Below are 57,671 nucleotides of genomic sequence, written 5' to 3' on the forward strand. Positions count from 1 at the left end.
CTAAAAGAGTTTACGGAAACTCTTTTAGTGCTAAATTTGTAAACTTATAACAGCACGGACCTTTTTGGTCCTTTTTGAAACTTTTTTATTTTCAAGAAGGTCAACTTATTTCAGGACAGGACAGGAGAAATATGAGAAGAGTAAGGGTACTAAGATACGTAATATCAGTATGATTTTGCATGAAAAGTCGTCTCTTTTGTACAATATACTTGATTATTAGCGTTTGTTATAGTAATTTCGGATTTAAAATATTCTATCTTTGTACTTAGTATGGGTTAATATGTAAATCAAAAGTGAAATAATATATGAATAAAAAATCTACTTTATTGGCTGTGGCGTTGATGACTATGGGTTCTTTTACGATGAATGCAGAAGAACCGGTAAAGTTGGGTGCTACAGACGATTTTTATTATTTGAAGGTGGACGATAAGTGTTTATCACTGGATGGAAATAAATCGGATTCTGTGATTGTGAAACCTTACAGTGAGTTTGTTACTGAGAATGCGACGAAATCTGCTATCGACTCTGCTTTATGGCAGATCGTAGATAAGCAAACAGAGTTAGGGATTAATACTTATTTGATTAGAAATAAAGCAACACTGCAATATCTGGCTTTTGCTCCGGGAGAGAAACTTGTTCCCGTATTGAATACGAGCATCAGTGGGGTGAAGAGATGGGTGTTTACTGATGGCAGTGATTTGAAAGCTTATTATGGTGGAAGTACATATTTATCTCTATCGGTTACAGAAGAAGGTCTTTCCTTAGTTGATAATGAGGAAGGTTCTCCTTTTAAAGTTGAGATACCATCTCCTGAATTTGTTTTGACAGCGAAACAATTGGGAGCAGGTTTCCAGACCTTCCGGTTGAAGTTTGGTGATACTTACGAAGGAAACATTTTTGAAGGGAAAGACCTGTTGGCAAAAGATGTAGTTGCTACAGATAAAGAAGGATATGTTACTTTGCAAGTAAAAGGCGATGAATCTTATCCGAATGGTGTAGTTAAATATTTTGGCGTTGATACATTAAAAACATCAATTGCCGGAGCAAAAGATGCATTTGGTTATAAATTTTCATTAGATTCTACCCGTACGGTTCAGAAGCCGAATGCAGCATGGCAGCAATTTAAATTTGTAATAGATTTAAAGAATGATTCGCTCTCCATGTTTGTGGCAGAGACTCCGGTGGCAGCAGAAAGTCCTTTAGTGGGGAAGATCGCCAAGGTTGTGGTTGCAGGTGTGGATAATAAGAATATTCTAACGGTGTCACTGCCTGATGAAAAAGGAGAATATCAGGGTGCAGCACCTTCTATAGCATTAACAAAAGGTTCACATGCCACGATTCCTGGTGGAACGGGTGTCTACGCACTGAAAAGTGCAAGTAAGGGTGTTAACGGAGGCAAATATTATGTTTCTGCAAATTCTTTTATGGGCGGAGATACTATTCCGTATAAAGAAGTACCCAGAGGACAATGGTATATTAAAGCTAATGGCGGCAAATACTCTGTTGTAGATCGTGAATCTAATTCAGCGTTGATCATGAATCAGGAGATTTTTGAAGTAAAGGGCCAAAAAGATACTTATCTTTTTGGTAATGATTCTATAACTGTTATAGAGCTCGCTGCTGATTTGACTGATAAATACCTGGGTTCTTTGGCTCTGACTGAACAGGAACTGGTAGATAAAGGTTTCTTGCTCAATCCGATTTCCGGAACTTCCGGGGTCGGTGATATGTATATCTATACAAATGACTCTATTTTGCAGGTAATAGCAAAGACAACAGAAAATGAAGCTATCTTTAAATTGATACCTGTCGATACTAATGTAGTAGCAGGAGCCAGACAGTTAGGTGATGAAATATCCGTCATCTCCTATGAGTTAAGAGCTTTGTATAATCCAGGTAAAGTAGCTAAACAGAGCGATAGTCTGAAATTTTCAACAACTGATCCTGCCGTTTCTTTCCAGTTTATTTCTGACCATACGCGTCAGAGTTATGCCCTGAAGACTGATGGCGGTTTGTATGTTGGAGTGAATATCAATGCTGCTTGCCTCCAGTTGACAAAAGATGTAGCCTATGTGAATTTCTCGTCAATAGATGCTCCTGAATACGCTTCATTTGCAAATAGCCATAAACGTCTTGTTTATAACAATAATTCGTTGGTAATGAATCCGAATACATTCCTGGCTGAGACTCGTATTGAAGGAAATGAGATAACAAAAGCGGGATATGAAAAAGATAATTTTAGTCTTTGGGTAGAACAGGCTACAGAGTTGGTTGATGGTAAGCATCTGTATTACATCTCTTCTGGTATGGTAAATACAAATGCAGCAGATGATAACCGCTATTATCTGGCTGCTAAGGATACATTGGGAGGTCATGCTGTATTTATGTATAATGATACGATCAAGACAATGAAGAATAGCCCTGCCCTCTTTGCTTTCAAGACAGTAGAAGGAGGTGGTTATTATTTGGAAAACCAGAGTGAACTGAGTAAAAATGGCAAACCTTATATTGGTGTAACGAATGGTTTTGCAGTAATGCAGGAAGTCCCGACTGCTGTATTCGAAGTGGAAAATGCTCCGGCTCCTGTAGCAAACGAGGAAATCGAAGCTCCGACTGCTGTTCAGATTGTTGGCGGTGTTGGTGAATTTAGTATTCGCAATGCTGGTGGAAAGAGAATCACTATCTCTAACATACTGGGACAGAAGATTGGAACTCAAATGGTTTCATCTGATTATGTAACTGTTCAGACAGCAAGAGGCGTTGTGATTGTGTCTGTTGAAGGTGACAAGGCTTATAAGGTGATCGTGAAGTAAAAAAGATAATCTCAAATAAAAATCCGGTTCTCATATTCAATTGGGAACCGGATTTTTTATGGAGAAAATCAGACCATTTATTCTTCTGTATTACTTTCCAATTTGCTTTTTAAATAAGCAATTCGCTTGGTTGCTTTTTCTTTCTCTTTCTGAAGATTTTCCAGATCGCTTAATACTGTAGCCAGTTCAAAAGTCGCGGCAATCGCTTTTTTATCCCCGTCAGCTATATATAATGTATAGGGTTTGCCACCTGTGTACTCGGCTTTGACACGTTCTTTTACGTTTGTAGAAATGAACTTGGCAGCATCGAGTCCTTTTTCGCCTTTGTAGGTGACGACTTCAGTTGTTTTTCCCAGATCTTTAAAACGGTAGTTTACTCCGCCGTCGTACGGGATTGCGGCTGTTTCGGCAAACTGGCCGTCTTTCGTACTGACTTTAATGCCTGTATGGTTGATCGGTGCGCCACCGTAGAAAACACTGGCAAGATAAATCTCGCCCTTTTCGTTTACCCCGCTGCGGATATAACAGCGTTGCACATTCCGCTCCACTGTCTGCTGTTTCCATATATAATTACCGATCTCTTCGTAGACGCTGTCTTTTTCAAAAACGAATCCCTTTTTCAGTCCTTCCGCTTCTTCTGTCTTGATGGGAATAAGGCTGTCGCAAAAAGCGATATTCCGTTCCGCCTCTTTCATCTCGACCATACGCATCAGGGAAAGTCCTTCTTTCAATACTTTGAATTCTTTCGGATAGAGGGCGCGGACAGAGTCTATTTCGTTTTTTGCAGCGAAGAACTCGTTTCGTTCGTACATACTTTTTGCATTGTTCAACCGGGCCCGGGCTTCTTTCTCCGTATTATTGCATGCAGCCAGGGTTACGGCTGCCAATGCGATACATATTACAGACTTCTTCATGTTGTTTATCTTAATCGTTCTGTCTGCAAAGATATATTTTTTATCTTTGCAGTCTCAATGAGTGAGATAAATAAAGCGAATGTATATAGAACAGGAAGATATTTTAAATCATATATCGGCAAAACCGTTCCACATAATTTCAGAGGCTGCAGACGAATTAGGTGTTGAGGCTTATGTGATTGGCGGTTACGTCAGAGATATTTTTTTATACCGTCCATCAAAAGATATTGATGTTGTTGCAGTAGGTAGCGGGATAGAGTTGGCAAAAGCTGTTGCCGGCAAGTTGGGAAAAAAGACGCATTTGTCCGTATTCAAGAATTTCGGAACGGCGCAGGTGAAATCAGGCGACCTTGAGATCGAGTTTGTCGGAGCCCGGAAGGAGTCGTATAATCGCGATAGCCGGAAGCCGATTGTGGAAGACGGGACTTTGGAGGATGATCAGAACAGGCGCGATTTTACGATTAATGCACTGGCTTTATGTCTGAATAAAGAACGTTATGGGGAGCTGGTCGATCCTTTTGGAGGATTGGATGACATGGATAATCTGATTATCCGTACGCCACTCGATCCTGATATTACATTCAGTGATGACCCGTTGCGTATGATGCGTGCAGTCCGGTTCGCTTCACAGTTGGGATTTTTTATTCATCCCGATACATTTGATGCGATTGAGCGCAATAAGGAACGCATCTCCATTATATCCAAAGAACGGATTGTGGATGAATTGAACAAGATCGTCCTTTCACCGAAACCCTCCATCGGTTTTGAATTGCTTGATAAGAGCGGATTGTTGCAGCTGATTTTTCCGGAACTGTGTGCTCTGAAAGGAGTGGAAACAAAAGAAGGCATCGGCCATAAGGATAATTTTGCCCATACCTTAATGGTGTTGGACCGTTTGAGTAAAACAACGGATAATCTGTGGCTTCGTTGGAGTGCGATTTTCCATGATATAGGAAAACCGGCAACCAAACGCTTTGATCCTCGTCTGGGATGGACGTTTCACAATCATAATTTTATCGGCGAGCGTATGCTGCCGGGTATTTTCCGTCGGATGAAGTTGCCGATGAATGAGAAAATGAAGTATGTGCAGAAAATGGTAACTCTTCATATGCGTCCCATAGCTTTGGCAGACGATGAAGTGACAGATTCTGCCATCCGTCGTTTGTTGTTCGATGCCGGTGACGATATCGATGACTTGATGAAACTTTGTGAAGCGGATATCACTAGCAAGAATCCGGAAAAAGTTCGCCGTTTTCTGAATAACTTCCGGTTGGTTCGTGAAAAGCTGGCAGAAATAGAAGAGAAAGACCGGGTGCGTAATTTCCAGCCTCCTGTCTCCGGTGAGGAAATTATGGAGACATTCTCCCTACCTCCTTCACAGCCGGTAGGCGTCATAAAAGAAGCGATCAAGAATGCTATTCTGGATGGCATAATTCCTAATGAATATGAGGCAGCTAAACAGTTTATGCTGGAACGGGCTGCAAAAATGGGATTGAAGCCCGTTGGGGGATAATTTCTTTAAGTATAAATAGTTACAGAATATAATATAATTAATTGGATCCGGTTTTATTATTCAATAAGCCGGATCCGATCTTTTCAATAGATAAAAATATCACTTTCCTTTTAGCAATTCTGCTGCTTCATCTCCGAAAACGATTTTTAGCACCTGCTCTTTTTTATCGTTGTCCAGTTTGATTTGTAATACTGTTTCTGTTGATATATTACTTTCCTTGCTCAGAACATATTTATCCGGATATGCAATAATGTTTATTACTGATTCTTGCAGGGCGTTTGCAATTTGTAATAATGTGTTGTATTTAAGTTCCCGCTCTCCTGACATAATAAGACTTAACCCGGCTTGTTTCAAGCCGATCTGACTAGCTAAATATTCTTGCGAATATCCTTTGTTTCTGCGAATTGCATCTATATTCCTTAGTATATCGTTCATGTAAGCAATTTAGTGTTTGTGGTTTGAATAAATAAATGATATTTGTAATAAAAAATTGCACTTGTGTTTGCTAATATAACAAAATGTAATATCTTTGCTGCTGTGATTTTCTTAATTCTCTTAATAGATCTTGTGTTCCCATTTTGAAACATTTTGCTATTAAGTCTAATAGTTAACCTAATTTGTCTGAAGATTATGTTGATGTATAGAAGGTTATGCTTGTTTGGTAAATGAGGTGTCCGGTATGTGTATGAAGGGGGCTGTTTTCTTTAGTAATACGGTTTTCAAGATATATGCCAGTTGTTTCTCTGTAATAAAGATTGCACTTTGTTAAGTAATGGAGAAGATAAAATTTAAGTTTATATAATTCACTAGTATTCATTTTAATATTGCTTGCCTATGATTATGAATTTTTAATTCCAATGTTTTCTATTCGGATATGTAGTCATATCCATTGTGTTTTTTAACCTTATATTCATTTAATAACAGAAGGAAATGAAAGAATCTTTTTTAGACATACATTTAAAAGGATGTCGTGTTAAAAGCAATTTATTCAGAATGTTAACCTTATTGCTTTTAATTTTTTGCACGACAAATGTATTTGCACAGCAGAAAAATGTCAGGGGAACGGTTGTTGATGCTTCGGGGGATCCTCTTATTGGTGTAAATGTTTCAGTAAAAGGAATGACAATCGGTATAATTACCGATATGGAGGGTAGATATCAACTGGAAGTACCGGCCAATGCTACGCTTCTCTTTTCTTATATTGGATATCGTTCGCAGGAGATTGCGGTAGGTAATCAGTTATCGATCAATATTACGATGCAGGAAGATACTCAAAATATAGATGAGGTTGTGGTTGTCGGATATGGAGTTCAGAAAAAAGAAACTGTTACAGGTGCTGTCTCCACATTGAAGGGGGATGATTTAATAAAAACACCAGTAGCGAATTTATCAAATGCCATAGCAGGTAAAATGTCGGGAGTGGTAACATTTCAGCGTTCCGGTGAACCGGGTTACGATGGAGCAACAATTCGTATTCGCGGTTCAAATACATTAGGAAATAATGATCCGTTGGTTGTCATTGACGGAGTAGCGGCGAGAACTGGTGGTTTGGAACGTCTTGACCCAAACGAGATTGAAACGATGTCTGTACTGAAAGATGCGTCTGCAGCTATCTATGGGGCACGTGCAGCCAATGGTGTGATCTTGATAACTACTAAAAAAGGACGTGCGGGTAAGAAACCGGTGTTTTCTTATTCTTTTAACCAAGGATGGTCTAAGCCTACCAATCTACCGGAAATGTGTGATGCTCCTCAATATGCAGAGTTGATGAATGAATTGTATATGAATAAAGCCATGAAAAATCCGGCTAAGAATAATGGTGTCGGTATGGGAGATTATACTTTGTTTGCAACTCAGGAAGAAATTCAGAAATATCGTGATGGTTCTGATCCTTGGAGATATCCGAATACGGACTGGTATGCGGCAACCTTTAAAGATTGGTCTCCACAGCGAATTCACAATGCATCGCTGGAAGGTGGTTCTGATAAATATCAATACTTTGTAAACTTCGGACATAAATATACAGACGGGCTTTATCATAAATCAGCGAACAACTACAAACAGTTCAACCTGCGTATGAATGTTGATGCACAACTCAATGATTTTATTAAAGTGGGAACTCAATTAATGGGACGTCAGGAAAACCGTAATTTCCCAAGTCAGGGAGCAGGTGATTTGTTATGGTTCACATCCAGAGGCCGTCCAACTGACCAGGCTTACTGGCCTAACGGACTTCCCGGACCGGCACAGGAATATGGGCGTAATCCGGTTGTTGCCTGTACAGATGAAACCGGTTATACGCATGATAAGCGTTACTATATACAAACTAATGCTAATGTAGAAATTACCCAGCCCTGGATTGAAGGCTTGAAACTTGTAGCTTCCGTCTCTTATGATAAATATTTAAAGCAAAGTAAAACATGGTTTCAGCCATGGACTTTATATGATTGGGATAAAGTGAGTTATGAATCAGATGGCACAACACCTAAATTAACGCCGATGTTGAGTTACCCGAACCATGAGGATCCGGACTTGTCTATGGAGTCTACAGACCAGACAAATACAGTTTTAAGCGGTATTATGACATATAATCGGGTTTTCGGAGATCATGGAGTCGATTTTTTGATTGGTATGGAACGCGACTGGTCCGATGCTGAATCGTTTAACGGATACCGGAGGTATTTCCTTTCTACGGCTCTTCATCATTTTAATGCAGGTGGTGATAAAGAGAAAAATGCCAAGAGTGACGGAGATAACTGGGAACGTGCCCGTATGAATTATTTCGGACGTTTTGCTTATAACTATAAAGAGAAATATCTGGCTGAATTTGTATGGCGTTATGATGGTTCTTATATGTTTGCAGCAGGCGAGCGTTTTGGCTTTTTCCCCGGTGTTTTACTTGGATACCGTATTTCGGAAGAGGACTTTTGGAAAGAAAATCTCTCTTTTATTAATTATTTTAAGTTACGTGCATCCTGGGGGCAGATGGGGAACGACCAGGTTTATTATGATGATAAATTAAGGGAATACCAATTTGCACCTACCTATTATTATGAATGGGGATATATTATTGATAATGCGGATGAAAAGGGATTGCGCATCAGTCGTTTTCCGAATCCTGCTATTTCGTGGGAACGTGCTAATAACTTCAATGTTGGTATTGAAGCCCGGACATTCGATAATCGCTTATATTTAGAGGCAGATTATTTTTATAATAAACGTTCAAATATTTTATGGCGTAGAAATGCATCTATTCCTACAACTTCCGGCTTAACATTGCCTGCTGAAAATATAGGTAAGGTTAATAATACCGGTTTTGACTTTAAGATTGAATGGAATGACAATATCGGTAAAGATTGGCGCTATAGTATATCTGCAACCGGAGGTTATGCAAAAAATACCATTAAGTTCTGGGATGAAGCTCCGGGTGCTCCTGAGTGGCAAAAGTCGACAGGTCATCCGATGAATACTTCTTTGTATTACGAGTATGACGGTGTATTTAAGGATTGGGATGAAATCAACGATATAGCTAATCGTCCAAATTATGACGGTATAACAAAGGATGCGGATTTAAAACCGGGTGATATGAAATTTAAGGATCTCGATGGGGATGGTAAAATAACCCCGGATGACCGTTATCGTTCGGACCGTACCAATGAACCGAAATGGACATATGGCATTACAGGATATTTGCAATGGAAAAACTTTGACCTGAACATCTTATTTCAGGGTGCGGCTGATTCATGGACTAAAGTTTACTGGGAAGCCGGTGATATTGGTAATTATCCGAAAACAGTTTATGACAAGCATTGGTCTATTGATAATCCGTCTGACAAATATCCGCGTGTAAACGAACGCAGTCAGTATTATTGGGATGGAACGGCTGCCGGTAGCAACACTTACTGGATGGTCAATACGAATTATATCCGTTTGAAAAATCTTGAAGTAGGATGGAGTATCCCCAAAGCATGGTTGCTGCAAACAAAGTTTATCTCGTATGCCCGTTTGTATGTGAGTGGGGTAAACTTGCTGACTTTCTCGCCAAGTAAAGATATTGACCCGGAAAGTACAAGTTCCAATGCGACAAACTATCCTCAGTCAAAAATTATTAATGTAGGTTTTACTGTAACATTCTAAACTTGATATGAACATGAAAAAAGCGAATATATTATGTCTTTTATCTGTAGCTTTGCTTACTGTGTCTTGCAGTACGGATTTTCTGGATACAAAATCACAGACAGAAATCATGGCAGATGATATATGGAAAGAAAAGAGTCTGGCAGAAGCTTATATGTATGATATTTATTTTGCATTTCAGGATGCCGGCTTTACGGAAGAACTACAGGCTTCGGCTTGCGACGAGGCGATGTTTATACATGGAAGGGAATTTGTTGAGACAAACGCAGGTGCTGTGACTGATGTGAATTTAGGCTGGTTTTCAAAGACTCAGAGTGGGCATCAATGGCAACGTTTATACCTGAATATACGTTCCTGCAATGATTTTATCGAACATGTGGATGACGCAACATTTGCTGACGATGCAAAAAAGCAGTTGAAAGGGGAGGCTTATTTTTTGAGAGCCTATTTCCTGCATCGTTTAACACGTGGATTTGGCGGTGTTCCTATTCAGTTAAAGGTAACCCAACTGACTGACGATCCGGAGTCGTTTTTATTATCCCGTTCTTCTTATACGGATTGTATCGGGCAGGTTCTGGATGATATTGACAAAGCTGCGGAGTGTTTAAAGGATCATACGTTTGATAATACGCAGAAGGGCAGGGCTACATTGGCTGCTGTTAAGGCTTTGAAAGTTCGTGTGTTGACGGATGCTGCCAGTGATTTGCATGACCAGGCTACAGCTTCGGTAAAATCGTCCCTGCTTGCTTCTTATAAAAATCCGGAATTGTTGTTTTACACGCAAGGGTCACGAACGGAGCGTTGGCAAGCCGTTAAAGTCGCAGCAAAAGATTTGTTGGATAATCCGATGGGACATGCTATTCCGACCTATGGAGGTACAGGACTTTCTACAGAAGAAAAAGCCCAAGCTATCTGGCGTTTCTTTCTGGCAGAAAGTGCAGATCATATTTTTTCTCGTTATTTTATCGATACAAAAGACGAAAGTGGTACTAAGATGCCGCTATTTAATGGCCCTTCCGGTTATCATGGATGGGGAGGGAATACTCCTGTTCAAGATTTGGTAGATGCATTTGCAATGGAGGACGGGAGCAAATTTGATTGGAATAATTCTCAACATGCAAACAATCCATATGGTAATCGCGAACCCCGCTTTTATGCAACCATCATGTATGATGGCATGCAATGGATACAGAGACCCGATGATTATGCTTCTATTGAACCGACCGGAAAAATACAGACTGGTTATTATCAGTTGGATCCGTCTGTAACTGATGATTCTAAATTTTATGCAGGAATGGATAGTCGTAGTGGCGGTGGGGAAAATTGGAATGCTACATACACTGGTTATTATTTAAAGAAATATATCAATCCAGCCGATGGGGATCATCGTAACAAGATCAATGCGGTTTTTCCGTTCATTCGTTTGTCAGAGGTTTATTTCTGCTATATTGAAGCTTGCATTGAGTTGGGTGAATTGGACGAGGCGAAAAAGTATCTGAATGAATATCGTGAACATGTGAATTTACCGGCTGTTACAACCAATAATAAAGATGAATTGCGGAAAATTTATCAGAATGAGCGTCGTCTGGAATTTTCTTTTGAAGAAATTCGCTATTGGGATGTCCGCCGTTGGATGACTGCCCCTGATCTTCCGGGTTTAAATAGTTTGAAAGGTATTCGTGTTACTGCTACATTGAAGTCAGGAGCTGGCGTTCAATACAAGTATACTGCGGATCCGGATATCTGGAATATGCATTATAAAGTTATAGACCTGAATAATGAAGGGCGTCAGTTTGTTGACAAATGCTATTTTTTACCTATAATGCGTGATGAGAAAAACAGTAATCCAAATTTAATTCAAAATCCAGGTTATGAAAATTAAATAAGTTACAAGTTCTTTTTTTATAAAGTACCGTCTTTGTATTAGAGTATAGACGGTACTTTATTCAGCCTTTTGTTGAGTGATTTGCATTAAATCGGATTTATCATTTGTCTATATAACGAAATAAATCCTATCTTTAGGGTCTCAATTCGTAATTGTAAAAATAATAGTATCATGAAACACAGAAAATTAAGAATGGGCATGGTAGGCGGTGGAAGTGACGCCTTTATCGGTGCAATCCATCGTCGTGCGGCTTTTATGGACAATCAGATCGAACTGGTATGCGGATGTTTCAGTGTAGACCCTGAAATTTCTAAGAGTTCCGGTCTGTCTTATTACTTGCCGGAAGATCGCATTTACAGTACTTATCAGGAAATGTTCGAGCATGAAATGACGTTACCGGAAGGTGAACGGATGGATTTTGTGACTATCGTGACACCTAACCGCTGGCATTTTGAACCGGCTATGATGGCTTTGGAAAGAGGATTCCATGTTGTAGTAGACAAACCGATGACCTTCTCGCTGGAAGAAGCCAAACAACTTCAGAAGAAAGTGGAAGAAACAGGACTGATTCTGGCTCTGACCCATGTATATTCTGCCTATCCGGCAGTAAAAGAAGCCAAAGAACGTATCGCCAGAGGTGAACTGGGGACGCTCCGCCGTGTCTATGTGGAATATCTCCAGGGATGGCTTTCCGACCGGATCGAACTACAGGGGGGAAATAATGCCGGATGGCGTACAGACCCGAAACGCTCCGGAAAAGCCGGTTGTATCGGAGATATCGGTACTCATGCCTGGCATCTGAGTGAATATATAACTGGTTTGAAGGTGCTGGAAGTTTGTGCCGACCTGAATGCCTTTGTGCCCGGACGTCCGATCGATGATGATGGCGCAGCATTCCTTCGTTATGAGAACGGTGTGGTCGGAACTTTAACCGCATCGCAGGTTGCTGTCGGAGAAGAAAATAATATTCGGATCCGTATTTACGGAGATAAAGGTGGTTTGGAATGGCAGCAGCAAGAACCGAATACTTTATATGCTAAATGGTCGAATAAACCGACAGAAGTGATTCGTATGGGAAATAACGGCTTTATCGGCGATATGGCCAAAATGAATACCCGTACTCCGGGTGGCCATCCGGAAGGTTTCATCGAAGCTTTTGCCAATATTTACAGGAACTTTGCCCATACTGTCATGAGTATCAAGAAAGGAGAGAAGCCATGTGAGGAATGTCTGGACTTCCCGACTGTTTATGACGGCGTAAGAGGCATGCAGTTCATTGAAACGATGGTGGAAGCCGGATACAATGAAAATGTAAAGTGGCAGAAGTGGGTAGATTGATGGTCGCACATTAGTAAATCAATTATAGGAATGAAATTAAAAATGTTAGCTTGCTGTTGTTCCTTGCTGGGAGTGACAGCATTTGCTCAAAAAAATGAGTGGAAAGATCCGAACGTAAATGAAGTTAACCGTGCCCCGATGCATACCAACTACTTTGCGTTTGAAACAGAGGATGCGGCGTTGAAGGGATGCAAAGAATCGTCAGTCAATTTTATGACTTTGAACGGGACCTGGAAATTTAACTGGGTGAAGGATGCCGATGCCCGTCCGACAGATTTTTATCAGGTAGGATTTAATGATAAAGGTTGGGCGAATATGCCCGTTCCCGGTATTTGGGAATTGAATGGTTTCGGTGATCCTATTTATGTGAATGTGGGATATGCCTGGAGAAACCAGTTCAAGAATAATCCGCCGGAAGTGCCGGTAGAAAATAACCATGTCGGTTCATACCGTAAAGAAATCATTATTCCGGCAGACTGGAAAGGAAAAGAAATATTTGCTCACTTCGGTTCGGTAACATCCAATATGTATCTTTGGGTAAACGGGCAGTATGTAGGGTATAGCGAAGACAGCAAACTTGAAGCGGAATTCAATCTGACCAAATACCTGAAACCCGGTAAGAACCTGATCGCATTCCAGACATTCCGCTGGTGCGACGGTACGTATCTGGAAGACCAGGATTTTCTGCGTCTGTGCGGTGTCGGACGTGATTGTTATCTGTATACCCGTAATCCTAAATATATTCAGGATATCCGCGTAACTCCGGATCTGGATGCACAGTATAAGGATGCAACATTAAATGTAAGCGTTAACCTGAAAGGCAGTGGCGTTGTGGATGTGAAATTGTTGGATAAACAAGGTAATTCCGTTGCGACAACTACGCTGAAAGGCTCAGGCAAAGTGTCTGCGGATATCGCTGTTTCCAATCCGTTGAAATGGACGGCTGAAACGCCTAACCTGTATACCTTGGTCGCTACGCTGAAAGAAGGCAATAAAGAACTGGAAGTTATCCCGGTGAAAGTTGGCTTCCGTAAGATTGAACTGAAAAACAGTCAGATCCTGGTAAACGGGCAGCCGGTATTGTTTAAGGGAGCAGACCGTCATGAAATGGATCCGGACGGCGGATATGTGGTTTCCCGCGAACGTATGTTGCAGGACATCAAGGTGATGAAGGAATACAACCTTAATGCGGTTCGTACCTGTCATTATCCGGATGCAAACCTGTGGTATGATTTGTGTGACGAATACGGTATTTATGTCGTAGCCGAGGCTAATGTGGAATCCCACGGTATGGGGTATGGCGAACAAACCCTGGCTAAGAATCCGTCGTATGCAAAAGCACATATGGAACGTAACCAGCGTAATGTACAACGTGGTTTCAACCATCCGTCTATTATTTTCTGGTCATTGGGTAATGAAGCCGGTTTCGGACCGAACTTTGAAGCATGTTACACTTGGATCAAGAATGAAGATAAGAGCCGTGCCGTTCAGTATGAGCAGGCAGGAAAGAATGAATTTACCGATATCTATTGCCCGATGTATCTGGGGTATAAAGGTTGTGAAGACTATTGTAATAGTAATGTCGACAAACCGCTTATCCAGTGCGAGTATGCGCATGCAATGGGTAATTCACAGGGGGGATTTAAGGAATACTGGGATCTTGTCCGTAAATATCCGAAATATCAGGGTGGTTTCATCTGGGACTTTGTGGATCAGTCATTGCGTATGAAAAATAAGGAAGGTGTGGAATATTATGGATACGGTGGCGACTTTAACCGCTACGATGCATCTGATAATAACTTCCTGGACAATGGTTTGATCAGTCCGGACCGTAAGCCTAATCCTCATATGCATGAGGTCGGACATATTTACCAGTCGATCTGGGTAACTCCTTCGGACCTGGCAAGCGGTGTCGTGAATGTTTATAACGAAAACTTCTTCCGTGATTTGAGCGGTTATTATGCAGAATGGGAATTGCTGGCTGACGGCGAAGTGGTTCAGACAGGCATGGTCAAAGATCTGGAAGTGGCTCCGCAACAGACCAAATCTGTAAAGTTGAACTATACTACGGACGGAATCTGCAAATGCAAGGAATTGCTGTTGAATGTCGCATTCAAACTGAAAAAAGCGGAAACAATGCTTCCGGCGGGATATACGGTTGCTAAAAATCAGTTGGTTGTCCGCCCGTATAAGGCTCCGGAATTGAAACTGGCAAATGTTGAAAAAGTAAATGTTGCCACGGTAACTCCGGTAATTACAGAAAACGATTACAACTATCTGATCGTTACAGGTGAAAACTTCCGTATCGAGTTCAATAAACACGACGGATTCCTTTGCAAATATGATGTAAAAGGCCAGGCTTTGATCGATGAAGGTGGTAAGCTGACTCCAAACTTCTGGCGTGCCCCGACCGATAACGATATGGGAGCCGGTTTGCAGAACAGATATGCAGCATGGAAAAAGCCGGGACTGAAACTGACCTCTTTGACAAATAAGATGGAAAACGGCCAGGCGATAGTAAATGCTGAATATACAATGGAAGCCGTATCGGCTAAGTTGTCTGTTTCTTATACCATTAATAATGAAGGTGCCGTAAAAGTAACACAGAAGATGATTGCTGACAAGTCGGCTAAAGTATCGGATATGTTCCGTTTCGGTATGCAGATGCAGATGCCGAAAGAAATGGCATTGATCAAATATTATGGCCGTGGTCCGTGGGAAAACTATTCAGACCGTAACAATGTGACCGATCTGGGTAAATTCTGCCAGACAGTGGATGAACAATTCTACTCTTATATCCGTCCGCAGGAAACCGGTACAAAAACGGATATCCGCTGGTGGAAACAGACAAACAAGGGTGGCAACGGTCTGATGTTTGTTGCCGAGGCTCCTTTCTCAGCTTCTGCATTGAACTACTCGATCGAATCACTGGACGACGGTGTGCAGAAAGACCAGAGACATTCAGAATTAGTCCCGAAAGCAGACTATACCAACCTTTGTATCGACAAGGTACAGATGGGGCTGGGATGTGTGAACAGCTGGGGCGCATTGCCTTTGGAGCAATATCGTTTGCCTTACGGTGATTATGAATTTACTTTCATTATGACACCGGTACAGTCAAATCTTTAAGGGATACTGAAAATAATTAAAAAAAGCATAATCTGCTTACTTATTACGTTAAATAGGTGGGTTATGCTTTCTTTATATTAAGGAAAATGCTACTTTTATTGCCGATTTTTAAATCTAATTCTCAGACTAAGTGTAAATATTGAATACCATAAAAACAGATGGCTACTAACAAGAATTCTAATCGATACTCATCAGGCCTGAAGAAGAATTTTTTTAAAGGAAAGACCTTTATGCTTCTTTTGGGCGTAATTTTTGGTGCCGGGGTAATGATTCTGGCTTATAATACTTCCGTTTATTTTTCCAGTGACGAATCCTGTATGATGTGTCATGTGCATCCGCATGTGGAAGGCAGCTGGAAACTATCCAAGCACGTAAATAACGGTAGTGGTGTGAAAGTGCATTGTGTGGACTGCCACCTTCCGCCTAAAAACGATACCTGGAACCATTATACGGCAAAAGCAAAACTGGGCTTAAAAGATGTCTGGTCTTTTATGACCAAAGACAGTGCCGATTTTGACTGGGATGTGAAGTCAGAACTGGATCATGCCGTTAAATATATTCCGAACGAATCATGTAAAGAATGTCACCAGAATTTGTTTCCGGAAGGAATTACGAACGACGGTATTACAGCACACCTTTATTATGATGAAAATGAAAAGAAACTGGACTTGCAGTGTATCAGTTGTCACCTGGATGCCGGACATTATAATCCCAACTACAACCATTCCAAGTTGACAGGTATTCCTGGTGTGGCTTCCGGATCTTCGGCTGTCGATACAAGTCTTTATTTCAAGGAACCTGCACAGGTAACAAGTTTTGCCGATTATGTAGAACAGATACCCGGAACACCGGTGTCTTTTAAAATGGTTGCCGTGCCGGGCGGTACGTTCAAAATGGGTAGCACCAGCAAGGAACCGTTCCATAAACCGGACGAAGCACCTGTACGCAACGTAACGGTCAGCCCGTTCTTTATGGCTGAGGTGGAAGTTACCTGGGACCAGTACTGGTCGTTCTATGGAAATACGATGAGCGAGGGACGTACTCCTCCTGAAACGGTTTATGCGAATAACAGCAATCCGGATGTGGATGCTATTTCCGGTCCGACACCTCCGTTCGGATTCCCCGACCAGGGATGGGGTGGCGGCGATCGTCCGGCTATCACAATGACACATTATGCAGCTGAAACATTCTGCCAGTGGTTATCAAAGAAGACCGGCAAGAAATACCGTCTGCCGACCGAAGCCGAATGGGAATATGCAGCCCGTGGAGGTACGGAAACTCCTTACTTCTTCAGCGGCAGTCCGAAAGACTTCTCCGATCAGGGATTCTGGCGTAAGTTCTTCGATGCAAAAACCGACAGTATCGGCTCGTTCGTCATTTACAGCAAGAACAGTAAGAATAAGACACAGGAACCGGAACTGGTGAAAGCCAATCCGTTCGGATTAAAGAATATGTTGGGTAATGTCATGGAATATTGTGCAGATAAGTATGATCCCGAAGCCTATAGCAAGGGAGGCGAGTCTGTTACGAATCCGTTGGTAACCGAAGGAACGGAATGGGTAGTGCGCGGAGGTAATTATACTTCTGACGCGGCAGACCTTCGTTCGGCAGCCCGCGACTATACCAAACATGAAGCGTGGTTAAAGACTGACCCGCAACAACCTAAAAGTATCTGGTGGTATTCTGACATACGTGGCATTGGCTTCCGTGTGGTGTGCGAGCCGGATTCATCCATTCAATAAAGTAGACTAGTGTAAAAATTATATCAATTCTTTAAATTTGCTATATCATGAAAAAGGAAAACAGTATCAGTAGAAGATCATTTTTAAAAAGTTCAGCGATGGCCGGTGCACTGGGTGCAATCGGTACAGGTAGTGCAGCAAGTGTGGTTCTGACTTCATGCGGCGGGGGAGAAAAAGCCGCTGCTTTGAAACCGCTGAAAGAACCGGGCACTTATTATATTCCGGAATTGCCGGATCTGGCAACCGACGGGAAAGAGCTGAAAGCCGGTGTTATCGGTTGTGGCGGACGTGGTTCCGGTGCCGCTTTCAACTTCCTGAATGCAGCAAATGGCGTGACTATTGTTGCGTTGGGTGATACTTTCCAGGAAAGAGTTGACGAACTGGCCGGTAAGTTGAAAAAAGATAAGAATATAGATATTCCTGCCGACAAACGCTTTGTAGGTCTGGATGCATATAAACAAGTAATAGACAGTGGCGTGGATGTTGTGATCATTGCGACTCCTCCCGTGTTCCGTCCGGTACATTTCCAGTATGCGACAGAAAAAGGGAAACATTCATTCCTTGAAAAACCGATCTGCGTGGATCCGGTTGGTTATCGTACGATCATGGCTACAGCTAAACAGGCGGAAGCAAAGAATTTGCGTGTGATTACCGGTACGCAACGTCACCACCAGCGTTCTTATGTAGAATCTTATAAAAAGATCATGGAAGGAATGATCGGAGAGATTACAGGTGGTACTGTTTACTGGAATCAAAGTATGCTGTGGTTCCGTGAACGTCAGAAAGAATGGAATGATTGCGAATATATGATTAAGGACTGGGTGAACTGGAAATGGCTGTCGGGTGATCATATTGTTGAACAGCATGTGCACAACATTGATGTGTTTACCTGGTTCAGCGGTTTGAAACCGGTTAAAGCTGTGGGTTTCGGTTCTCGCCAGCGTCGTATTACCGGTGACCAGTATGATAACTTCAGTATCGACTTTACCATGGAGAACGGTATTCATATGCACAGTATGTGCCGCCAGATAGATGGTTGCGTTAGTAATGTAAGTGAATTTATTCAGGGATCCAAAGGTTCATGGGACAGTTCTACGATGGAGATCAAAGACCTTGCCGGTAATGTGGTATGGAAGTATGATTATGAAGCAGAAAAAGCAAACTTCAAACAGACCGACCCGTATACCTTGGAGCATGTAAACTGGATCAATAGTATCCGTGGTAACAAACCACTTCAGCAGGCTTCCGAAACAGCTATTTCGAATATGGCAGCTATTATGGGACGTGAATCGGCTTATTCCGGTGCTGAGACGACCTGGGATGCTATGACTGCTTCTCCGTTGGATTATACTCCGAAAGACCTGAATCTGGGTAAGATGGATATGAGCACATTTACTGTTCCGGTTCCGGGAAAACCTCGTGATCAAAATAAATAAAGATATGACATTAAACAGAAGAAACTTTTTAAGAATAACCTTGTCTGGTGCTGCGGTAGCAGCCGTAAGTACCGGCACGTTGGCATCCTGTGCATCGAAGGCTTCTTCGGATGAGAAATGTCCGGAAACGAAGTCTTGCTGCAACACCAAGGCGAAACTGAACCTCTCTTTCCAGGAAGGCATCGCTCCGGGTGAAAACCTGAACCAGAAGCTGGACTATATGGAAAAGCTGGGTATTGTCGGTTTTGAACCGGGAGGCCGTGGACTGAAAGACCGTGTAAAGGAAATCAAAGAAGCCCTGAGCGGTCGTGATATCAAAGTCAGTGCCATTTGTGCAGGGTTTGAAGGTTTTATCCTCTCTACTGATCCGGCTATCCGTCAGAAATGTATGGATACGATGAAAGAGATTATCACCGCAGCCGGCGAACTGGGATCGACAGGGGTTATCATCGTTCCGGCTTTCAACGGGCAGGTACCGGCATTACCTCATAATCAGGAAACCCGCGACTTCTTGTGCGAGCAGTTCACCGAAATGGGAAACCATGCCGCTCAGAACGGAACGACCGTGATCTTTGAACCTTTGAACCGTAAAGAATGTTTCTATATGCGTCAGGTGGCTGACGCCGCTTCCGTATGCCGGGATATCAACAATCCGGGAGTACGTTGCATGGGTGACTTCTGGCATATGACCTGGGAAGAAACGTCCGATATGGGAGCTTTTATCTCGGCTGGAGACTATTTGCAGCACGTACACGTGGCAAGCCGCAAACGTCGCAGCATGCCGGGTGAAGACGGGGAAGCAGATAACTACGTAGACGGCTTCAAGGGCCTGAAGATGCTGGGTTATGACAAATACGTAAGTTTCGAATGCGGATGCCAGGGCGATCGTAACATCGTTGTCCCTGCCGCGGTAGAACTCTTGCGCAAACAATGGGAAGAAGCATAAATTATGCCTTTAGTATATCCAAATATGCAAATGAGTGAGGTGGTGGAAGAACATCCCTCACTCATTCCTGTAATCAACCGGTTCGGTATCCGCCTCGGGTTGGGCGATAAATCGGTGAAGACGATCTGTGACGAATATCAGTTGGATACCGATTTCCTGCTGACTGTAATCAACACGTTCCTGAACGAGGAATACTTCCCGGAAAGGAAGTTACAGACATTCCATACGACACAGATTATCGATTACCTGACCAAGACCAATCTTTACTACCTGCGTTACCAGTTGCCGAACATAGAGCGGCACCTAACTTCTTTCATCTCTATGAGCACGCCGGGAAACAATACGTTGAACCTGATCGGCAAATTCTTCTCCTCTTTCAAGGAAGAGCTTACGGCACGCATCGAACATGATGATAAGGAATGGTTCCCTTACTGCCTGGCGTTGAGTGAAAAAATAAAAGGAGGCTGTAATTCCGATGAAAAAGAGGCACTCCATCTGGGCGACGAGCAGCGTTCGGAAGATGCTATAGAAGCATTGTTGTCCGACCTGAAAGGCATCATGATCAAGCATCTTTCCGGCGATTACAACGAGAATCTGTGTTATGCCGTGATCTTTGGGATCAGCAGCCTTGAAAAAGACATCAAGCAGCATAACCGTATCCGTTACCGTATCTTGACTCCGATGGTCTCTGCCATGGAGAAATTATGTAAATAACCCCTGTCGATGCACCGGAACAAACAAATAGCGATTATCTTACCCGACACTCTACAAAGTATAGGTCTTCAGAGTCTGCTGACCGACTACTTTCCTCCGGTCGAGGTCTGCTATTTCCCTGCATTCGAGATTTTTAATGCGGCAGGTGGCAATGATGCGTTCGATTATTATTTTACCTCTCCGGACATCATGGTGTTGAACGCCGATTTTTTCCTTCCCCGCCGTAGCAAAACCACGGTACTGATCGATGGGGGAGAGGGCACCGGCGGTATTTCCACCACCAACCATATAACCATCAAGGCATCGCAGGAGATTATCATCGAGCAATTGCAGCAACTGTTTACCAGCGACAGTTCCGCTTACACAGTCGGTGAAAACAGCAAGGACCTTTCTTCCCGCGAGACCGACGTCCTCCAACTGATCGTCAAAGGCATCACGAATAAGGAGATTGCCGACAAACTGAATATCAGCCTTAACACTGTCCTGACTCACCGCAAGAATATCACAGCCAAGCTAGGCATCAAGACCGTCTCCGGTTTAACATTCTATGCCATCATGAACGGGATTATTTCGGGGGATGATATTGAGTTATAATCCTTGATAGTAATTGTCAAAATCTTCGCAATACAGATAATGAGTTTTCATTTCAGAAATGCCGGCGATATATTCGTTCATTAGTTGTATACAAACTAACTTTCATACTGTGTCAATGGGATAGTGAGACCTCTTGCAATTATTCTTTTTAACTATAATCTTTCAGTTATAAAATATATTCTTACATTTGCAGAACAGTTACGCTATCAAGGCGATAGCGAACATAACCATAAAATATACTTAACTATGGAAGAAGAATTAATTCCGTTAAAGGAGAAGTTTATCAACCCTTTTTCAGACGTTGGGTTTAAAATGATTTTCGGGAGTGAAGTTAGCAAGGAGTTGATTATCAAATTTCTCAACAGTTTGTTAAATGAAGGTATTACGGATATAACCTTCCGAAATGTAGAAGCATTAGGGATGGGGCGAAACGACCGCAAGGCAGTATTCGACATCTTCTGTGAAACAGACAAGCATGAAATGATAATCGTGGAGATGCAAAAGAGTTCCCAGAAATATTTTTCCGACCGGGTGTTATATTACGCTTCCTTTGCTATCCAGCAACAGGCTACTTACGCAAAAGAACAGTTGGAGCGGGCGTTGGAACAGGAAGCAAAGAATGGTTGTAAGGCAGAGACGAAGTTGCTTCGCTGGAACTATGCTGTGAACCGTGTGTATGTAGTTTGTGTTTTAAACTATATAATGGATCGCAAGCATCCTGAAAAATACCGTTGGGACGTGGTCCGTATGGACCGTGAGTTGAAAGAACCTTTCAGCGAAACATTAACGGAGGTTTATCTTGAAATGCCTAAATTTAAACTGCTCCTATCGGAATGCGATACGTTATACAAGAAATTTTTATATGTACTAAACAATATAGAGATCATGGCACGATTACCCAAGGAATTGAACGAACAGATTTTCCAGAAGCTGAAAAGTATTGTGGAAATCGAACGTATGACCCCTGACGAACGTTTGGAATACGAGCTAAGCCTCTCCACCGAACGCGACCTGTATGCCTGCATGGAAACGAAGTATGAGGAAGGTATGGAAAAAGGTATGGAAAAAGGTAAATTCGAGGGTATCAAAGAAGGCATTCGTGAAGTCGCCCTCCGCCTCAAACAACTCGGCATGGATATGCAATCTATTATGAAAGCCACCGGCCTGACCGAATCCGAGATACAAGCCTTGTAGTTACTATACATTAATATCTATAGCAGGCGACCTGATATAGATCGCCTGTTTCTATTTTTACTGGCTCCAAGAAGTTGGTATAAACTATATTTTCAAGAGGCGTTTTGTATTCATCAAAAAGAATCCCTATATTTGCAGAACAGTTACGCTATCAAGGCGGTAGCGAACATAACCATAAAATATACTTAACTATGGAAGAAGAATTAATTCTGTTAAAGGAGAAGTTTATCAATCCCTTTTCCGATGTCGGGTTTAAAATGATTTATTACGCCTCCTTTGCTATCCAGCAACAGGCTACTTACGCAAAAGAACAGTTGGAGCGGGCGTTGGAACAGGAAGCAAAGAATGGTTGTAAGGCAGAGACGAAGTTGCTTCGCTAGAACTATGCTGTGAACCGTGTGTATGTAGTTTGTGTTTTAAACTATATAATGGATCGCAAGCATCCTGAAAAATACCGTTGGGACGTGGTCCGTATGGACCGTGAGTTGAAAGAACCTTTCAGCGAAACATTAACGGAGGTTTATCTTGAAATGCCTAAATTTAAACTGCTCCTATCGGAATGCGATACGTTATACAAGAAATTTTTATATGTACTAAACAATATAGAGATCATGGCACGATTACCCAAGGAATTGAACGAACAGATTTTCCAGAAGCTGAAAAGCATAGTGGAAATCGAACGTATGACCCCTGACGAACGTTTGGAATACGAGCTAAGCCTCTCCACCGAACGTGACCTGTATGCCTGCATGGAAACTAAATATGAGGAGGGTATGGAAAAAGGCAAATTCGAGGGTATCAAAGAGGGTATGAAAGAGGGTATCAAAGAAGGCATTCGTGAAGTCGCCCTCCGCCTCAAACAACTCGGCATGGATATGCAATCCATCATGCAAGCCACCGGCCTGACCGAATCCGAGATACAAGCTTTGTAATTACTATATATTATATATAGCAGGCGATCCATATCAGATCGCCTGTTTCTATTATCAAGTATTTCTACCTTTTCCGCCCGTTCAGATTATCCAGCAAAAACTTTCCGGGTTTAAACTTGACACTCACACGGGGAGCGATGAGGTAGGAAGTGCCGTAGATAAAGTTGTGCCATAATTTACCTGATTGAAAATGATACTTTCACAAAGGTAGAGAAATATTCTTAATAATATACCTTTTCACCGAATCCGGGATACAAGCACTGTCATCCCTATACATTATATATGTAGCAAGTTCTCCGGGCCAGGTCGCCAGCTATATTTTCCCTACCAATACCTACTATTTCTGCGGTATAAGATTATGCCGGTTATTAGCTAAATAATGTCATTTGCAAACAATACCTGTCGTTTGTGGAAATAAATTGCATAATCATTTCGTAATCTTTAGCTTTAGGCAATTATAGAATCTTCGAATCTTATACCAACTGTTCTTATGAAAGAAAGTAAGCAAGATAGAATATCTGCCGCCAGAACGATCTGTCCGAATCTGGGAGGTGCAGTGCGTTTTCCAGATGCTCGTTCTCAGGTCGTAGCGCAAGCAAAACTAACTGCTTTGATTCGACAAACAGGCCATCCCTCTGTTATCCAGCGGCAAATCGGACTGTATGGCAACGTTGGAGATATTGTTATTACAATGTATGGAGAGGTATGGCGGATTGTAGCTGTCAACCCCGAGACTTATACGATCGAATATGCCGGAACAAGAGCCCGCATGATAACGAGGCAGAATGTCTCTCCTGATGATGAACGATATAGATTGGCTGGTGCCGAAACAAGCTCATCCGACCAATCTGATTCCGAAACGAGCTCATCTGACCATTCTGATTTATCCGAAGCCTATCAATCAGACGATATAAGTGAACCAAGCAGTGGTGAATCGGATGATATATATAGGCCTACTACCGGTGAAACGATTCATACGAAGATCCATACTCCTCATTCTGCCGAGCATCGCAGTGCAATAGCAATCCGTGATATGCGTGCAGGAAGAGAACTCACCTATCCGCAGCCTTTTCTGACGCAAATAGGATCGGGCATGTTTGAATTTTCTCCTACTACCTGGCGAAAAGACTTTGGCGTGTATCCCGTAACCAGAAATGAGGACGAGGAAGCACGGCAAAGAGAGGGGAATGCTAAAACCTATCGTCAGTTAGCAGCCTTAGTGGAAGCAGATCGTAAAAGAATCGGAGCAACGGAATCTCAACTCAAGGAATGCTTAAACGCTATTTTGCGGAGTAACACCGGAGTCTCTTTAGAAGATATGCGAGCACTATATCCTTTCCTGGATGAGGAAACTTTGGCACATTTGTCGGAGTTGGCGGCAATTTTAAGATTGGACCAGGCGAGAGCACATCAGGCGAGAGGCGTGATCGATGCCGAAGTCTTTCAAAAAGGAGCATCTTTTACCGCAACTTTTGGAAGTGGCACTTCAGCCGCTCCTGCCTATAGAGGTGCCAGATCGGCGACTGTACATAAAGGTCAGGGTGGCGTACAATCACTTAGACAGGCTGATGATACTGAATTCGCCAGTACTGAATCCCCGACTAGATATAGGATAGACACATTGACCGATGAAGAACTTATTAGTTTTATAGATAAAGCCGTTGATCAAAAGGCTACTTGGGCAATAAATCTGTCACGTATGGCCGAGGAAGGAGGAAGTGCTGTTGCATTAGAATACTTACGTCAAACAACCAGCCGTATCAGTGTTATGCCGAATGGCCGTATTTTTATTCATTTACGAGGTGGCTGATCTTTTTACTGGAGATCAGCATATAGTTATTAAAATGACAAAATAAAGCTGGTGATAAATAATTAGGATAAAATTTTAAATATACCTGATTCTCAAAATGACTAGAAAAAACGATCGTTTTTATTTGTCAGCAAAACTAGGACTTTTTTTAATACCGACCAAACTTTTCACTATTTATTAATGCTTAATAATCAAGTTCTTTTGAGGAAAACACAAAAAAGGTGATGCTCCCGTGAAAATGACTAGAAAAAACGATCGTTTTTTTTAGTCATTTTTATTTTGACAAAACGGTCGAATATTAACCGGAGATCTAACAAAACTCCACAATCCGCACTAGTATGCAAAACAAATTAAGAGGATGGCTGGCAGATAACAGCTTAACGGCAGATCCGAAAGATCGGATCCTGGTACTCGAATCCGCAGGCAACGCAGGGCTCGATGATATCTATAAAGAGATGCGTGAAGAAGATACCGGGCTGCGACAAGAAACTCTCGTACATGTAGTTACACTCTATGAACGCATAGTGGCACGCTTCCTGATGAATGGCTTTAGCGTCAACACCGGATTGTTCCATGCAATACCCCGTTTTACGGGAATTATCGAAAAAGGCCTTTGGAACCCCGAAAAGAACGGCATCTACATCTCTTTTATCCAGGATAAAGTAATTCGCGAAGAGATCGCAAAGACAGAAATCGTCATAGAAGGCGAAAAAGCCGACGTGATGTATATCACTGGTGTGGAAGATCGCAGTAACAATATGACCGACGGCAGCATGACACCCGGTCGCAACTTCGCCGTTTTCGGCGCTTATCTCCGCATAGTGGGCGACAACGAAGCGGTGGGGATCAGTTTCCGCAATACGACTACCGACGAGGTGGTGAAAGTCGGCAGCGACATGTTCAGTACGAACGATCCCGGGACGTTGATCTTTATTGTCCCTACCAGCCTGGTCGACGGTACGTACGAACTCACCATCACCAACCAATATATGAAAGGTAAGAACGCCCTGCGTAAATCACCCCGTTCCGTCTCGACCACCGTGTTTGTCGGCGATGGCGGCGGTGGAGGTGGCGACCGCCTCGAAATAGAATAAAAACACCGTTGCTTTCGCGGCACCGGGAACCCCGGCGTTCCCCTTGCAGGAACCGAGGCGTTCCCTATGCCGCGAACGGACGGTTGCTTTGACGGGAACCAGTACGGTTGCACCACCCGGAACCAATGCGGTTGCACAAGTGGGAACCATAGAAAAAATTGAGCTATCTGCAAATTATAGGATGAGCCAATTAGTGACGGTGCCTTCAGGCTGTAGGCCTGTAACAAACTAGCCCAGGGTTCTAACCCTGGGTTCCCTTGAATTTTTCTCTTTCTGAGGCACCCTGTAGGGGTGCGACAAGACGAAAAGGGTTGATATTTAGCTTGTCCCGCCCTTACCAACGACGCTACATTCAAATATGATAAATACAGAATCAATAACAATAATATAATCATCAAAATGAACAAACAAGAACTCATCCGACAACTGGCCGGCGAAACAGGACTCCATGAGCGGCAGGTGCGCATGACGCTCGACTGCCTGATTCAAAAGACAATGGAGGCGTTAGCAAACGACCAATCATTGGTATTACAAAATTTCGGCACCTTCCGGTCTGTATGGCAGACCGAACGCCCCGGACGCAATCCGAAAACAGGCGAGCCGAAGACGATCCCTTCCCGCTACACCGTGAAATTTCGGCCGGGAAATGCTTTTCTCAAAGCACTCAACGACAATAAGTAATTAAGTATAGGGATAGATTATTTTAAGACTCCGGTAAGCAGGGGACGATTTATGTGTTTGCCTCCGGACGGGGCTGAATTTATAAAGACATGGGTATTATGCAAACGAAGAATAGAAATAGAGGTGATAAGCAGCAGAGGTTCTTGTTGCTTTTTTTGTTTTATATAAGGCAGGTGTTTTATGCTATAGGAAGGAAAGCCGCGACATGTTTATCTATCCGGCAACAGGTAATCTCAAAGCAACTGGTCGCTTTTCTTTTTATATCGGTGTTGGCTTTTGTTAATCTAGCTGCGGTAGAGGCAAGGACGGTTACTATCGATTTGGATCAGTTGAGAACAGGTAACCCGTCTGATGGATGGGTGTTGAGTAATGAAGTCGAAATCTGGTTGCAAGATGATGTACCGGAGGTGGATACCTATATAATAAAGGGAAGTGCGACAGGTTATAGTTTAACTATAAGAGCCAAAGGTAAAAAATGTATTTTTCAGGGTAATGTCACTTTAACTGAAATTGTAGTAGAAAGTAGCGATTTTACTTTTGTTGTTCAAAATAAGTTGACGGTTGGTAATATTCCGGATTGTAAAGGTATATATATTAGTAGGGCGTCCAAACTAACCATTGAAGGTCCCGGAATATTAGATGTTACTGCTACTGGAAAGTGCCGACCTGGCATAGGTGGTGGTATAGGCAATTACCCTAATGAAGCGACTAGTTATGGTACCTTAATTATAAAATCCGGAACGGTGAATGCTACCGGTGGCCCTTATGGTGCCGGTATTGGTGGCGGGGGAGATTCTTTCAAAGGTTTTATAGTGGGGGATGCTAGGCAGAATGCAGCAGACGGTGGAACCGTCATAATACAAGGTGGTATTGTGAATGCTGTAGGAAAGAACGGTGCAGCAGGGATAGGCGGTGGATACAGCAAAAATTCTAGAGGCGGTGGAGGTGGTAAAATCACCATTTCCGGCGGAACAGTCAATGCGACTGCAGAGGAGGGAGGTGCCGCAATCGGCGGAGGAGCCAGTGGCGTTTCGACTTCCAAGCAAATGTATGGTGGTCAGGTCGGTATTTATCGTCAAACAGGAGGCACTGTCAATGTTCAATCGGTGGATGGGGCTGGTATCGGAGCGGCCAGTTATACAAAATCAAGTATAGATGATGACAAAACCCTCGAGATAACAGGAGGCCGGGTAACAGCTACTGTTTCCGGAGGTGGAGCCGGTATCGGTAATGGAGTCGGGAGCTCCTTATCTCCGGATGTCTATTTGTCAAAAAGAGCTGATATGACTCTCGTTACGGCAGAAATTGTATGTAATACGAATAGTGGTACCGGTATCGGCGGAGGTGAAAATGCTTCTAGTCCTGCTGTTTATATTAATGCGAAGTCAGTTACTGCTACCTCTAAAACCGGAGCCGGTATTGGAAACGGCAAAGGAGGAGAATATAACGGGGAAATATATATTTATGGGGGCGATATAAAAGCATATTCAACCGATGGCCAGGGGATTGGAAAGGGCTTGAATTCCATTGGTAACATACATAATATAGTATTGGGAGATACAGATTTGGCACGAGGAATATTACAGGCAGATATCCATTCGGTAAATAATTATGCGCTGTCTAAATTTACTTGCTATAGCGGAACCATAAAGATTAAATCGGATACAAAAGATCCCTCTGTGGATCCATCTTATACTACATCAAGTATCTCCGGAGGCTCCGTCTATTTGCCAAAACCTCCGGCAACTGTTAATGTCGATAATGTGGCACTCAATATGTATCAGGTAAAAGTCCGGGCCTCCGGACTATCGAATAATAAGGATTATGTGTGTTCTTATCTTATTAAAAAGCAGAATCCCAACTTTCGGAAGAAAACCTTCTATGCCCGTCCTATTAACGGTTATTTTTATTTCTGGTTGGAAGAAAGCAGTGAAGCGTGCGATATAACGATTGACGGTAAATCTGTTTATCTGGGTGAGGTAAAAGCCAATAATAACAATCTCGCCCCGACGGTTGTCGAGAATGTGACAGGTGGAGGCAGGCTCTGTTACTCCTCTTTGAAAGGAGCGCTCGATGCTTCGAAGGAGCACGATAATCTGAAAATGACGTACGATTACATGCTTCCTGCAAGCGAAAATGCCGTATCGACGAAATCTGTCGCTTTCGATATGAACGGTTATACCCTTTCCAACGGGGGAGATGCAAGTGTAAAGATTAACAGCGGATTGTTTACCTTATCAAATTCGAAAGGATATACTACATCTACTTTTCATCCGCTTATTGAGATGCAGGGCGGCTATCTGAAAAAGACAGAAACAAGCGGCGGCGGAACATTGAACTTGCCAGATATAACATTGAAGGAAGCAGGGGATGCGAGTGCTATCCCTGTCTATTGGTGTAATTTGAATAATGGTAGTTTCGGAACAGCCGCCGGTTTCAAACAGGGAGATCGGGATTTGGTAAAAGACCAACGCGTTTTCGGTGATAATTATCCCTATTATTTTTGGCTGGGTAAAGAAAAAGAGGCCGGTGTGTTTTCAATGAATGCAACTCCGGGTGGCGGAACGAAAAAATACTATTATGCTGATAACCTTGCCACTCCGGCACATAACCTGACCTTGTCGCTCACCTCTTATAAGGCCCTGATAGAAAACACATCTACAGGTAATCCGGGTTATTATAAAAATCTTGCCGACGCTTTTGCCCAGGCTGTTGACGGGGAGACGGTCAAGCTGATCGACAACTACACAGCCTCCAGCGAAATGATCCGTCTGCCGGAAGGCTCCAAAAACATGACGCTCGATCTGCAAAGTTATTCGCTCAGCGGCGATAAAACATTGGATGCAGGCAACCATTGGCTGACCGTGGCAGGAAGTGGCAAACTACAAGGAAACACAACGTTAGCAGGGTTGGTCTATACCGAACTCGATGCCGGTAATCTGGAAACGATAAAGATGAACGGCATGCAGGTTTATCGCACATTCGTTACGAACCTGCCTGTTCAAAATAGCGGAAAGCTCACTTATCAACCGGCGAGCGGGCAGACTATCTTTTCTGCCGGAACCAAGAACAGTAAAGCGGAAGCCTGCCTCTGGCTGCCTGCCGGGCAGCAATCGGTCGTCTTGTCAGACGTACTGCCCACTACTACCGAACAGTTTGCCGAGGTATCGCTCTCGGTGGCGGCCAACCATTCCAATACGGTAGCCGCTTCGCCTTTGCTGAATATCAGCGGCGGGACAATCACGGTTACGCCTACCGCATCGGGGAGTGCCAACGTGACCTACGGATCGAAAAGCTACGTCTCTTCTTTCTCCGGCACCAGCGCCTCCAAGCGCATCGGCATCTACGGGAGCGTCGACCGTGACAGCGGCAAAGACCACCGACTGCTGATTGCTTCGGGCAGCGAAACAACCTACCTGAGCCTGCGCGGCATCCGTGTGCAAACCGCATCCGATAAACCGGCACTCGAAGTAAATGCCCCGGCGGACATCGAACTGGTGGGTGATAACCGGCTGAAAGGCAGCTATAGCGGTTCGACTACTTCGCCCGCCGTACAGGTAAAAAGCGGAGGGAGCCTGATCTGGCAAAACTGTACCGACGGTAACGGGCGGTTGTATGCCGACGGCGGTGCTATCGGAGCGAATGCCAGTCCGGCGATACAGGTCGAAGCCTCCGCTACGATGGCAGTTTCGGGCGCTACGCTGGTGGCGCGCCACGGTAACGGCAAGGCGGCGGATGCCATCGAAGGCGGCACGCAAAAGATTCTGGCAGGCAGTGTCGACGCTCTCTATAAAGACGGGGCGCGTCCGGTGAATAAAAGTAATAATGAAGTATATAAAGTCTCCGTCACTACCGGCCTGACGCCCGACCAGCCTTATACTTGTACCTATAAAGACTGCAACCCCAGCCCGTTTATGGCGATGCCCGATGCGGCAGGCAAAATCTACTGCTGGCAGCCCGAGCAGGAACTCAGTGCCGAAAAGACCAAGGTCGTGCTGACTCATCCCGTTAGTTTCGAGAAGACGGAGATCGAAGTGGTACAGGTGGAACAGAACGACGATAATGTCGCGCCGATCGTACTCCGCATGACCGATGCCGACGTCAAACGGCAGTCGTTCGGTAACCTTCGGGATGCCTTCGACGCAATGGAGGCAGGTACGGAGGGAGCCGTCAACACCTATTCGCTGCAATTGCTGACCCGTATTGCCAACCTGCGCACCGAACAGGCCGTTCCCGCCTATACCAGCGTGACGCTCGATCTGGGTAGCTTCGAGATCGCTGCCCAGAACGGTTCGGACGTCTCTTTCGACGCTTCCGCCAACGGCGCTTACCTGAATATCACCGGCAAGGGAAATATCAAGAACACCTTCCGCATTAAAGGCGACGTGTTTATCACCGGCGTAGTGCCCCTGACTGATGCCGTGGTCGAACTGGGCGGCAAGGCGGTGTTCCGCACCCTGGTGAAAGACCTGCCTGCCGCCGCCGGCAACAGCTATGCCTACAGCTACGGCGAGCAGCAGAATGTACCGTTCTACCTCCACGACGCACAAGCCTGTCTCTGGCTGCCCGACTACGGACGCAGCGAGGAGTTGCGCTTTACCGTCAGCGGCACGGGCGGATCGAGTACCGAATATACGGCGGGCAATATCACCACCGTGACGCAGCGTACCGAAGCTATTCCCGCCACTCCGGTCGGTGTGGTGGCACGTGTCGTCTACCGCAACGGTGCGATGAACCAGGCTTTCAACACACTACAGGAAGCCTTCCGGGCAGCCGCTACGGCCTGGACGTCGGTATCGGCATCGCTTCCGGCGGAAACCACGATGACCGACAAGCTGAAACTGGTGAATGTGCAGCTGCTGACCGGCGTAACCGTATCGGGTACGCTGAAAGCGGAGGGTTGGTTCACCCTGAACCTGAACGGCAAGAACCTGACATCGGCCTCGGGTGCTAAGCTACAAGTTACTAACGGAGCGCATCTGGCAGTGGCCGATGTCACGACCGGCATCAAAGGCAATATGGCTGTCGATATCGATCTGGCAGGCAGCGCACGCCTGTTTGTGCCCGGCGCGGTTCGCCTGGAAGGGAATGTGACAAAAGGCGGCGTGGCCGATGTGTTCTACTGGCGTACGCTGGTGAATATGAATTACCAGTCGTCTACCATTGACAAGGTGACGTTCGACGCGGTGGAATATCCCGTGATCGACCGCGAGGTATGCCTCTGGCTGCCAGCGAGCACCGACGATACGAAGGTCTATTCGTTCGGCGTCGGCGACAAGACCGAGCAGGTGAGCGGCTACCAGGTTTCGGCAGGCAAGCACGACAACGACATGACAATAGGCGGCAACAACAACGTCGCCCGTATCGGCACGCAGGAGCATGCCACCCTGAAAGCCGCCTTCGATGCCGCAACGATGGGGCAGACCGTCGAACTGATGAAGACAACTTCGCTGGAGGCGGATTATTCGCTTTCCGGCAAAAGCATCGTCTTCGAACTGGGCAAATACGAACTGACCGGCAGCCATCCGCTGACGGTGGCATCGGGTGCCTCGCTGGTGATAAAGAGCAAGAGCGGAAGCGGAAAGATCGGAAGTCCGTTGTCGGCACAGGCAGGCGGCACATTATATATCGGCCAGGATATACCGGGCGATGCGATCGGCACGGTCAGCGAAGGCGGCAATCCGCGTTACCGTTTGCTGGTGACTAACCTGCCGGCGAATATCCCTTCGGGCACGCATAGCTTCACCTTTGCCGAAATAGGCAGCGACGGCAACCCGACAGGTGCTCAGCAGGCAGGCTCCTTCGTGGTGCGCGAAAACGTAGGCTGCCTCTGGCTGGAAGAGCAAGTGGCGCGACGCCTGACAATGACGGTGGGAGGTACCGATTACCCGACCGACAATGTGACGGTCAACGCCGATCACTTTAATATCGAGACTTACGGAGTCAGCGACGTGGCTCAGATACGCAACGGAAAGAAATACCGCGACCTGGCGGCTGCCTTTGCCGACGCATCGGGCAAGACGATCGTCCTGTTGAAGAATGCCGCCCTCAAACAGAATGTGGAGGTGAACGGCTCTGTCGTGCTCGAAACGGGCAGCTACACGGTTACTTCGCAGGATGTGGGTAGCCTGAAAGCGGTTATCAGCGTGCCGGAAGCTGCAAACCTGCAAATAACCGGCAAGGGGACCATCGGCTCCAACTTTACCATTGATAAAGCCGGGCGGACGGATGTGAACAGCAACGGAAATCTCCAGGCAGACCGCACGGTGTCGCTGACGGGGACTGTCAGTCTGAACGATAAACAATTGCAACGTGTCAGCGTCGAAGGCTTGCCTGCCGCCGTGAAAGCGACCTACGAATATAACGGGCAGGAGGGCGAAGCCACTACCTCGTCCGACGGTTCGCTTTGTCTCTGGATGGAGGTACAAAAGAGTTCGCCTTCCAACTTCTTCGTGGAGGCGTCGGGCACGACCTATATGGCGACTTCGGTGCTCGTCATGGCTACCCATGTGAACCCCGTAACCGTTACCCCCGTGACAGCCGTTGCCGCCATTGGCGACAAGACATACGACACGTTGGCCGATGCCTTCGACGAGTTGGCGGACGGAGCCATGGTGAACCTGCGCAAATCGCAGGCGGAACTGACTGGCGCACACCGCTTGCCGGATGCTCTGACGGGATCGGCAACACTCGACCTGGCAGGCAACGTGATTACCGCCGTCAATGCCTCGTTCGATGCCAACAACGGCAGGCTGGTCATGATGAACGGTGTGCTGGGCGGAACGGTAGCCCTCACCCAAAACGTCTATGCCGAAGGGTCGGTGATCATGAACAATGCGCAGGTCAGCCTCGACGGCAAGACGGTCTGGCGCACCTTCCTGACGCTCCCCGACGGGACGACGGCGTTTACCTTTAAGCTAGGCGACGGCACAGCCGTCTCTTCCGATAATATCCGCCAGGCGGACGGCCATCCGGTAGCCTGCCTCTGGCTGCCTTCTTCTAATGTGGCACGTACGTTGACGGTGACTGCTGGCGATGTGGAATATGCCCTCAACAATGTGGTGGTCGCCTCTACCCACGGCAACGAACTGGATGTGACCGCTGGCAACGATCCGGTAGCCGAAGTCGACACGAAAACCTTTGCCTCGCTGGCCTCGGCGCTTGCCTCTGTGGCAGAAGGCGGAACGGTGACATTGAAAAAGAACCTCTCCCTCTCTTCCGTGCAGGATATAAAGAAGAACCTGACACTCAACCTGGGCGGCCTGAGCTTTACCTCGGGCAACAGTGGTTTCAATGTAGACGCCGGCAAGACGCTTAAGATCGTTGGCGGCATGCTGCTCGGTACCTTGCGCCTGCAAGGGGAGGGTACGGTTAGCGCAGGCAGCGACGTGAAGATTGCTGGCATTGTGCTGAACAAGGAGAATAAGGAAGTCTACCGTACCCTGATCAAACGGGGACCGTCAGACGCCGGCCTGCCGGGTTGTTACTGGCTGGAGGCTACCGGTGCCGATTACGACCTGACGCTGCCGACCGTTGTCGTTCCGGGCGAGACCTGGGAAACGACCGTGCCCGGCACATTGGGAAATCATCATACAACGCTGACGGCTTACAAACGGATCGAAATCGCTTCGGGCACGCAGTCCTGGAACGAGAGCTATCAACAAACGAATCTGGTGCTGGCATCCGGTGCCGTGCTGGACTTAAAGGGGGTTACCGGAACCTTCTCTCTGCACCGCCTGACCCTTCATGATGGAGCAAAAGTGACTACGGCCAATAGCGGTCTGGTGGTCGCAGAGGAAGGTATCCGCTATATCCGCACGTTTACCGGTACCGACCGGTGGGAGTCTGTTGCCTTGCCGTTCACTGCCGACCGGATCATGACCGAAGAGGCGGATGCCGACGCTCCCGGCGGCAAGCGAATCACTCCGCTGCTTCCTGCCACCGGAACGGGTACGGCGGGTAACTTCTGGCTCAAGACGATGAATGCAGGCGGTACGTTGCAAAACGTCAGCACGACAGAGATGACGGCAAACGTTTCTTACCTGATGGCGATACCGTCGCAGTTGCAGGACAAAGCGATCATGTTTGTCTCCGGTCCGAATCAGCTGCTGCGCCGCGACAAGGTGACGGCGGTGAAGCCGGCAAGCGGTTTTGCTTCCTATGCCAACGGCACGCTCGACGAACTGACCGTGAACGAATATTGCTACGTGCTGAACGATGCCGGCGATGCCTATGAGCGGAAGACGACGGCTGTGATATTGCCGTTCCGCGGTTATCTGCTGGCGGATGCGAACACAACGACCATCAAGCCGCAGCTGCGCATCGGAGTGATAACGGATGCCGTGGTTCCGGCCACGCAGGAGCAGCTACGTATCCATACCCTTCCCGGCCGTGTGGTGATCGAGTCGCTGCGCGAGGAACAGATCCGTATCTATACGTTCGACGGACGTCTGCTGCGTGCCCTGCGCATCCCGGCAGGCTATACGGAGATCGGCTTGCCGCGCGGGCTGTATATTATCAATCGTCAGAAGATCATCATCAACCAATAATACACATATATATAATGTATAAGAAAATAACCAGATTACTAGCAATACCCGTCCTGCTTGCAGCCACGCTGCATCCTTGCCGGGCGCAGTGGGTCGACCCGGGCGACAGCCCCGACCTGAAATGGGACGTGGCGCAGTTGAACGGCGGCACGTCCTACAACACCCTGCCGGAAGCCTTCCAAAACGTATCGGCCGACGGCGCGACGATCCGGTTGCTGATCGGCGTCACCCTCGACGGGAAAGCACCGCTTGCCGTCTCTTACCGCACGACCCTCGACCTGAACGCGCTGCCCCTGGTCTGCGCCTCCGGTACCGGTTTCACCCTGGCGGACGGCAAGTCGCTGACGCTGGAAAATGGCACGGTCTCGGGTTCCTTCTCCCTCTCCGGCAGCGGACAGTTGTTTGCCGGAGCCGATGTGAAGATTCCGGGGTTGGGAGTCACCGAGACGCTCCCGGGCACGACCGATCCCCGCAACCTCTACCGTATCCTGGTCACCCTGCCGGGCGGCGAATCGGCAGGGGCGATTTCGGGTGTCGCCTATGGACAGACCACCGTCACCCGGTATGCCCGCAGCGGTAACCGACTCTGTTGCTGGCTTCCTCAGAGTGTAGCGGCGCTGGCTGTCACTTTCAGTTATACGCCCACGGGCGGACAGCCGCAACTCTACACCACCGCCCCGCTTATCGTCACGCAGCATGCCGAAAATGCCGTGCCCGTGGAGAAGAAAGAGGGAACGGCCGGTATCCATGTGGCAGAAGTAGCCGGCAGCGGAGGAAGCAGCCAGTCGTATACCACGCTGGCAGAAGCCTTTACCGCCGTGAAAGACGAATCGACAACAGAAGCAAGGACGATCGGCCTGCTGGTAAACACGACGCTGAGTGAACAGGTGGAAATAGCTTCCCCTATCGTGCTCGACCTGCATAACTTTAGCCTGACGACCTCCGGCAATGCCGGTTTCACACTTCCGGCAGGTGCGGCGGGTAACGGTGCTCTACATATAAAGAACGGGCAGATAGGCGGGAGCTTCTCCCTGGTACCCGGTTTTATTGCGGACCGGACGGTTACACTATCGGCTGCGGTTATGTTAAATGGCAGGCAGGTCTATCGCGTCCGGCTGCTCCTGCCGGATGACAGTGCGGGCGAGACGCTTTCTTTCTCCTACGGGAATGTGAATAACGGTACGGTCGCCGCTCCCGTTACGGAAGACGGCCATCCGGTTGCTTATCTTTGGCTACAGGCTCGTGCGGCAACCTCTTTCTCCCTGACAATCGGCGATAAGACGTTGACAAAAGAGGGCATCTCCGTACAGGCAAACCATGACAATACCGCCGACCTGCGCCACGGGGATACCGAGGCTGTGCTCTATGCCGCCGGAGAAACACCGGGTACGGATGACGGTACGGCTTACGGCAGTTTCCATGATGCCCTGAATGCTGCGGGACAGAGCGACGGTAGCCAGCTCTGGTTACAACGTGACGTTTATTTCAGTGGCGTCACCCCGCACGGCCATCCGATCGAGGCAAACGTACTGACGGAGCTTCACCTGGACGGCCATACCCTGACGGCTACCAACTGCACACTCGACGCTTCCGCTCCGGGCGCCTGCCTCCGTATCTGCGATGCCGACCGTGGGACGGGACGTATTACGGGCACCTTCCGTATCAAGGGGGATGTCTATATCGGAAAGGATATCATCGGCGGCAATATCGGTGTGGTGCTGAAAGGGGGAGATGCCACCGATACGCAACTCTACCGTGTACTGGTGCAGATAGATGAACCCGGCGCCCTGCCGGACGGCTTTGCCGACTGGCGGCAGGGAAGCCTTGCGGGGCAGACCTGTTACGTAAAAGACAAACTGGCCTGTCTCTGGCTGCCGGTAGGGATGGCTCCCGAAACGCTGACATTGGAAATAAACGGTATAAGCTATACCGCTACCGTGCAGGTTTCCGCCTCTCATTCCAATACGGTCACGGCCCGCAAACCGGCGGTAGTGGCTGCGATCGGAGCGAAGGAATATACCTCGCTGGCCGATGCCTTTGCCGATGCAGCAAACGGGAATACCATCCTGTTGAAACAGAGTACGGCGCTTAGCGTTCCGGTTACGGTTCCCGACCAAGTGAACCTGACAGTGGATTTGCAGGAGTTCACCCTCTCGATGCAGGCAGCGGCAGCCTTTACAACCTCCGGCAACGGACGCCTGTTGGTGGAGAGTTCGGATGGACGGGGTATCCTCTCCGGTAATTTCGCTGTGACGGAGCAGGTCTGCGTATCTTCTTCAGTGTCGCTTACAGGGATCGTGACGGCAGGCGGCCATACCGTTTACCGCACCTGTTTCTTCCTCCCGGCGGTTTCGGATGCGGGTAGCTGGGAGTATGGCGCACAAAACGGTACGCTCTTTTTCCCCGGCAAACAGAATACCGGTGGGCAGGCGGTGGCCTTCGGTTGGTTACAGACCGAGACGGGAGTGCACGACCTGGTTGTCCGGTTATCCGGTACCACGGCAATCTCGAAGACATTGACCGGCGTCATGATACAGGCCAATCATAACAATCGTTTCGATATGGAGGCGGGGACAAGCCTGGTACAGGTGGGGGCGCAGTATTATCCCTCTTTTGCCGCCGCCCTCGAACAGGTGGAGGCTGCCGGCAGCGGTACGATCCGGCTGATCGCCGACCAGGCGTTGCGGGGAATGCAGAATATAACCGGGGCCGTGGTAGTCGACCTGAACGGTCATGTGTTATCACTCGCCTCGGATGCCGCTTTCGATGTCGCAGGAGGGGCAACCTTGCGGGTGACCGACGAAATCGTTGCCTCCGACAAAGGATATCTATACGGTACGCTTTCGCTGAACGGGGCGGTCTATGTCGATCCGAAGGTGAAGCTGGGCGGCACGGTGATCCGCCGCGGTGAAGAGGTGTACCGCCTGACGGTGGATGGGTTGCCTGTCGATGCCGCCCTGGCTCCGGTCACTTATACCTATGCCGTTTCGGGCATGACCGGCCAGGCATTGTTGCTCGACGGTTCCGCCTGCCTCTGGCTGCCGGGCGAACGGGAGGAAGAAGACCTGTCGTTTACGGCAAAAGACGGTACTGTTCACGAAACGACCCTGTTCCCTTCGCTACCCGCTCATAATGCCCGCCAGCAGGCTTTCCGCCGGGTGGAAGTGGATACCGATGTAACCTGGGCGGATGCAGCAAACAAGGATTGCAACGTCGTAGTCGCGCCGGGTGTGAAACTGACGATCGCTACCTCCGGACAGCTGAAAACCCTCCACCGTGTCACGATGGGCAACGGCGCGGAGATCATCTGCAACGAACCGGTGCTGGCAACGGGCGGCATCATCCACACCCGCTCCTTTGCCGTTGCCAATCATTGGGAGGCTTTCTCCCTGCCTTACGCGCCGCGCCGCATCACAGCCGTGATCGACGGCAGCCTGACGGAACTTTCTCCTTACCTGGAGTCGGGTACGGGCGGCCATTTCTGGTTGCAGGCATTGGCGGACGACGGTTCGTTCAGTTATGTGGCGGAAGAAGTCTTGAAAGCGAATGCCGGATACATTATCGCTGTGCCGGACGGACTGACGACGACTGGCGGTGATGCCGGCCGGGCCGTCTCGTTCGTTTCGGCTGCCAACCAGTTCCTCAACCGCAAGGAGGTGACGGCGGTAGCTCCCGAAGAGAAAGGGTTTAAACAGTTTGCTACCGGCACGTTGCATGACTTGCCGCTTACCCGGCCTTTCTATCTGCTGAATACCGAAGGGACGGAATATATCCGGCAGGATGCTTCTGCCGATGCTCCGGTTTCAGTGCCGCCTTTCAGCAGCTACCTCCTGACCGACGATCGGACGCTGGCCGTCAATCCTACGCTTCGCATGGCGGGATTGCCTACAGCTACGGAAACGGTTGTCTCCCTGTCCGGCAATGATCTCCGGGTGTGGGGAGGCAGGGGATGCATACGGGTATCGGCTACTGAAGCGACCGACCTGGCGGTTTATACGTTCGGCGGACGATTGCAGTTGTGCGCCCGTATCCCGGCGGGGGAAAGCATTCTTACCTTGCCTGTCGGACTCTATATCGTGAACCGGCATAAAATATACGTCAATGAATACTAACAGATTAAGAGAGATAGCGTGATGAAACAATATATCCGACAACTTTTATTCCTCAGCCTGCTGTTGCTGTCGGCCGCAGCGGGAGCACAGGAGATCGTAGGTCCTGGCGGGCCGGACAGTCCTTCGACAGGCGACAAGACTATAACAGTCACCCAGGCAACCGGCGGGACGATCACGCCGGCAGGCAGTAACGGAGTGGTGACGGTGGCAGGCGGTACAAGTCCCGTTTTTACCATCCGTGCAAAAGAGGGGCATGTACTGGCTTCTGTGTCGGTGGACGGTGTTCCGCTGGTAATCGGCAAAGACCTGGCTTCTTATACTTATACATTTACAGCGATCGCGGAGAACCATACGCTGACTGCTTCGTTCGCTTCCACCCGCTTTACTCTGACAGCCGAAGCCGGCAACGGGGGAAGCATTACACCGACTTCGGCCCTGGTGGCGAAAGGGGGCAGCCAGACGTTTACGATCCATCCCGATGCAGGCTATGAGATCGAAGATGTCAAAGTGGACGGCGTTTCAGCTGGTGCCATGTCTTCCTATACCTGTACGGACGTAGCGAAAGACAGCCGTATCGTAGTCTCCTTCAAGTCCCTTGCCTATACCGTAAGCCTGGAGGAAATGCAGAACGGCAGCCTGAAGATCACAGATGGCGAAGGCAAAACAGTTGCAGACGGTGATAAAGTGCCATATGGAACCTTGCTGACCTTGCTACCCCAACCGGCGGAAGGGTTTGCCCTGGAAGAACTGACGGAGAATGGCAAGATGCTTGTCGGGACGGTCTTTGCAGTGAAGGGAAATGTTGCTTTTGGTGCAGTTTTCAGTAAAGCGGTCTATACGGTAACGATCAAAATTCCAGTGGTAAAAGGAGGTGCTCTGACAGTGAAGAATGGGCAGACGGTCCTGCTTTCCGGAACCCATCGAATTGAATATGGCACAGTGCTGACCTTGGAGAACCGACCGGAAACCGGCTACGACTTTAGCGGCTATGAAGTAGCCCCTGGCAATCTCCTGAACTCTGACAAGGTTACAGTTACAGGCAATGTTACAATCGGCGCTGTCTTTGCTCCGAAAATATATCCGGTAACAGTTACCGCTCCTGTTTCTACTGAAGGCAGTCTCTCCGTCATGAACGGACAGGAGGCAATCGTCGGTGAAATACAATTACCTTATGGCACACAATTAGCACTTTCCAATAAGCCGGCTGTCGGCAAGACCTTTGCTGCCTATACCGTTGAGCCGGCCTCGGCCCTGACCGGCAATATCGTAACAGTGACTACAGGAACGACTATCGGTGCCCGTTTTAAAGAGGCGGGAAAGGACGAAGAAGACATTGGATCGGACGGGGAGAAATTGTATAAGGTCACTTATTCCGCTCCACTGGTCGTAAGAAAGGACGAAAGCGTTGTCGGCAACGGAGAGATGGTAAAGGAGAATACCTTGCTGACCCTGGTGGCTGTCAACACGAATACGCAGAAGGTGGTCTCTCTGTCGGCTAACGGCAATCCGGTGGAGTTCCTCACGGACGGCGGCCTGAATACGGCTTTCTATAAGGTAACAGGTGCGGTCGCTTTTACTGTTAGTCTGGCCGACAATCGTTTCCCGGTACGTATCGAAACGCCTGACGGCGGAATATTGGCTGCTTCGGCAGGAGGGCAACCGGTTATCTCCGGCAACAGTTATTTGTATGGTACTGCCGTCCGTGTCACGGCAACGGCTACCGAAGGATATAAGCTGGTACGTATCATGGCGGGTAACCGGGATATCACCCTGTCGCAGCAGGTGATACTGACGGAAGACCAGGTACTGTCCGCCACCTTTGTCCGCCAGGGCGATATCGGGGCGGACCCTGATCCGGAGAACCCGGACCCGGACGCTCCTGCCGGCATCGACCTGACTCCCCAGCAGGTAGTCTATGACGGGCGGGTACAGTCTTTTCGCCTGGTAACTATGCCCGGAGGGATTGTAGATAAAGTTCAGGTCACCTACTTTCAGAATGCTAAGAAAGTGCAACCCATAGCCGCCGGACTGTACGACGTGCAACTGACACGCCCGGCCGACGACCGTTTTGCCGCTTTCGACCGGACGATACCGGGCGGACTGGAAATACAACGGGCACCTGTAACCATCGCCTCGGTTGATTATACGCAGGAGCAGCAGCTAGGCAGCTTGGTTCGTACCCTGGCTACCCTGGAAGGTGGAAAGGCCGAATACAAAGGAAAGGTTGTTGCCGGAACCTTCGCCTGGACCGATCCGTCGGCCACCGCTGGCAAACTGGCCGTTACTGTATCCGGTTATCAGGGCGTACGCTTCACGCCGGCCGATCCGGACAACTACCGGGAAGCGACAGCGCAGGTGCATATACAGGTCGGCGCTGCTCCGGCACCAGCTTACCGGATAACGGCACTGACGGAAGGTGAGGGGACAGTCGCTTTCTATAATGGCGATCTGGCTTGCGAGCCTGCGGAACCTTTCTATGAAGGGATGAGCCTGTCGCTACGGGCTGTACCGGCTTCGGGCTTCCGGTTCGAAGGTTTCCGGGTGGACGGTGTCTTGTATGACCTGAATCCCTACAACCTGACAGTTACGAAAGATCAGACGGTCACGGCTTGCTTTCAGCAGAAAGCCGATCCGGCTACCCCTTCGGCAGTGACGGTAACACTGACACCTCCCGCCTCCCTGACGTATGACGGCCGGGCGAAGCTGGTAGGTGTATCGTCTGTCCCTGCCCTGAACGGCTGGCAGGTGGAATACCGGAATGAAAAGGATGAGGCGGTGATACCTGTGGATGCCGGGACTTACCGGGTATTGGTGAGCCGTGAGGAAGATGAGGAATGGCTGGCTTTCGAAAAGACTTCGACGTTTACGGTAAGCAAGGTGGTGCCTGTTGTCACGGAGTTGCCGGTAGCCGGTGGTTTGCCTGCGGGTGCACCCCTGGCGGATTCGGAATTGACCGGTGGTATGGCTGCCGTTGCCGGTTTGGGGATGATTCCCGGTGTGTTCGAATGGGACGATCCGGAGATGATCATGGAGGCGGAAAAAGAACGGACAGTCCGCTTTGTCCCCTCCGACAAAGTCAATCTCTTTACAGTAACAACCCTGGTGACGGTTCCTTTGGTCGACCCTCCCGCACCGGTTCGTATCACTTATACCCAGCCTTCCGGAGGTACACTGACCGTCACCTGTGAAGCGGACGGAAAGCCGTTGCCGAGCGGAACCTTGGTCGTAGCCGGTACGGAGATACGCATTCAGGCAGTAGCTGTCGATTATTTTGCTTTGGAGAGCCTCTGTATTGGAACAGCCGACTTTACAGCCGATGCGATCAACGGAAACGGGACAGTCGTGCATGCCATGTATAGTTCCCGGGAGATCAGCGCCTCCTTCATCCGTACTTCTTATCCGCCCGATCCCGATATTCCGGACAACCCGGATGACCCGGACAATCCTGATAATCCCGACACTCCCGATAATCCGGATACTCCTGACGTTCCCGAGGTGCCTGATTATCCGGACCATACCATATGGGTACGTGCGACTGGCCTGGGATCTGTTTCTCCGGAGACAGGCAAAGTGAGTCACGGCAGCGATCTTTCGTTTGAGTTCACTCCGGGCTACGGACAGCAGTTGGTGGATGTGCGATTAAACGGAAACAGTGTCGGAGCGGTATCCCGTTACTCTTTAAAGAATATAAAGGAAGATGCAACGATAGAGGCCGTATTCAGTAATATCGGTATCCCAGTTTACACGTTGACCTCCCGGACAGTCGGGAAAGGCGGATTCGTTACTCCTGCCTGTGTACGGGTAGCGGAAGGCAGTAACCATCAGTTTATTGTGCATACGGAAGCAAAAGGAGCGTTGGAAAGTGTGCAGGTTGGAACGGGAAGTACCCTGAAGGCAATAGGGAAACCGTCTAGTTATATTTTCCGGAACGTGAAGGCAGACTCTGTGCTTGTCGCCACTTTCGGCGTTGCTACGGCTACGGAAACAATAGTAGCTGATAGTCCCGGAAAAATATGCACTGTCGGTAACAGCCTGCATGTATATCCGGCTTCCTCATCTTCTATTCTTACAGTCTATTCAATTTCCGGTCAATTGATCCGTCAGGAATCTTTATCCGGCAACACAGTGATCCGCACCTTACCGTCCGGTCTCTACATCGCCGAATTAAAAGACGGTAACCAGCTTGTCAGGCAGAAGATATGGATTGGTAAATGAAAATAGAGGAGCCAATATAAGAAAAAATTGAACTATCTCGTTCCCGTGTCGAGCACGGGGACAGGATAGTTCAAATTTGATAAATTCTGAACCAGCAGTTACCCCTCATTGTCCTATTGCCTCTTTGTTAAAATCACTACATCTAGTGATTGATCGCCTTGTTTCTTTCCTGTTCCTTTGCAATCGTAATTACTAATAGTGAAAATACGATGAAACAACGCTACTTGTTTGTTCTGATTGCAGGGGCTGTCTTTGGATTACAACCGTTGATGGCTGATGAAGTAAAAGTGAATGTGAATGAAAATGACACCATCAAGACGTATAATATCGATGAGGTCATTATAACATCTTCTACAAAGGAAACGAATGACTTACGGTTATTGCCCGGTTCTGTTTCCATCCTTTCCCCCCAAGCGATATCAGGACGTCAGATCGATGCGTTGAAAGATATCAGTTCGTTTGTTCCCAACCTGTATATGCCGGATTACGGCTCCAAAATGACTTCGGCTATTTATATCCGCGGTATCGGTGCACGAAGCAGCGGACAGTCGATCGGACTTTATGTCGATAATGTGCCGTACCTGGATAAGAGTACCTTTGATTTTGAATTGAACGATATACAGCGCATGGAGGTGTTGCGTGGTCCGCAGGGTACTTTGTATGGCCGTAATGCGATGGGAGGGATTGTGAATATTTATACATTGTCACCCTTCAATTATCAGGGAACGAAGTTTTCGATGTCGACGGGCAACTATGGTGCCTCTAAGATCAAAGCGTCCCATTATCGAAAACTGAGCGAGCACGTAGGTATTTCCCTTAGCGGTTACTACGACAGGAATGACGGTTTTTTCATGAACGAATATTCCGATACGAAGGCAGATAAGGAGAAGTCTGCCGGTGGACGCTTTAAACTGGATTGGCTGATCAATCCGGCAATGAAACTGCAATATGCATTCAATTATGATTATGTCGACCAGGGCGCTTTCCCTTACGGACAATATAACAGGGAGACAGGAAAGGTGGAACCTGTACGCATAAATGATCCCAGCACCTATTGGCGGCGGATGCTGAATAACAGCATTTATTATGAGTGGAAAACGGATAAATTCCTACTGTCCTCTACCACCGCCTACCAGTATCTGAAAGACGATATGAAGATGGACCAGGATTATACGGAGAAGTCTATTTTTACACTGAACCAGAAACAAAAGCAATATGCCTGGAGTGAAGAGGTGGCGATCCGGTCGAATCACCAAAAGAATTATCAATGGAGCTTCGGTGCATACGGCTTTTATAATAGCCTGAAAACAGATGGCCCGGTGATGTTTAAGGAGGATGGTCTGAAAGATGTCTTGCAGAAAGCCTTTGATGATCTAGTGGCTGGTAGCCCCAAGGCTCCGCAATTGACCGTATACGGTGATGATAAGAATCAGATTTATTTCCCTGGATATTTTGAAACGCCGACATTCGGTTTTGCTGTCTTCCACCAGTCCACTTATAACAACTTATTTACGGACGGGCTGTCTGTAACGGCAGGTATCCGGCTGGATTATGAAAAGGCAAAGCTGAATTACGACTCTTCGGTAGATAGTATGAAGATAGGTGTATCTATGGGAGGACGTCCTATGGGTGTTCTACCTGTCGAGACAAGATTGGAAGGTAAAACATCGCAGGACTTTTTGCAGGTGCTGCCTAAGGTATCAGTGAGGTATCAATGTTCGCCGGGTATGTTTACGTATGTGTCGGTTGCCAAAGGGTATAAGACGGGAGGCTACAATGTGCAGATGTTTGGTGACCTGGTGCAGGAGTATGCCCGGTATGACCTGATGTCGAAGTTTATGCCCAACCAGGCAAAGAAGCCGGCAGAGGTGGAAGATGTGGCTGCCTATAAACCGGAGCACAGCTGGAATTATGAAATGGGCATCCGCAGCGAATTGATCAAGGACCGTCTGCATGCCGAACTGACGCTTTTTTATATGGATATTCAGGATATCCAGTTGACGACATTTGCCAAAGGGGGAAGCGGACGTATGATCACCAATGGAGGCAAGGCCGACAGTTATGGGGTGGAGGTAAGCCTTCGCAGCCGTATTGCCGAAGGCCTGACGGCTGATTTGAATTATGGTTTCACCCGTGCTACCTTCCGCGATTATAAGACGTTGGATAAAAACGAAACGGAGATAAATTATAAGGATAACTTCATCCCGTACACTCCGCGCCACACCGTCAGTCTGGGATTGAACTATACCAAACTGTTGCGGAACAGTTGGTTCGACCAGTTTACCGCTTCTGTCCAGTATGCCGGAGCCGGGAAGATCTTCTGGACCGAAAAGAACGATATCAGTCAGGACTTTTACGGTGTGTTGAATGGCAAAGTGGGAGTACGTAAGGGAATTGTGAACCTGAATATATGGAGCCGCAATATGACTGACACTGACTACCAGGCATTTTATTTCGAATCATTCGATAATTCATTTATACAAAAAGGCAAACCTTTCCAGATCGGGGCGGAAGTGGCTGTAACGTTTTAAATTCAGTATTGATCAGGATTGAACTATCCTATCATCAACCTCACTTGACTATTACAGGTCTATTTGCCGTCTGCTTTAGCTGACGGACTAGTAAAGAATCTATCTCTTTGGACTTTAGTCCCATTTCTTAAAGCTTTCTATCTGAGAGAAATGTGGCTAAAGCCCAAAAAAGAACCAGCTTATAAACCGTCAGCTAAAGCAGACGGCAAATGAACCTGTAACAGATGAGTCACTTTGACAGTTGGATAGTTCAATTATTTCTAAAATAACAAATATGAAGGCATTGTTTTTATTCTGTTGTTTATTACTCTCTGTTTTCCCGGTCAAAGCGGACGATCCGGATACAACGAAAGTTCGTCAGGTCGAGTTGAACGAGGTAGTTGTCCGGTCGTTTAAACAAAACAGGGATTTGCGCCTGGAACCGCTGTCGGCTTCCTCCGTTACCGGCACAGCCATACAAAATAAGAATATTACAGGAATTAAGGAGTTCAGTTCCTTTATCCCGAACCTGTTTATGCCTGATTATGGGTCGAAGCTGACTTCGCCTGTGTATATCCGTGGGATCGGTTCGAAGATCAATGCGCCTTCCGTCGGGCTTTATGTGGACGGTATCCCTTATTTTGAAAAGTCAGCGTTCGATTTCGATTTTGCAGAGATCGACCGTGTCGAAGTGTTGCGTGGCCCGCAGGGAACTCTATACGGACGCAATACGATGGGGGGAATCATCAATGTCTATACCAAATCCCCCTTGAAATTTCAGGGAACGAATGCTTCGATCTCTAACGGTACTTACGGTGCCCGCGAGTATGCCCTTTCCCGCTATGCGAAAATAGGGGAGAAGTTCGGCTACTCCCTTTCCGCCAATTATAACAGGAATGACGGATATTTTACCAATCTGTTTACCGACAAGAAAGCGGATGACCTGAAAAGCGGCTCCGGCCGTATCCGGTTGGAATGGCAGCCGACGGAACGGTTGTCGCTCGGCTTGATGAGTTCGTATGACAATTCCAGACAAGGAGGTTATCCATATGCCGTCTGCGATTCGGTGACACACCGGCCGGGCGACGTCAACTACAACGATTACAGTTTTTATAAACGGGCCATGTCTACCACCGGCCTGACGGTGGAATATAAAGGTACGGGATACAGTCTCAGCAGCAAAACGGCTTTCCAGCACCTGTCGGATCATCAGGGGATCGACCAGGACTTTTCTCCGGCAAGTATTTATTTTGCCAAACAGGATCAGAAACAGAAGATGTTTTCGGAAGAGTTTAATATAAAATCGACGACAGACGGGCGGTATAAATGGCTGTTCGGCGCCTTCGGTTTCTGGCAGGGAATAGATAACACGGTGATAATGGATTATCTGTCGGCTGCCTACAGTTCGCGTAAGTTGTACGACACACCCACCTACGGAATAGCCTTTTATCATCAGTCTACCTTCGATGACCTGCTGGTCGACGGCCTTTCCGCTACGATCGGCATACGTTATGATTACGAACGTGCTTCTACCGATTATCTTAGCTTCAAAGATACGGAGGAGGAGAGTAAGGAGTTGGATGCCTTTTACAGCAAACTTAAATTCAGTCAGGTTACACCTAAATTTGCCTTACAATATATGTTTCCCTCTTCCGGGATTATCTACGCCACTGTAACGAAAGGATATAAGACCGGTGGCTTCAACACCTCTTTCGAGCGGGAAGAAGACCGCTCTTTCCGACCGGAGACCAGTTGGAATTATGAAGTGGGAGGCAAGCATCCTTTCCTCGATAACCGCCTGCGTGCCGAGATCGCTTTTTTCTGGATCAACTGGAAAAACCAGCAGATCAGTCAGTCTCTTACGGTAGGTTCCATGCTGAACAATGCGGGACGGAGCGAAAGCAAAGGGGTGGAAGTCAGTTTGCAGGGAAATCCGGTCAACGGACTGATGGTACAGCTGAATTACGGGTTTACTCATGCCACATTCAAGGATTATACAGACAAGAAGAAAGACAAGGTGTATGACTATTCGGGCAATTATTTGCCGCTGGTCCCTTCGCATACCTTCTCTGCCGGGGCCGATTATACCATTTCGAATCCATGCTCCCATATCGACCGCATCCTGATCAGTGCGAACTTTACCGGTGCGGGCCGGATATACTGGAAAGAAGATAACGTTGTTTCCCAACCTTTTTACGGACAATTGAACGGAAAGGTTTCTGCAACGAAAGGATTTGCTACCTTTGCGATCTGGGCTAAGAATATCACCAACACACAATATACCGCTTTTTATTTTGAGATGGGAAAAGGTCTGGCACAAGCGGGTCGCCCTTTCACGATCGGAGGAAGTGTAGCGGTGGCATTTTAATCGAGTGTAAAATGCTTTCGCAGTCTGGGAAACGGCTTTACAGGGGTGTAAAATGCTTTCGCAGCTTGGGAAACGGCTTTACAAGGGTGTAAAATGCTTTCGCAGCTTGGGAAACGGCTTTACAAGGGTGTAAAATGCTTTCCCAACGTGGGAAACGACTTTACAAGGGTGTAAAATGCTTTCCCAACGTGGGAAACGATTTTACAAGGATGAAAAATGCTTTCCCAACGTGGGAAACGACTTTACAAGGATGAAAAGTGCTTTCCCAACATGGGAAACCATATTACAAAGAAAACGAATGGAACAAAAAAACAAAATATTCAATCTCGGAACCTTCTTCTGCCTCTACATTGCGCAGACCATTCCGATGAGTTTTTTCTCTACCGTCATTCCGGTAATGATGCGGCAGGAGAATTTTTCTTTATCTGCCATCGGTTTGCTGCAACTGATCAAGCTGCCCTGGATACTGAAATTCCTCTGGTCGCCGATGGTGGATCGCCATGCCCGGACAACGGGCGATTATAAACGATGGATATTCTTGTCCGAACTGATCTATGCCGTCCTGATCTTTGCCGTCGCTTTCCTCGATTTTAAAACGGATTTCTATACCATTATCGCCCTGATCATCGTATCGTTCGTAGCTTCTGCCACCCAGGATATTGCGACCGATGCGCTGGCTGTCCTTTCCTTTAGCCGGAAAGACAAAAGCCTGGTGAACAGCATGCAGTCGATGGGCAGTTTCGGCGGCTCGATGATTGGGGGAGGCGTGTTGCTGCTGTTGTTCAAACAGCTGGGATGGAACAGCCTGTTGCCTTGTGTCGCCTTGTTTGTGATTGTCGCTTTATTGCCGTTACTGTTCAACCGCGGACTGGAGATTGCACCGAAAGATACGCATGAACGGGCGAAGAAAGCAGATGTCTTTTACTTCTTTACCCAAAAGAATATATGGAAACAGATCGGTTTCCTTTTCCTTTATTATTCCGGCCTGATCGGTACGTTGGCGATGTTGAAGCCCTACCTGGTCGATCTGGGATATTCGATGAAAGAGATCGGGGTGATGAGCGGTGTGATAGGGACCTCTTTCGGTTTCATCTTTTCTTTTATCGGAGGCTTTATCGTGCGTCGCATCGGACGGCATTGGGCACGCATCCTGTTTGCCGTGTTTGTGCTGCTTGCCACGCTTTATTTCCTCGGACTGTCTTATGTCACTCCGATACTCGGACTGTTGCATGCCGGCATCGCCCTGCTTTGGGGCAGCTATGGGATGGCGACGATCGTGGTCTATACAACGGCGATGGATTGTGTACGTCCCGGACGGGAAGGCACGGACTTTACGATACAGACGGTCATAACCCATCTGAGCGGGATGGTGATGGCGATATTGAGTGGAAAGATTGCCGACCATACCGGCTACCACGGCTTGTTTTTCTTTGAAGTCAGCTTGGCGGCCTTGTCGTTGGTTTATATATTGATCGTATTCAGGAAAGAGAAAGAAACAGTATAATTATGATACAGGATTTATTACAAAAATATAATGTGCCGGTGCCGAGATACACCAGTTATCCGCCGGCAAACTATTTTACGGAAGCGTTTGCCAATAAGGAATACGAATCGGCCATAGAGGCTTCCAATACGGCACGGCCCGAGCATATCTCTTTTTATGTGCATATCCCGTTCTGCCGCCATCTTTGCCATTACTGCGGGTGTAATTCATTCCCGATGATGAAGCGAGGCGTGATAGAACGTTATTTTTCAGCGTTGCACAGGGAAATAGAACTGGTAAAGACGCGGCTGGCTCCCGGACGTAAGATTTCCCAGATTCATTATGGCGGGGGAAGTCCGACATCCATGCCCGTGTATTATCTGAGAGAACTGAACGAACATTTGTTGGCAGGCTTTGAAACGATCGACCAGCCCGAAATAGCGGTCGAGTGCCATCCCGGATATCTGGATGAAGAGTCTTGGCAGTCGCTGACGGAGGCGGGTTTCAATCGGTTCAGCCTCGGGGTGCAGGATTTCAATGAAAAGGTGTTGAAGACGGTCAACCGCCGCCCGTCGTTGTTGCCGGCGGAGATGATCTTTCAGATTCTTCGTAGCAAAGGGGCGCGCATCAATATGGACTTTATCTATGGCTTGCCGTTCCAGACGGCCGAAAGTTTTGCGGAAACCATTACGCGGGCGGCAGTTCTGTGTCCCGACCGCCTGGTTACATTCTCGTATGCCCATGTCCCTTGGGTGAACAAACAGCAGCTTATTCTGGAAAAAGCCGGATTGCCGCCCAGTGAAGAAAAAAGCCGCATGTATGAATCGGCAAAGAAACTTTTGTCAACAGCCGGTTACAAGACGATCGGCCTGGACCATTTTGTCCGGCAGGACGATGAATTGTATACGGCGTTGAAGAACGGCCGCTTGCATCGTAACTTCCAGGGCTATTGTACCCGCCGTACAACCGGACAGGTGTATGCTTTCGGTGTGACTGGAATCAGCCAGCTGAATACTGCCTATACCCAGAACAGCAAGGATATTAATCAATATATGGAACGGATCGAAAACGATACGTTTGCCGTATCGAAAGGATATGAGTTGAGCCGGGACGAACAGATTACCCGTGAGGTGATCGAAACACTGATGTGCAACTATTCCCTGGACTGGCAGGAGATGGCAGCCCGTTTCTCCCTTTCTGCGGAAGAGATAAAATCGGCAACCGCCTATAATGACAATCGTCTGAATGAGTTTGCTGCCGACGGCCTGATCGAGTATGATGACAACCATATCCGTATGACTTCCGGCGGAGCTCTCTTTGTCCGTAACGTTGCCGCATCGCTGGATAAACTGATGCTTCATTCCAATAAATCATTTTCAAAACCTGTCTGATATGGAACAACATAATACGGATATTCTGGTTATCGGAGCCGGGCTGACCGGTTTGACTACCGCCTTCCGACTGACCCGTGGAGGAAAACAGGTACATATTCTTGAATGTAGTAACCGGGTAGGCGGACAAATACATACCTTCCGTGAAGACGGGTTCGTTTTTGAAAGCGGACCGAATACCGGAGTAATATCCTATCCCGAGGTCGCCGAACTGTTTGAAGCCCTGTCGCCTGCCTGTCAATTGGAAACGGCCCATGAAGAGGCCAAACGCCGCCTGATCTGGAAAGGAAACTCTTTCCGTGCATTACCTTCCGGCTTGCTTAGTGCAGTGACAACTCCATTGTTTACCCTCGGTGATAAATTTCGTATTCTGGGCGAACCTTTCCGGGCAAAAGGTACGAATCCGGATGAGTCGGTCGGTGAACTGGCTGCCCGCCGTTTGGGAAAGTCATTCCTGAATTATGCCGTAGACCCGTTCCTCTCCGGTGTTTATGCCGGCGATCCGCTGAAACTCATTACCCGTTATGCGTTACCTAAATTGTATAATCTGGAACAGCAATACGGAGGATTTATCAAAGGCACGATTGCCAAAGCCCGGCAACCCAAAACAGCCCGTGACCGGTTGGCTACCAAAAAAGTGTTCTCCGCTGCCGGTGGTTTAGAGAATCTGGCGAAAGCGATGGCAGAGGCTATCGGTTCCCAAAATATCACCTTGTCGGCTTCCGGCGTGACGGTCCGTCCGTCTGAAAAAGGCTGGCTGGCAACTTATACGACTTCCGAAGGCGAACAACTTATGCATGCCAATAAGGTCGTAACGACGAGCGGTGCCTATACCTTGCCTGATCTGCTGCCGTTCATTCCCCGGGAAGATATGGATAAGATCAGTAACCTGCAATATGCTCCGGTAGTACAGGCGAGTGTCGGCATTCGTAATACCGGTAGCTTGCGTTTTAACGCTTTTGGCGGACTGGTCCCTTCCTGCGAAAAGAAGGATGTGCTGGGGATTCTTTTCCCGGCTGCCTGTTTCGATAATCGTGCACCGAAAGAAGGAGCCCTCTTTTCTTTTTTTATCGGTGGTGTCAAGCGGGCGGAACTGACCCGTTTAAGCGATGATGAACTAAAGGGACTGATCACACATGAATTTCATGCAATGCTGAAATTCCCTATTCAGGTGCAACCGGATATGATCCGTATTTTCCGCCACCAGCATGCAATACCGCAGTATGGCCTGAGCAGTGGCGAACGTTTCGCTACGATCGATCAGTTGGAGGCACGTTATCCCGGACTGATACTGGCCGGTAATATGAAAGGTGGTATCGGCATGGCTGACCGTATCCGGCAGGCAACTGGTATTGCTGAAAACTTGCTCATGTAAGTCAAAATCACTTTCTTTGCAGAAAAGATCTATTCATGGATGATACGGATAAAATGGTCGAAATAGCCCGGTTTCAATATCCGGCAGAGGCCCAGACACTGATCGCTTTGCTCAGGTCGGAAGATATCGAATGTTATTTGAGGAACGAATATAGTAGTCAGTTGATGGCGGGTTATATAGATGTTGGCGGTGCCCGTGTAGAGGTGCTTGAAAGCGATGTGCCCCGGGCGTTGGAGGTGATGGAAGCCGGCGGGTACGACATTCCTGCGGAGGATGAAGAAGCTGAGCAGATACGGGTCGTAGCCGGATGGGCCCGTCATATCCCTTTTCTTCGTAATTACACGTTAGAGAAGCAAATTGTCATCTTATTTGTGATTATTGCTGTGTTTTTGGTATTATTGATCTTTTTTGGATCACAAATCTCGTCTAACTAAAAAAATGTAACCGATGGCCCGTAGAAAGATAACAAATAGTCAGGCGGTGTGTCTCACTCTTTTATGGGGTGTTTTGGCCTACATGCTGCTTGTTTACAGTGAAAAGATAACCTTTGATGTGGTTTTTGCCTTGGTAGCGTCCGCTATCATTGTGTTCGTTCCTGTCTATAAAAACATAAAACGTAGAAATGAGTGACATTTAGTCACGTTTGCCTCTTTAAAATATCATTTCGATATTTTTTTATCATTTTTTCTTTCAAATATTTGCCGGTTTGAAAAAATGGCTTACCTTTGCGACGTTCTTAAAAGAAGAACGCTAACTAGCAAATTGGTATAACATTCTAAATAAACAGTTCTTATGAAGGCAAATGAAGTTTTAGACAACTTAAAGAGAAGATTTCCTAACGAACCCGAGTATCATCAGGCAGTGGCTGAAGTTTTAGGCACAATTGAAGAAGCCTATAACGAACATCCTGAGTTTGAAAAGAGCAACCTGATCGAACGTCTTTGTATTCCTGATCGTATTTTCTCATTCCGTGTAACATGGGTAGACGATAAAGGACAGGTACAGACAAACATGGGTTACCGTATCCAGCATAACAACGTGATCGGCCCGTACAAAGGCGGTATCCGTTTCCATGCTTCTGTAAATCAATCGATCCTTAAGTTCCTGGCTTTCGAACAGACTTTCAAGAACTCATTGACTACACTGCCGATGGGTGGTGGTAAAGGTGGTGCCGACTTCAGCCCGCGTGGCAAATCAAATGCTGAAATCATGCGTTTCTGCCAGGCTTTCGTTATGGAATTGTGGCGTCACATTGGTCCGGATACAGACGTTCCTGCCGGTGATATAGGTGTTGGCGGACGTGAAGTTGCTTATATGTATGGTATGTACAAAAAGCTGGCCCGCGAAAATACAGGTACATTCACAGGTAAAGGTATCGAATTCGGTGGTTCACTGATTCGTCCGGAAGCAACAGGTTACGGTAACGTTTACTTCCTGCTGGAAATGTTGAAGACTCGTAACATCGACATTAAAGGTAAAGTGGTTGCTGTTTCAGGTTCAGGTAACGTAGCTCAGTATACGGTTGAAAAACTGATCGAACTGGGTGCTAAACCGGTTACTATGTCTGACTCTGACGGTTATATCTATGATCCGGACGGTATCGACCGTGAGAAACTGGATTATATCATGGAATTGAAGAACCTGTATCGTGGGCGTATCCGCGAATATGCAGAAAAATATGGCTGTAAATATGTTCAGGGTGGCCGTCCTTGGGGTGAAAAATGTGACATCGCCATGCCGAGTGCAACTCAGAACGAATTGAACGGTGACGATGCCAAGACGCTGTTGGCTAACGGTTGTTTCGCTGTATCGGAAGGTGCAAACATGCCTTCTACTCCGGAAGCTATCGATGCATTCCTGGAAGCTAAAATCCTGTATGCTCCGGGTAAGGCTGCTAACGCCGGTGGTGTTTCCGTATCAGGTCTGGAAATGACTCAGAATGCAATGAAGCTGAGTTGGACAAGAGAAGAAGTAGACGAAAAGCTGAAAGGCATCATGAAGTCTATCCACGAACAATGTGTAAAATACGGGACACAGGCTGACGGAACTGTAAACTATGTGAAGGGTGCTAATGTGGCCGGCTTCATGAAGGTTGCAAAAGCTATGATGGCTCAGGGTATCCTGTAATCATAAAAGTCGGTATTTAGTAATTGAAACTGATACAGACCATAAAAGAAAAAGCCGCATCGTACTCCATTGGTACGATGCGGCTTTTTCTTTTATGGCTTGTTATTCTTTATAATCTATCCATACTTTCATTTTTCCTGCTTCCCGGTTGTCCCAGGCATAATAGGGTATGAAGGTGATTGATTGTTGCTCGTTTTTAGCGTTGACAGTTTTCACACCGTTCAGAAGACCGGCTTCGAAGGAGGTGTGGTATTCAGTGTCGGAGGTAAGTGTCAACTGGTCGAAATAGGCAGAGTTGTCTGTCTCTTCCGCACAGTAAACAAGGGGACCACGTTGAATGGCTCGTTTACCGATGTTTTCCGTTACCAGGGGATCGGCAGATTCAACTTCGACAGGCATATCCATGTCTAACGAGATCATGTCGCCCGGTTTCCAGTCGTAGACGATAGCGTATCCTTTTTCTTGAGACAGACCTACTTCCTTTCCGTTTATTGTTATGGTATAATTTTTGCACCAACCGGGTATACGGAGTCGGATTTCCTTGTCCAGGTCTTTGGTTGAAGATACGGTAAGTTTGACGGAGCCGTCCCAAGGGTAATTCGTTTCTTGCCGTAGGATGACGTTGTCGTCGTTAAGGGTAAATCGGGTTGTATTGCCGATGTAAAGGTTGACCCAGAGTGCATCGTCGGAAATAGCATAGATATAATTACCGATGGTTGGCAGGAAACGGGAGAGTTGACTGGGGCAACAGGCGCAGCCATACCACTCTTGCCGATGATGGTCTCCTTTTGACTCCAAAGGATTCACATAGAAGAATCGGTCGCCGCTTAGGGAGATACCGGCAAGCACACCGTTGTACATGGAGCGTTCCAGTATATCGATGTATTTCGCATCGCCTGTAATCTGATTCATACGATGGTTCCAAAATACCATGCCTACCGAAGCACAGGTTTCACAATATGCCTCCAAGTTCGGTAAATCATAATCTTTCGTGACCCCTTCGTTATGCTTGGATGAACCGATACCTCCGGTGATGTACATGTTTCGTAATGCGACATCATCCCATAAACGGTTTAATGCGTCAATGTACTCTGTGTTATTTCTCAATGCAGCCACGTCAGTCATGCCGCAGTATAGATACATGCATCGTACGGCATGTCCTGAGATGTCTGTCAGTTTTCGAACAGGTTCACTGTCTTGATAATAAGCAGGATTCCATATTCCTTCGTTACCCATACTTCCGTAGCCATGTCCACGCTCTTCCAGCAACCAATAAGCAAAATCCAGATATTTATCCTCCAAAGTAATTTGGTAAAGTTTGACAAGAGCCAACTCGATTTCCTCGTGTCCCGGCACCCAGTGTGCCTTTTCCGGTCCGAATTGTCTCATCATATGGTCTGCCATCCGGATACATACGTCAAGTAGCTTGCGTTTGCCGGTAGCTTGGAAATAAGCTACTCCAGCCTCAATCAGGTGTCCGGCACAATACATTTCATGCTTATCCATGTTTGTCCACCGTTTTTCGAGGTTGGTAAGCGTGTAAAAGGTGTTGATATATCCATCGGATTGTTGTGCGGCTTCGATTTTGTTGATCCATTCATCGGCCTTTTTTTCCAGTTCTGGGTTAGGATTGTTGATCAGACTGTAAGCAATGCCTTCTAACGCCTTGTAAACGTCGGAGTCGTCAAAGAAGATACCGGAGTGTTCTCCTTCTCCTTTAGCTGCATTTTCGAAATTGCGGATGCGTCCGGTTTGATTCTCTATTTGATCTATGCAAACAAGTAGAGTGGTAGAAATATGTTTGCTGAGTCTGGGAGACCAAAAATTATCATTGATTTTCACCTGGGAGAAATCAATATGATGAATAGTTTTTAAAGATTGCTCTTTTATATTCTCTTTAGAGCTTTGACAACCTAGCAAAAATAAGGTTGATGTAATGAGTATTAGATAATGCTTCATATAGCTTTAGAGATTGAAATTAATTGTTTACAGGGGATAAAGTTAAAAAAATATTCTTTATTTCAAGTAATTATAAGGTCGTGTTTTATGCAAAAGGTGGGAGAAGAAATCAATTTTTGAATAGTTATGGGGCGTTGGTTGCAAGTATAAAAACGGGACTGTCTAAAAAGTATTTTTGACTCTGGTTTATTCGGATACCTTCTGAGATTGAGTTCAAATATTCAATTCTTAAGGACGAATGAGTGACTTTTTAGATACCCCCGTTTTAGTTAGAGTTTTATATTTTTATTCAACGTATAAAACTAATCCTTTCAGATATTCCCCTTCCGGATGGTAAATATTGACCGGGTGATCGGCCGGTTGCGTCAGTTGATGCAGGATACGGACGCTACGTCCGGATTGTGCTGCGGCACTGAATACGGCCAGGCGGAAATTCTCTTTACTGACAACCTGCGAACAGGAGAAAGTAAATAAAATACCTCCCGGTTTAATCTTTTCAAAAGCGATCGCGTTCAGTTTACGGTATCCTTGCAAAGCATTGCGGAGCACGTTCTTATGCTTGGCAAAGGCCGGCGGGTCCAGAATGATCAGATCGTAATTGCTTCCCATCTTTTCCAGATATTTGAAGGCATCTTCCGCAAAAGCTTTATGTCGCTGGTCGCCAGGGAAGTTCAATTCCACATTTTTATTTGTCAGCGAAATAGCTTTGG

General features: G+C 47.0%; 33 protein-coding genes (1 of these 33 running past the window's edge). 28 read left to right on the forward strand and 5 right to left on the reverse strand.

All coding sequences use genetic code 11. The features are described from left to right. Positions 1-305: 305 nt before the first annotated feature. Positions 306-2,813, forward strand: coding sequence for a DUF6383 domain-containing protein (locus NBH15_RS06940; protein WP_128133743.1), 2,508 nt, complete (start codon positions 306-308; stop codon positions 2,811-2,813). 77 nt (positions 2,814-2,890) lie between these two features. On the opposite strand, the gene NBH15_RS06945 is transcribed toward NBH15_RS06940, so the two are convergent. Continuing rightward, positions 2,891-3,727 (reverse strand): hypothetical protein, encoded by an 837-nt coding sequence (locus NBH15_RS06945; RefSeq protein ID WP_128133742.1) that lies wholly within the window; start codon positions 3,725-3,727, stop codon positions 2,891-2,893. Positions 3,728-3,806: 79 nt separating this feature from the next. On the opposite strand from NBH15_RS06945, the gene NBH15_RS06950 reads away from it, so the two are divergent. Next, positions 3,807-5,240 (forward strand): CCA tRNA nucleotidyltransferase, encoded by a 1,434-nt coding sequence (locus NBH15_RS06950; RefSeq protein WP_186958979.1) that lies wholly within the window; start codon positions 3,807-3,809, stop codon positions 5,238-5,240. 99 nt (positions 5,241-5,339) lie between these two features. Here the strand turns inward: NBH15_RS06950 and NBH15_RS06955 are convergent, their stop codons facing one another. Continuing rightward, positions 5,340-5,675, reverse strand: coding sequence for a helix-turn-helix domain-containing protein (locus NBH15_RS06955; protein ID WP_007657339.1), 336 nt, complete (start codon positions 5,673-5,675; stop codon positions 5,340-5,342). A gap of 558 nt (positions 5,676-6,233) precedes the next feature. On the opposite strand from NBH15_RS06955, the gene NBH15_RS06960 reads away from it, so the two are divergent. From NBH15_RS06960 to NBH15_RS07025, 14 genes are all read left to right on the forward strand, one after another. After that, positions 6,234-9,377: a SusC/RagA family TonB-linked outer membrane protein gene (locus tag NBH15_RS06960; protein ID WP_244050838.1), complete on the forward strand. Its 3,144-nt coding sequence runs from the start codon at positions 6,234-6,236 to the stop codon at positions 9,375-9,377. 13 nt (positions 9,378-9,390) lie between these two features. Then, positions 9,391-11,259, forward strand: coding sequence for a RagB/SusD family nutrient uptake outer membrane protein (locus tag NBH15_RS06965; RefSeq protein WP_244050839.1), 1,869 nt, complete (start codon positions 9,391-9,393; stop codon positions 11,257-11,259). Between the two features lie 174 nt (positions 11,260-11,433). Then, positions 11,434-12,600, forward strand: coding sequence for a Gfo/Idh/MocA family protein (locus NBH15_RS06970; protein WP_128133740.1), 1,167 nt, complete (start codon positions 11,434-11,436; stop codon positions 12,598-12,600). Positions 12,601-12,630: 30 nt separating this feature from the next. After that, positions 12,631-15,729 (forward strand): beta-galactosidase, LacZ type, encoded by a 3,099-nt coding sequence (gene lacZ, locus NBH15_RS06975; protein WP_250822280.1) that lies wholly within the window; start codon positions 12,631-12,633, stop codon positions 15,727-15,729. Between the two features lie 158 nt (positions 15,730-15,887). Next, positions 15,888-17,471, forward strand: a complete 1,584-nt coding sequence (locus NBH15_RS06980) for an SUMF1/EgtB/PvdO family nonheme iron enzyme (protein WP_250822281.1) — start codon at positions 15,888-15,890, stop codon at positions 17,469-17,471. Positions 17,472-17,518: 47 nt separating this feature from the next. Then, entirely contained in the window at positions 17,519-18,907 is a 1,389-nt protein-coding gene (locus NBH15_RS06985; protein WP_128133737.1) for a Gfo/Idh/MocA family oxidoreductase, read from the forward strand. 4 nt (positions 18,908-18,911) lie between these two features. Beyond that, positions 18,912-19,853 carry a sugar phosphate isomerase/epimerase family protein gene (locus tag NBH15_RS06990; RefSeq protein WP_128133736.1) on the forward strand — a complete coding sequence of 314 codons (942 nt, stop codon included), beginning with the start codon at positions 18,912-18,914 and terminating at the stop codon, positions 19,851-19,853. Between the two features lie 24 nt (positions 19,854-19,877). Beyond that, positions 19,878-20,567 (forward strand): helix-turn-helix transcriptional regulator, encoded by a 690-nt coding sequence (locus NBH15_RS06995; RefSeq protein WP_199676267.1) that lies wholly within the window; start codon positions 19,878-19,880, stop codon positions 20,565-20,567. A gap of 9 nt (positions 20,568-20,576) precedes the next feature. Next, complete coding sequence (locus tag NBH15_RS07000) at positions 20,577-21,161, forward strand: response regulator transcription factor (protein ID WP_046145191.1); 585 nt, start codon at positions 20,577-20,579, stop codon at positions 21,159-21,161. Between the two features lie 246 nt (positions 21,162-21,407). After that, positions 21,408-22,355 carry an Rpn family recombination-promoting nuclease/putative transposase gene (locus NBH15_RS07005; protein WP_244050840.1) on the forward strand — a complete coding sequence of 316 codons (948 nt, stop codon included), beginning with the start codon at positions 21,408-21,410 and terminating at the stop codon, positions 22,353-22,355. Between the two features lie 191 nt (positions 22,356-22,546). Further along, on the forward strand, positions 22,547-22,735 hold the full coding sequence (locus NBH15_RS07010; RefSeq protein ID WP_250822282.1) for a hypothetical protein: 189 nt from the start codon (positions 22,547-22,549) through the stop codon (positions 22,733-22,735). An 18-nt stretch (positions 22,736-22,753) separates the two neighbouring features. After that, positions 22,754-23,287, forward strand: coding sequence for a PD-(D/E)XK nuclease family transposase (locus NBH15_RS07015; RefSeq protein ID WP_262922541.1), 534 nt, complete (start codon positions 22,754-22,756; stop codon positions 23,285-23,287). 490 nt (positions 23,288-23,777) lie between these two features. Continuing rightward, positions 23,778-25,097: a hypothetical protein gene (locus tag NBH15_RS07020; RefSeq protein WP_128133733.1), complete on the forward strand. Its 1,320-nt coding sequence runs from the start codon at positions 23,778-23,780 to the stop codon at positions 25,095-25,097. 338 nt (positions 25,098-25,435) lie between these two features. Next, positions 25,436-26,191, forward strand: coding sequence for a DNA-binding domain-containing protein (locus tag NBH15_RS07025; protein ID WP_250822283.1), 756 nt, complete (start codon positions 25,436-25,438; stop codon positions 26,189-26,191). Here NBH15_RS07025 and NBH15_RS07030 read toward each other — a convergent pair. Beyond that, positions 26,114-26,341 (reverse strand): hypothetical protein, encoded by a 228-nt coding sequence (locus NBH15_RS07030; protein ID WP_250822284.1) that lies wholly within the window; start codon positions 26,339-26,341, stop codon positions 26,114-26,116. The genes NBH15_RS07025 and NBH15_RS07030 overlap by 78 nt on opposite strands. 249 nt (positions 26,342-26,590) lie before the next feature. Here NBH15_RS07030 and NBH15_RS07035 point away from each other — a divergent pair, with 249 nt between their 5' ends. The 12 genes from NBH15_RS07035 (at position 26,591) to NBH15_RS07085 (ending at position 55,002) form a co-directional block, all read left to right on the forward strand. Next, a complete protein-coding gene (locus NBH15_RS07035) occupies positions 26,591-26,872 on the forward strand; it encodes an HU family DNA-binding protein (protein WP_250822285.1) in 282 nt (93 codons plus the stop codon). Between the two features lie 98 nt (positions 26,873-26,970). Next, positions 26,971-35,421 (forward strand): carbohydrate-binding domain-containing protein, encoded by an 8,451-nt coding sequence (locus NBH15_RS07040; protein WP_250822286.1) that lies wholly within the window; start codon positions 26,971-26,973, stop codon positions 35,419-35,421. A gap of 14 nt (positions 35,422-35,435) precedes the next feature. Continuing rightward, complete coding sequence (locus NBH15_RS07045) at positions 35,436-39,533, forward strand: hypothetical protein (RefSeq protein WP_250822287.1); 4,098 nt, start codon at positions 35,436-35,438, stop codon at positions 39,531-39,533. Between the two features lie 21 nt (positions 39,534-39,554). Then, complete coding sequence (locus tag NBH15_RS07050) at positions 39,555-43,748, forward strand: InlB B-repeat-containing protein (protein ID WP_250822288.1); 4,194 nt, start codon at positions 39,555-39,557, stop codon at positions 43,746-43,748. 209 nt (positions 43,749-43,957) lie between these two features. Further along, complete coding sequence (locus NBH15_RS07055; RefSeq protein ID WP_250822289.1) at positions 43,958-46,279, forward strand: TonB-dependent receptor; 2,322 nt, start codon at positions 43,958-43,960, stop codon at positions 46,277-46,279. 274 nt (positions 46,280-46,553) lie between these two features. After that, positions 46,554-48,626 (forward strand): TonB-dependent receptor, encoded by a 2,073-nt coding sequence (locus NBH15_RS07060; protein WP_250822290.1) that lies wholly within the window; start codon positions 46,554-46,556, stop codon positions 48,624-48,626. 298 nt (positions 48,627-48,924) lie between these two features. Further along, entirely contained in the window at positions 48,925-50,130 is a 1,206-nt protein-coding gene (locus NBH15_RS07065; RefSeq protein WP_250822291.1) for an MFS transporter, read from the forward strand. A gap of 2 nt (positions 50,131-50,132) precedes the next feature. Beyond that, the gene (gene hemN, locus NBH15_RS07070) at positions 50,133-51,500 is read left to right on the forward strand and encodes an oxygen-independent coproporphyrinogen III oxidase (protein WP_186958964.1); all 1,368 of its coding nucleotides are present in this window, start codon (positions 50,133-50,135) and stop codon (positions 51,498-51,500) included. Position 51,501: 1 nt separating this feature from the next. After that, positions 51,502-52,875 (forward strand): protoporphyrinogen oxidase, encoded by a 1,374-nt coding sequence (gene hemG / locus NBH15_RS07075; RefSeq protein ID WP_250822292.1) that lies wholly within the window; start codon positions 51,502-51,504, stop codon positions 52,873-52,875. Positions 52,876-52,910: 35 nt separating this feature from the next. Beyond that, entirely contained in the window at positions 52,911-53,309 is a 399-nt protein-coding gene (locus NBH15_RS07080) for a putative signal transducing protein (protein ID WP_250822293.1), read from the forward strand. A gap of 13 nt (positions 53,310-53,322) precedes the next feature. Continuing rightward, the gene (locus tag NBH15_RS29350) at positions 53,323-53,505 is read left to right on the forward strand and encodes a hypothetical protein (RefSeq protein ID WP_007657367.1); all 183 of its coding nucleotides are present in this window, start codon (positions 53,323-53,325) and stop codon (positions 53,503-53,505) included. Positions 53,506-53,667: 162 nt separating this feature from the next. Continuing rightward, positions 53,668-55,002, forward strand: coding sequence for an NADP-specific glutamate dehydrogenase (locus tag NBH15_RS07085; protein ID WP_046145185.1), 1,335 nt, complete (start codon positions 53,668-53,670; stop codon positions 55,000-55,002). A 102-nt stretch (positions 55,003-55,104) separates the two neighbouring features. Here NBH15_RS07085 and NBH15_RS07090 read toward each other — a convergent pair whose 3' ends face one another. After that, positions 55,105-56,961 carry a glycoside hydrolase family 127 protein gene (locus NBH15_RS07090; protein WP_250822294.1) on the reverse strand — a complete coding sequence of 619 codons (1,857 nt, stop codon included), beginning with the start codon at positions 56,959-56,961 and terminating at the stop codon, positions 55,105-55,107. A 285-nt stretch (positions 56,962-57,246) separates the two neighbouring features. Next, positions 57,247-57,671, reverse strand: the 3' end of a protein-coding gene (locus tag NBH15_RS07095) for a class I SAM-dependent rRNA methyltransferase (protein ID WP_250822295.1). The gene runs 760 nt beyond the window's last position; only the last 425 of its 1,185 coding nucleotides appear in the window; the start codon falls outside the window, past its right edge; it ends in the stop codon at positions 57,247-57,249.

It is taken from the genome of Parabacteroides caeci, assembly GCF_023656795.1.
Taxonomy (GTDB): Bacteria; Bacteroidota; Bacteroidia; order Bacteroidales; family Tannerellaceae; genus Parabacteroides; species Parabacteroides segnis.

What these genes read in the sequence shown, in the direction of transcription:
- NBH15_RS06940 (WP_128133743.1), top strand. Translation starts at nt 306, where the DNA reads ATGAATAAAAAATCTACTTTATTGGCTGTGGCGTTGATGACTATGGGT.
- NBH15_RS06945 (WP_128133742.1), bottom strand. Translation starts at nt 3,727, where the DNA reads ATGAAGAAGTCTGTAATATGTATCGCATTGGCAGCCGTAACCCTGGCT.
- NBH15_RS06950 (WP_186958979.1), top strand. Translation starts at nt 3,807, where the DNA reads ATGTATATAGAACAGGAAGATATTTTAAATCATATATCGGCAAAACCG.
- NBH15_RS06955 (WP_007657339.1), bottom strand. Translation starts at nt 5,675, where the DNA reads ATGAACGATATACTAAGGAATATAGATGCAATTCGCAGAAACAAAGGA.
- NBH15_RS06960 (WP_244050838.1), top strand. Translation starts at nt 6,234, where the DNA reads ATGTTAACCTTATTGCTTTTAATTTTTTGCACGACAAATGTATTTGCA.
- NBH15_RS06965 (WP_244050839.1), top strand. Translation starts at nt 9,391, where the DNA reads ATGAAAAAAGCGAATATATTATGTCTTTTATCTGTAGCTTTGCTTACT.
- NBH15_RS06970 (WP_128133740.1), top strand. Translation starts at nt 11,434, where the DNA reads ATGAAACACAGAAAATTAAGAATGGGCATGGTAGGCGGTGGAAGTGAC.
- lacZ (WP_250822280.1), top strand. Translation starts at nt 12,631, where the DNA reads ATGAAATTAAAAATGTTAGCTTGCTGTTGTTCCTTGCTGGGAGTGACA.
- NBH15_RS06980 (WP_250822281.1), top strand. Translation starts at nt 15,888, where the DNA reads ATGGCTACTAACAAGAATTCTAATCGATACTCATCAGGCCTGAAGAAG.
- NBH15_RS06985 (WP_128133737.1), top strand. Translation starts at nt 17,519, where the DNA reads ATGAAAAAGGAAAACAGTATCAGTAGAAGATCATTTTTAAAAAGTTCA.
- NBH15_RS06990 (WP_128133736.1), top strand. Translation starts at nt 18,912, where the DNA reads ATGACATTAAACAGAAGAAACTTTTTAAGAATAACCTTGTCTGGTGCT.
- NBH15_RS06995 (WP_199676267.1), top strand. Translation starts at nt 19,878, where the DNA reads ATGCAAATGAGTGAGGTGGTGGAAGAACATCCCTCACTCATTCCTGTA.
- NBH15_RS07000 (WP_046145191.1), top strand. Translation starts at nt 20,577, where the DNA reads ATGCACCGGAACAAACAAATAGCGATTATCTTACCCGACACTCTACAA.
- NBH15_RS07005 (WP_244050840.1), top strand. Translation starts at nt 21,408, where the DNA reads ATGGAAGAAGAATTAATTCCGTTAAAGGAGAAGTTTATCAACCCTTTT.
- NBH15_RS07010 (WP_250822282.1), top strand. Translation starts at nt 22,547, where the DNA reads ATGGAAGAAGAATTAATTCTGTTAAAGGAGAAGTTTATCAATCCCTTT.
- NBH15_RS07020 (WP_128133733.1), top strand. Translation starts at nt 23,778, where the DNA reads ATGAAAGAAAGTAAGCAAGATAGAATATCTGCCGCCAGAACGATCTGT.
- NBH15_RS07025 (WP_250822283.1), top strand. Translation starts at nt 25,436, where the DNA reads ATGCAAAACAAATTAAGAGGATGGCTGGCAGATAACAGCTTAACGGCA.
- NBH15_RS07030 (WP_250822284.1), bottom strand. Translation starts at nt 26,341, where the DNA reads ATGGTTCCCACTTGTGCAACCGCATTGGTTCCGGGTGGTGCAACCGTA.
- NBH15_RS07035 (WP_250822285.1), top strand. Translation starts at nt 26,591, where the DNA reads ATGAACAAACAAGAACTCATCCGACAACTGGCCGGCGAAACAGGACTC.
- NBH15_RS07040 (WP_250822286.1), top strand. Translation starts at nt 26,971, where the DNA reads ATGCAAACGAAGAATAGAAATAGAGGTGATAAGCAGCAGAGGTTCTTG.
- NBH15_RS07045 (WP_250822287.1), top strand. Translation starts at nt 35,436, where the DNA reads ATGTATAAGAAAATAACCAGATTACTAGCAATACCCGTCCTGCTTGCA.
- NBH15_RS07050 (WP_250822288.1), top strand. Translation starts at nt 39,555, where the DNA reads ATGAAACAATATATCCGACAACTTTTATTCCTCAGCCTGCTGTTGCTG.
- NBH15_RS07055 (WP_250822289.1), top strand. Translation starts at nt 43,958, where the DNA reads ATGAAACAACGCTACTTGTTTGTTCTGATTGCAGGGGCTGTCTTTGGA.
- NBH15_RS07060 (WP_250822290.1), top strand. Translation starts at nt 46,554, where the DNA reads ATGAAGGCATTGTTTTTATTCTGTTGTTTATTACTCTCTGTTTTCCCG.
- NBH15_RS07065 (WP_250822291.1), top strand. Translation starts at nt 48,925, where the DNA reads ATGGAACAAAAAAACAAAATATTCAATCTCGGAACCTTCTTCTGCCTC.
- hemN (WP_186958964.1), top strand. Translation starts at nt 50,133, where the DNA reads ATGATACAGGATTTATTACAAAAATATAATGTGCCGGTGCCGAGATAC.
- hemG (WP_250822292.1), top strand. Translation starts at nt 51,502, where the DNA reads ATGGAACAACATAATACGGATATTCTGGTTATCGGAGCCGGGCTGACC.
- NBH15_RS07080 (WP_250822293.1), top strand. Translation starts at nt 52,911, where the DNA reads ATGGATGATACGGATAAAATGGTCGAAATAGCCCGGTTTCAATATCCG.
- NBH15_RS29350 (WP_007657367.1), top strand. Translation starts at nt 53,323, where the DNA reads ATGGCCCGTAGAAAGATAACAAATAGTCAGGCGGTGTGTCTCACTCTT.
- NBH15_RS07085 (WP_046145185.1), top strand. Translation starts at nt 53,668, where the DNA reads ATGAAGGCAAATGAAGTTTTAGACAACTTAAAGAGAAGATTTCCTAAC.
- NBH15_RS07090 (WP_250822294.1), bottom strand. Translation starts at nt 56,961, where the DNA reads ATGAAGCATTATCTAATACTCATTACATCAACCTTATTTTTGCTAGGT.